Source organism: Desulfomicrobium apsheronum, assembly GCF_900114115.1.
GTDB lineage: Bacteria > Desulfobacterota > Desulfovibrionia > Desulfovibrionales > Desulfomicrobiaceae > Desulfomicrobium > Desulfomicrobium apsheronum.
Genome location: NZ_FORX01000001.1, coordinates 1 through 57,448 on the forward strand (window position 1 = coordinate 1; position 57,448 = coordinate 57,448).

Annotated in this window: 49 protein-coding genes (1 of these 49 cut by a window edge); 18 read left to right on the plus strand and 31 right to left on the minus strand. The window is 60.6% G+C overall.

Annotated features, from left to right (window positions below; all coding sequences use genetic code 11):
- The 5 genes from BMZ40_RS00005 to BMZ40_RS00025 all read right to left on the minus strand — a co-directional run.
- Window positions 1-480 (minus strand): hypothetical protein (locus BMZ40_RS00005; RefSeq protein ID WP_143075490.1); only part of this gene is annotated, 480 nt, incomplete at its 3' end.
- A gap of 152 nt (window positions 481-632) precedes the next feature.
- Window positions 633-2,765 carry a lipase family protein gene (locus BMZ40_RS00010; protein ID WP_092372111.1) on the minus strand — a complete coding sequence of 711 codons (2,133 nt, stop codon included), beginning with the start codon at window positions 2,763-2,765 and terminating at the stop codon, window positions 633-635.
- Between the two features lie 20 nt (window positions 2,766-2,785).
- The gene (locus BMZ40_RS00015) at window positions 2,786-3,724 is read right to left on the minus strand and encodes a hypothetical protein (RefSeq protein WP_092372112.1); all 939 of its coding nucleotides are present in this window, start codon (window positions 3,722-3,724) and stop codon (window positions 2,786-2,788) included.
- A gap of 49 nt (window positions 3,725-3,773) precedes the next feature.
- Window positions 3,774-4,730 (minus strand): DUF4123 domain-containing protein, encoded by a 957-nt coding sequence (locus BMZ40_RS00020; protein WP_092372113.1) that lies wholly within the window; start codon window positions 4,728-4,730, stop codon window positions 3,774-3,776.
- The gene (locus tag BMZ40_RS00025; RefSeq protein WP_092372114.1) at window positions 4,727-6,808 is read right to left on the minus strand and encodes a type VI secretion system Vgr family protein; all 2,082 of its coding nucleotides are present in this window, start codon (window positions 6,806-6,808) and stop codon (window positions 4,727-4,729) included. Before BMZ40_RS00025 ends, BMZ40_RS00020 begins: the two co-directional genes overlap by 4 nt.
- A 477-nt stretch (window positions 6,809-7,285) precedes the next feature.
- Between BMZ40_RS00025 and BMZ40_RS00030 the strand changes: the two genes are divergently transcribed.
- Window positions 7,286-7,615: a hypothetical protein gene (locus tag BMZ40_RS00030; RefSeq protein WP_092372115.1), complete on the plus strand. Its 330-nt coding sequence runs from the start codon at window positions 7,286-7,288 to the stop codon at window positions 7,613-7,615.
- A 111-nt stretch (window positions 7,616-7,726) separates the two neighbouring features.
- Here the strand turns inward: BMZ40_RS00030 and BMZ40_RS00035 are convergent, their stop codons facing one another.
- Entirely contained in the window at window positions 7,727-9,097 is a 1,371-nt protein-coding gene (locus tag BMZ40_RS00035) for a class I SAM-dependent rRNA methyltransferase (RefSeq protein ID WP_245750985.1), read from the minus strand.
- On the opposite strand from BMZ40_RS00035, the gene BMZ40_RS00040 reads away from it, so the two are divergent.
- On the plus strand, window positions 9,074-10,045 hold the full coding sequence (locus tag BMZ40_RS00040; RefSeq protein ID WP_143075491.1) for an energy transducer TonB: 972 nt from the start codon (window positions 9,074-9,076) through the stop codon (window positions 10,043-10,045). The genes BMZ40_RS00035 and BMZ40_RS00040 overlap by 24 nt on opposite strands.
- 134 nt (window positions 10,046-10,179) lie before the next feature.
- On the plus strand, window positions 10,180-10,728 hold the full coding sequence (locus BMZ40_RS00045) for a hypothetical protein (RefSeq protein ID WP_092372117.1): 549 nt from the start codon (window positions 10,180-10,182) through the stop codon (window positions 10,726-10,728).
- Between the two features lie 80 nt (window positions 10,729-10,808).
- Here BMZ40_RS00045 and BMZ40_RS00050 read toward each other — a convergent pair whose 3' ends face one another.
- The 6 genes from BMZ40_RS00050 to BMZ40_RS00075 all read right to left on the minus strand — a co-directional run bounded on the left by BMZ40_RS00050 (window position 10,809) and on the right by BMZ40_RS00075 (window position 17,601).
- Window positions 10,809-12,131: a malic enzyme-like NAD(P)-binding protein gene (locus BMZ40_RS00050; RefSeq protein WP_092372118.1), complete on the minus strand. Its 1,323-nt coding sequence runs from the start codon at window positions 12,129-12,131 to the stop codon at window positions 10,809-10,811.
- Between the two features lie 803 nt (window positions 12,132-12,934).
- Window positions 12,935-13,492, minus strand: a complete 558-nt coding sequence (locus tag BMZ40_RS00055; protein ID WP_092372119.1) for a Fe-S-containing hydro-lyase — start codon at window positions 13,490-13,492, stop codon at window positions 12,935-12,937.
- The gene (locus BMZ40_RS00060; RefSeq protein ID WP_092372120.1) at window positions 13,492-14,331 is read right to left on the minus strand and encodes a fumarate hydratase; all 840 of its coding nucleotides are present in this window, start codon (window positions 14,329-14,331) and stop codon (window positions 13,492-13,494) included. Before BMZ40_RS00060 ends, BMZ40_RS00055 begins: the two co-directional genes overlap by 1 nt.
- Before the next feature lie 3 nt (window positions 14,332-14,334).
- Window positions 14,335-15,072, minus strand: coding sequence for a fumarate reductase iron-sulfur subunit (locus BMZ40_RS00065; protein ID WP_092372121.1), 738 nt, complete (start codon window positions 15,070-15,072; stop codon window positions 14,335-14,337).
- Window positions 15,073-15,081: 9 nt separating this feature from the next.
- Entirely contained in the window at window positions 15,082-16,935 is a 1,854-nt protein-coding gene (locus BMZ40_RS00070) for a fumarate reductase flavoprotein subunit (RefSeq protein WP_092372122.1), read from the minus strand.
- Window positions 16,936-16,950: 15 nt separating this feature from the next.
- Window positions 16,951-17,601: a succinate dehydrogenase/fumarate reductase transmembrane subunit gene (locus BMZ40_RS00075; RefSeq protein WP_092372123.1), complete on the minus strand. Its 651-nt coding sequence runs from the start codon at window positions 17,599-17,601 to the stop codon at window positions 16,951-16,953.
- 233 nt (window positions 17,602-17,834) lie between these two features.
- On the opposite strand from BMZ40_RS00075, the gene BMZ40_RS00080 reads away from it, so the two are divergent.
- The 3 genes from BMZ40_RS00080 to BMZ40_RS00090 are packed head-to-tail and all read left to right on the plus strand — an operon-like array spanning window position 17,835 to window position 22,043.
- Window positions 17,835-20,309 carry a heavy metal translocating P-type ATPase gene (locus BMZ40_RS00080; RefSeq protein ID WP_092372124.1) on the plus strand — a complete coding sequence of 825 codons (2,475 nt, stop codon included), beginning with the start codon at window positions 17,835-17,837 and terminating at the stop codon, window positions 20,307-20,309.
- A 53-nt stretch (window positions 20,310-20,362) separates the two neighbouring features.
- Window positions 20,363-21,556 carry an HDOD domain-containing protein gene (locus tag BMZ40_RS00085; RefSeq protein WP_092372125.1) on the plus strand — a complete coding sequence of 398 codons (1,194 nt, stop codon included), beginning with the start codon at window positions 20,363-20,365 and terminating at the stop codon, window positions 21,554-21,556.
- A gap of 28 nt (window positions 21,557-21,584) precedes the next feature.
- Window positions 21,585-22,043 carry a GyrI-like domain-containing protein gene (locus BMZ40_RS00090; RefSeq protein ID WP_092372126.1) on the plus strand — a complete coding sequence of 153 codons (459 nt, stop codon included), beginning with the start codon at window positions 21,585-21,587 and terminating at the stop codon, window positions 22,041-22,043.
- Window positions 22,044-22,221: 178 nt separating this feature from the next.
- Here the strand turns inward: BMZ40_RS00090 and ald are convergent, their stop codons facing one another.
- Entirely contained in the window at window positions 22,222-23,334 is a 1,113-nt protein-coding gene (gene ald / locus BMZ40_RS00095; protein WP_092372127.1) for an alanine dehydrogenase, read from the minus strand.
- A 517-nt stretch (window positions 23,335-23,851) separates the two neighbouring features.
- Between ald and BMZ40_RS00100 the strand changes: the two genes are divergently transcribed.
- The 3 genes from BMZ40_RS00100 to BMZ40_RS00110 all read left to right on the plus strand — a co-directional run bounded on the left by BMZ40_RS00100 (window position 23,852) and on the right by BMZ40_RS00110 (window position 25,793).
- Complete coding sequence (locus BMZ40_RS00100; protein ID WP_177192933.1) at window positions 23,852-24,493, plus strand: ABC transporter ATP-binding protein; 642 nt, start codon at window positions 23,852-23,854, stop codon at window positions 24,491-24,493.
- Window positions 24,490-25,284, plus strand: a complete 795-nt coding sequence (locus tag BMZ40_RS00105) for an ABC transporter permease (RefSeq protein WP_092372129.1) — start codon at window positions 24,490-24,492, stop codon at window positions 25,282-25,284. Before BMZ40_RS00100 ends, BMZ40_RS00105 begins: the two co-directional genes overlap by 4 nt.
- A 152-nt stretch (window positions 25,285-25,436) precedes the next feature.
- Window positions 25,437-25,793 (plus strand): DMT family protein, encoded by a 357-nt coding sequence (locus BMZ40_RS00110; protein WP_092190220.1) that lies wholly within the window; start codon window positions 25,437-25,439, stop codon window positions 25,791-25,793.
- A gap of 76 nt (window positions 25,794-25,869) precedes the next feature.
- Here BMZ40_RS00110 and BMZ40_RS00115 read toward each other — a convergent pair whose 3' ends face one another.
- Window positions 25,870-26,466: a nitroreductase family protein gene (locus BMZ40_RS00115; RefSeq protein ID WP_092372130.1), complete on the minus strand. Its 597-nt coding sequence runs from the start codon at window positions 26,464-26,466 to the stop codon at window positions 25,870-25,872.
- A gap of 80 nt (window positions 26,467-26,546) precedes the next feature.
- Window positions 26,547-27,209: a uracil-DNA glycosylase gene (locus BMZ40_RS00120; RefSeq protein WP_245750986.1), complete on the minus strand. Its 663-nt coding sequence runs from the start codon at window positions 27,207-27,209 to the stop codon at window positions 26,547-26,549.
- A gap of 70 nt (window positions 27,210-27,279) precedes the next feature.
- Between BMZ40_RS00120 and BMZ40_RS00125 the strand changes: the two genes are divergently transcribed.
- From BMZ40_RS00125 to ptrA, 3 genes are all read left to right on the plus strand, one after another.
- Window positions 27,280-27,900 carry a LysE family translocator gene (locus tag BMZ40_RS00125; RefSeq protein WP_092372132.1) on the plus strand — a complete coding sequence of 207 codons (621 nt, stop codon included), beginning with the start codon at window positions 27,280-27,282 and terminating at the stop codon, window positions 27,898-27,900.
- A 73-nt stretch (window positions 27,901-27,973) separates the two neighbouring features.
- Complete coding sequence (locus BMZ40_RS00130) at window positions 27,974-28,891, plus strand: patatin-like phospholipase family protein (protein WP_092372133.1); 918 nt, start codon at window positions 27,974-27,976, stop codon at window positions 28,889-28,891.
- Between the two features lie 39 nt (window positions 28,892-28,930).
- Window positions 28,931-31,771, plus strand: a complete 2,841-nt coding sequence (ptrA, locus tag BMZ40_RS00135; RefSeq protein WP_092372134.1) for a pitrilysin — start codon at window positions 28,931-28,933, stop codon at window positions 31,769-31,771.
- 87 nt (window positions 31,772-31,858) lie between these two features.
- On the opposite strand, the gene BMZ40_RS00140 is transcribed toward ptrA, so the two are convergent.
- Window positions 31,859-34,357 (minus strand): 2-oxoacid:acceptor oxidoreductase family protein, encoded by a 2,499-nt coding sequence (locus BMZ40_RS00140; RefSeq protein WP_092372135.1) that lies wholly within the window; start codon window positions 34,355-34,357, stop codon window positions 31,859-31,861.
- Between the two features lie 308 nt (window positions 34,358-34,665).
- Here BMZ40_RS00140 and BMZ40_RS00145 point away from each other — a divergent pair, with 308 nt between their 5' ends.
- Window positions 34,666-35,247, plus strand: a complete 582-nt coding sequence (locus BMZ40_RS00145; RefSeq protein ID WP_092372136.1) for a hypothetical protein — start codon at window positions 34,666-34,668, stop codon at window positions 35,245-35,247.
- Window positions 35,248-35,329: 82 nt separating this feature from the next.
- Here BMZ40_RS00145 and BMZ40_RS00150 read toward each other — a convergent pair whose 3' ends face one another.
- Both BMZ40_RS00150 and purE read right to left on the minus strand, forming a co-directional pair.
- Entirely contained in the window at window positions 35,330-36,406 is a 1,077-nt protein-coding gene (locus tag BMZ40_RS00150) for a 5-(carboxyamino)imidazole ribonucleotide synthase (RefSeq protein ID WP_092372137.1), read from the minus strand.
- Window positions 36,403-36,897, minus strand: a complete 495-nt coding sequence (gene purE / locus BMZ40_RS00155) for a 5-(carboxyamino)imidazole ribonucleotide mutase (protein ID WP_092372138.1) — start codon at window positions 36,895-36,897, stop codon at window positions 36,403-36,405. The genes BMZ40_RS00150 and purE overlap by 4 nt, the downstream gene beginning before the upstream one ends.
- 209 nt (window positions 36,898-37,106) lie before the next feature.
- On the opposite strand from purE, the gene BMZ40_RS00160 reads away from it, so the two are divergent.
- Window positions 37,107-37,997 (plus strand): LysR family transcriptional regulator, encoded by an 891-nt coding sequence (locus BMZ40_RS00160; RefSeq protein WP_092372139.1) that lies wholly within the window; start codon window positions 37,107-37,109, stop codon window positions 37,995-37,997.
- A 165-nt stretch (window positions 37,998-38,162) separates the two neighbouring features.
- Here BMZ40_RS00160 and BMZ40_RS00165 read toward each other — a convergent pair whose 3' ends face one another.
- The 13 genes from BMZ40_RS00165 to BMZ40_RS00225 all read right to left on the minus strand — a co-directional run bounded on the left by BMZ40_RS00165 (window position 38,163) and on the right by BMZ40_RS00225 (window position 54,400).
- Window positions 38,163-38,924: a tetratricopeptide repeat protein gene (locus BMZ40_RS00165; RefSeq protein WP_092372140.1), complete on the minus strand. Its 762-nt coding sequence runs from the start codon at window positions 38,922-38,924 to the stop codon at window positions 38,163-38,165.
- A 40-nt stretch (window positions 38,925-38,964) separates the two neighbouring features.
- Window positions 38,965-39,846, minus strand: a complete 882-nt coding sequence (hisG, locus tag BMZ40_RS00170; protein WP_092189794.1) for an ATP phosphoribosyltransferase — start codon at window positions 39,844-39,846, stop codon at window positions 38,965-38,967.
- The gene (gene hisI, locus BMZ40_RS00175) at window positions 39,846-40,223 is read right to left on the minus strand and encodes a phosphoribosyl-AMP cyclohydrolase (protein ID WP_092189797.1); all 378 of its coding nucleotides are present in this window, start codon (window positions 40,221-40,223) and stop codon (window positions 39,846-39,848) included. The genes hisG and hisI overlap by 1 nt, the downstream gene beginning before the upstream one ends.
- Window positions 40,210-41,292 (minus strand): dual-specificity RNA methyltransferase RlmN, encoded by a 1,083-nt coding sequence (gene rlmN, locus BMZ40_RS00180; protein ID WP_092372141.1) that lies wholly within the window; start codon window positions 41,290-41,292, stop codon window positions 40,210-40,212. The genes hisI and rlmN overlap by 14 nt, the downstream gene beginning before the upstream one ends.
- Before the next feature lie 95 nt (window positions 41,293-41,387).
- Window positions 41,388-42,710 (minus strand): tRNA nucleotidyltransferase/poly(A) polymerase family protein, encoded by a 1,323-nt coding sequence (locus BMZ40_RS00185; protein ID WP_092372142.1) that lies wholly within the window; start codon window positions 42,708-42,710, stop codon window positions 41,388-41,390.
- Between the two features lie 60 nt (window positions 42,711-42,770).
- A complete protein-coding gene (locus BMZ40_RS00190) occupies window positions 42,771-44,144 on the minus strand; it encodes a sigma-54-dependent transcriptional regulator (RefSeq protein ID WP_092372143.1) in 1,374 nt (457 codons plus the stop codon).
- Between the two features lie 50 nt (window positions 44,145-44,194).
- On the minus strand, window positions 44,195-45,508 hold the full coding sequence (locus BMZ40_RS00195; protein WP_092372144.1) for a dihydroorotase: 1,314 nt from the start codon (window positions 45,506-45,508) through the stop codon (window positions 44,195-44,197).
- 22 nt (window positions 45,509-45,530) lie between these two features.
- Entirely contained in the window at window positions 45,531-46,463 is a 933-nt protein-coding gene (locus BMZ40_RS00200; protein WP_092372145.1) for an aspartate carbamoyltransferase catalytic subunit, read from the minus strand.
- A 238-nt stretch (window positions 46,464-46,701) separates the two neighbouring features.
- Complete coding sequence (gene gyrA, locus BMZ40_RS00205; protein WP_092372146.1) at window positions 46,702-49,251, minus strand: DNA gyrase subunit A; 2,550 nt, start codon at window positions 49,249-49,251, stop codon at window positions 46,702-46,704.
- A 38-nt stretch (window positions 49,252-49,289) separates the two neighbouring features.
- Complete coding sequence (gene gyrB / locus BMZ40_RS00210) at window positions 49,290-51,698, minus strand: DNA topoisomerase (ATP-hydrolyzing) subunit B (RefSeq protein ID WP_092372147.1); 2,409 nt, start codon at window positions 51,696-51,698, stop codon at window positions 49,290-49,292.
- A complete protein-coding gene (locus BMZ40_RS00215; protein WP_092189811.1) occupies window positions 51,695-51,883 on the minus strand; it encodes a hypothetical protein in 189 nt (62 codons plus the stop codon). Before BMZ40_RS00215 ends, gyrB begins: the two co-directional genes overlap by 4 nt.
- Window positions 51,884-51,945: 62 nt before the next feature.
- Entirely contained in the window at window positions 51,946-53,100 is a 1,155-nt protein-coding gene (gene dnaN, locus BMZ40_RS00220) for a DNA polymerase III subunit beta (protein WP_092372148.1), read from the minus strand.
- A gap of 19 nt (window positions 53,101-53,119) precedes the next feature.
- Complete coding sequence (locus BMZ40_RS00225; RefSeq protein WP_092372149.1) at window positions 53,120-54,400, minus strand: helix-turn-helix domain-containing protein; 1,281 nt, start codon at window positions 54,398-54,400, stop codon at window positions 53,120-53,122.
- A gap of 112 nt (window positions 54,401-54,512) precedes the next feature.
- On the opposite strand from BMZ40_RS00225, the gene BMZ40_RS00230 reads away from it, so the two are divergent.
- From BMZ40_RS00230 to purB, 4 genes are all read left to right on the plus strand, one after another.
- Window positions 54,513-55,685 carry a homocysteine biosynthesis protein gene (locus BMZ40_RS00230; RefSeq protein WP_092372150.1) on the plus strand — a complete coding sequence of 391 codons (1,173 nt, stop codon included), beginning with the start codon at window positions 54,513-54,515 and terminating at the stop codon, window positions 55,683-55,685.
- Window positions 55,686-55,688: 3 nt separating this feature from the next.
- On the plus strand, window positions 55,689-56,798 hold the full coding sequence (locus BMZ40_RS00235) for a DUF362 domain-containing protein (protein ID WP_092372151.1): 1,110 nt from the start codon (window positions 55,689-55,691) through the stop codon (window positions 56,796-56,798).
- 240 nt (window positions 56,799-57,038) lie between these two features.
- Entirely contained in the window at window positions 57,039-57,290 is a 252-nt protein-coding gene (locus tag BMZ40_RS00240) for an FmdB family zinc ribbon protein (RefSeq protein ID WP_092189821.1), read from the plus strand.
- 83 nt (window positions 57,291-57,373) lie between these two features.
- Window positions 57,374-57,448 carry the 5' portion of an adenylosuccinate lyase gene (gene purB / locus BMZ40_RS00245; RefSeq protein ID WP_092372152.1) on the plus strand. The gene runs 1,236 nt beyond the window's last position, so only the first 75 of its 1,311 coding nucleotides appear in the window; the start codon lies at window positions 57,374-57,376; its stop codon lies beyond the right edge, outside the window.

A 57,448-nucleotide genomic window follows, 5' to 3' on the forward strand; every position in this document is an offset into this window, starting at 1 on the left:
ATCACAAACAAGAAACGATTCGTTCTGGCCATCTTCGAGTTTTTTCTGTTTGGCTGGATTTTCGGAATCGGACTTTTTTTCCTCAAAAAGATAGGCATACGCTAAATCATAAAATTGTGTTCTTTCTTCATTGGCATCCATGCCTATGGTCAGCCGACCGAGTTCCCAAGTACAGAAGGGGTGCCATACCTTGGTAGGAATGTAAGAAACCCATTCTCCTGGTTTTTCTTCTACGTTATCAAATGCATCTCCGTATTCCGTACCCTCAAACCGTCCCGAGCCAAAACTCAGATGTCTGCACATGAGGGAATTGCTGTACCAGGACGCACCTGTATACATCTTACCCTTCATCTCGTCGGGCACATTGTAGTGCAGAGTGAATATCCCGTCGTCGCGCAGCACGATCAGTTGGGTGTCGAAAAGAAATGCCAGCCACAGCAAAGTGAAGATCAGAAGAATTATTCGGATTGGTTTTTTCATCATGCCGCTCCTGTCATAAGGTTTATCAGCAGCACCCTGGTTTGCGTGATCATCTTGATTCTCCTTTCAGCAGGGTCAGTACGCGGAGTTGGTCGATGGCCGAAATGGAATCCTGGGAAGCGTTTCTCTAGATTCGGACAATTCAGCGTCTTTTATGCGAACGCCAAATTTTCCCGTGCTACGCACTGCCGCATGAAGTCCTCGGCCACACCCTGAGCCCCCAGCGCCTCCGCCTCGCAAGCGGCCTGAAGGGATCCGGGGGGCAGCCCTTCCTTCATCTCCAGTACACTTGAAACCTCCAGCGGGGTCTCAAAACGCCGAGCATGGCAAGATTTGGCTGCTTTCGCCCTTCTTTCAGCGTCCTGTTCCTGCCGGGCCATTTCGCCCAGTTGGACAGTGTCGCGGCAGAACCGTATGATTTCATCCTCCAGCGTCTTCCGGCTGACAAGCTCCGAAACATGCCGGTCAAGCAGCTCGGCCAGGGTTACGGACCGCATGTAGGCTAACAGTTCCTGGTTGAAATCGTCATTCCGGTCCAATCTGTCGGCAGGGATGTGACGTGACAGCAATGGACGTCCCGAACGGGCGTATTCGTAACGCTGTCGCAGCTCCTGCTGCAGAAAGGGGATATGTTCGCTGGCCATGAAATGAAAACGGATGCCGGATACATCTTTCAAGCCGCTCATCGGACTAAGAGTTTTTCGCATCTCTTGCTGGAAGAGTTCGGAGAAGCTGTTATCCGTAGTCCAGTATCCCGTGCTCTCCGCCGGTCCCCACGGGGCGTTGTCGCCTTTGTAGCGGCGTTTGCGCTCGATGGCGCTCTCCACCTGATGCAGTCCGTAATCGCCGATCCATGGGGATGTTTTCGATTCGAACTTCGCGAGGCTCATCTGTTGCAGATGTCCGAAATGACGGTAACCAAGGACCGCCGGAGGGACGGCGGGGATGATGTCGTTGCGGTACACATGACGCAGGTGCGGCACCAAGTGGTTCCAGTGTCTGGCGAACTCGATGTCGCCGACGCGGGGGCTGGCGTAGGTGTAGAGGGTGACGGGGTTTTTCGGAAAGTTTTCGTAGATTGCACAGGCCAGAAGCGTGGCCATGGCGCCGCCGAGGCTGTGACCAGTAACAAAAATACGTTTGGATTCACCATCAGGATCCTTAATATGATTATTGCAATAACTCTCAACAACCGGCCACAGATACTCCAAGGCCTGCAAAAACCCATGATGCGCCGAACCAACGCTCGCGAGCGCTTTCGGACAGGGATGCTTGGAGAATTTACTGTTCAGATCCATGTCATGACTGCTCTCGGTTCCGCGCACTGCAATCATGATGGTGTCCCTGTTGGTGGCCATGAAGGCCTGGCTGTCCGTGGGATTTTCAACGACATTATCTCGACCGATGAATTGCATGTCATGGTAGTGCCAGGAATAGGGCATCTCGTGCAGCACCATGTCCATCCAGTCCGCGTTTACCCTGTACGGCCTGACGCGCTGGGTGCGGAGGTTGTCCAGAGTGTACAAAATCGTATGGTCATAGGGAGCCCTCTCGCCGTCCGGCAGCCCGGATTTGCTCCTGGTGTCGGGGTCCGCGTAGGCCAGGGCGGAGAACGCCCCCAGATTGTTCGCGGTGATGCTGTCCCAGTCATCGGCGGCGCCGACCCGGGACGTGACCAGGGCGGGAATCCAGCAAAAAAGCGGCGCGAGCTCCAGCAGATAGCTCGTCTGTAGGTTGCCGCATTTCGGGCATCGTTGCTCCTTTTCCGTCAAAAGGAAGCGCATGGCGCAACGCTGCTTGGGCCGGGTCTCCTCCATTTTGTCCTCGATTCGCTCCACCCTGCGGGGCAGGTTGAGTGTGCCGTGGCTGACGCGATGGTAGTTCCAGCCGGAACGCAGCTCCTCGGACAGCGCCTGCTCATTCGGGCGCAGGCCATTGGCGGCCGAGGCCTTGAGTGCCTTGTGCGCGATGATGTCCGCCGCCAAGGTCAGCTGGTCCCATTCCTCGTCGCCGGGGTAACCGTGAGGTTTCTCCTGCGGAAGGGGCTTGAACTCCAGATATGCCCACCCCCGATCCATCCGGCACAAGTCGAGGGAAGAAGCACCCTTGGCATAGATATGCTCACCAAGGGGTAAGCCGTCGGCATCATAAGCTACGATCCGCAAATCCCCGACCTCTTCACCTGTCTCGGGATGAACAAGCTCGGTGATGGGCGTGTTTTCGAAATCTACGATCTTAAGCCGCAGGCAGCGCCTTTTAAAACATCGTATCGGGACAATCTGCATGATGCATCCTCCTTACCCGCTTACTGTTTAAGAAAATCCGGCAATTCCCACACGTCTTCTGAAGCAAGATAAGTTAGCTGATCTGGGGTTAGTTTAATTGTTTTTTGTTTTTTTTGTTTTAATTTTGCGTCTCCTTCAGTTAATACATATGAGTTGCCATTTTTTTCTATTGACCAGTATAAATATCTTGTAATAGACGAATCTATTAATAATACTTTGTCATTATTGTATTTAATTTTTTTATCAAATGAATTAATTGATCTCTTATTAATGTCATAATAATTTCTCTTTAAGTATAAAAAACTATTTTTAGATATTAATATACTTATTTTTCCATAATCTTTCAAATAAAATCCAACAGATGGAGTTGCGGACATATGAGTAGCTCCTCGAGACCTTGGATTGTTACATTTATAAGATCTCCTTTTCTCGATATATTTTCTATCTGGATATATTTTTTTGTAATCAAACTCAGAAACATCACAGACAAGAAACGATTCGTTCTGGCCGTCTTCAATTTTTTTCTGCTTGGCTGGGTTTTCCGAATCGGACTTTTTTTCATCAAAAAGATAGGCATACGCCAACTCATAATGGCTTGTTTTTTCCTCATTGGCATGCACACCTATGCTCAACGGACCGCGCTCCCAAGTACAGAAGGGGTGCCATACCTTGGTAGGAATGTGAGAAACCCATTCCCCTGGTTTTTCTTCCACGTTTCGAAACGATGTCCCGAAAGTCGTGCCCTCGAACCTTCCCGAGCCGAAGCTCAACTGCCTGCACATGAGGGAATTGCTGTACCAGGACGCACCTGTAAACATCTTGCCCTTCATTTCATCGGGCACGTTGTAGCGCAGGGTGAACATCCCGTCGTCGCGCAGCACGATCAGTTGGGTGTCGAAAAGAAATGCCAGCCACAGCAAAGTGAAGATCAGAAGAATTATTCGGATTGGTTTTTTCATCATGCCGCTCCTGCCATAAGGTTTATCAACAACACCCTGGTTTGCGTGATCATCTTGGTTCTCCTTTCAGCAGGGTCAATATGCGAAGTTGGTCGATGGCCGAGACGGGGTCATCGGAAGCGTTTCTCATGGCTTCTTGAACAGCACGATCCCTTTGAGCGCCGAAAGGCATGGTCAGACACAAACGAAGAAAGATGTAGATATGAGTCTCGCTCGAAAGTCCGTATTCCATGGCCGCATCCACATATTCTCCGACCGCCGTTTCCAGCGAACCGTAATGCTCCGCTACCAATGACGCCGTAACGGGCGCTTGTTCCTTGAGATCCTGGGAAAGATTGTAGATGAGAGCCGCTCGGTTTTCCTGCGCCATGCCCTCCAGATGCTCCTCCCTGACCTCCCACCAGGGGCTGGCCGACGCCGGCCGGTATAGATCTACCAACTCGCGCTCCGTGCGCCCGAACAAGACAGGGTTTGGGACATCCAGCCAGGCCCTCTCCCCGTCATGATTTCGAATTGGAATGAACAGGCGCGAGGCAGGCCCAAGAAACCAGCCCAACTCCTGCTTGCTGAAGGCCGGGAGCATCTTTTCCAACCCTTTGGGGTCCTGAAACCTGAATAAAGACTTCTTACCTGATGGCAGAAGAACTTCGCACAAACTCCGCCAATGGTCGCAATGCGTCTGTTCGCTTGCAGCCGTGACCGCAAAGAATCCCCAGGCCGAATGCTCGGCAATGAGATAGGACTCGAGTTTGGAATCCGCCTTGATCCGGCTCAGGTAAGGCATCGAAGCCCAGAGTTCGGCGTACGGAGTGTCCTTGAGCAGAGGGTGAAAGGCGTCGGTGCCCTTCAAGGAATAATAGTCATCGAGCATCTGCGCAGTCGCATCGACGGCAACAATGGCGTCAATGAGCAGGCCGTCTTGCCGGGCAGTGGCAAACATGGCGGCAAGATCGTGCGCCGAGAGCTTGTTGAAAATGCAGAGATCGTTTTCGTCCGGCATGCTCATTTCTCCTCCGTGAGTGGTGCGCAAGTGGCGCAGAAAGGCATGCCGATCCGCCTGGACCCGAACGATGAGTCCTTCAGGGCCAGAAGTTCATCGCCATCAGGACGCCAAGCATCCTCAATTTCAGGGAGATGCGCATCCCCGGGCAGGAGCGGCCTCGCCCCCGAACCCGACCCTGGGCTCCCTCCTGAGTTGATTTTGACCTTTGTGCCGTTGATAGTCACACCTGACGGATCGAGCTTGATGAAGCTGCCGCCGGCCATGATGGTCAACTCCGTGCCGGCCTCAAGGACCGTCTTGATGTCGGATTTGAGGTGCGTCTCGGCCCCGGTCCGGACCAGCCATTTCTCGGTGATCTTGCGATGCCTGCTGCCTTTGACCGTCAGGTGGTCGTCCGACAGCAGTTCGACCTTGCGGTCCTTGTGCGCGGTCTGGTGATCCTCGCCTTTGACGATGGAGTAAGAGTAATTGTCGATGGTGCGGTGCTGGTCGTGCAGGATGTGCTCTTTCCAGTCATTCTTGACGTAGACGTTCACGTCCTTCTCGGCGTGGGCGTAGATCTCCTCCTGGCCCTTTTTGTCCTCGATACGCAGTTCGTTGAATCCGCGCGGTTCGCCCTCCGGCCCCGGCGTGGACATGGACTTGAAGACTGTGCGCGTCTTGTTCGCGGGCAGGGGGTACGGAACCGGGTTGCGGGAGTTGTAGACCCGGCCTGTAATGACGGGCCGGTCCGGGTCTCCCTCCAGGAAGGTGACCAGCACTTCCTGGCCGATGCGGGGGATGGCCATGGTGCCGAACTGTCCTCCGGCCCAGCCCTGGGAGGCGCGAATCCAGCAGGTGGTGTTCTCGTCGTAACGCCCTTCCCTGTCCCAGTGGAACTGCACCTTCACGCGGCCGTACTGGTCCGGGAAGATCTCCTCGCCGTCCGGACCGGTTACAATGGCCGTCTGCACTCCGTAGATTGGGGTTCTGGGATGGTTCGAGGCCGGGATGAACCGGGCCGTGTTGGGAATGGCTCGTACGTGCGCCCCGTACATCATGCCCCGATCCGGCGCCTCGTGCTCCAGGACCTGGGGCTGCTCGCCCCGATGCTCCACGCGGACCACCCACCATTTCGCATTGTAGTCCTCGCGGCGATGGCCGAAGAGTTCGAACACGTATCCCGGCGTCATCCGTGAGACATCCGTCGAGACATCTACCCAGGCGTTCATGCTGAAGTTGCGCAGGAGTTCGAGATCCACATAGCGCTTTCCGTCCTTCTGCAGCTGATACAGATGCGGGTAGCGGTACTGCTCAAGGTTCATGCCCACAGGGACCGGAGCCTTGACGGGATCGGTCTCGGACAGCTTGACCTGCAGGTCCAGGCGCGTCTTCTCGAAGTTCCATTCCCTGAAGGTGTACGAGTCGCTGCGGATGTCTTGCCCCATCTCGATGGTGCGCACAGTGGCCGTGTCGGTCTCGGTTCCGGCGCCGGGGTGGAAACGTATCAGGCTTTCCCCTTCGATCCGGGGGCCGTCGGGCATGTCCGAAAAGCAGAGCACGTGTCGGTCCTTGAAGTGGTCGAAATAGAAGTAGAGGCCTTCCTCCTCGCACAGGCGGGAGATGAAATGCAGGTGCGTTTCGCCGTACTGCACGCAGTACTCGCGGGGCGCGTAGTCGAAGAAGCATTTGAAGGCGTAGGAGTCCCCCGTGAAGTTCTGTTCCTTGAGAATTTTTTCGATGATCTGGGTCACGTTCATGTTCTGGAAGATGCGGTGGTCCGTGACCTGATTCAGGAAATGGAGCCTGGGAACGAGCAGGCAGCGGTAGTGGGTGCGCTGGTTGGCGGTGTGCAGCTGCATGAAGCGGTGGATGACGCCGTGCACATGCCGCACGCCGCCGCTCTTGTCCCGGATGGACAGGCAGGCGGTCCGGCCCAGCAGCGCGGTGAAATCGAGGTTGTCGAGGTCGTGGACGAGCTCGATCTCGAACTCGTAGGGACGATGCATTTCCTCGACGCCGGAGAAGGCGTAGACCCTGAAGCCTAGAGCGGCGGGTGTCTCGAAGGTGAACCAGGAGCTGTCTGCTGTCGGATGCCGCATTGAACCTCCATGCGCCGTGTCACGGCGAAAGTTTTTTGTTCAGTATGCCAGTATTGCGACATCAGAAAAATTCGGAAAAACATGTACTTTCTAGGCATGAATCTGGTGAAAAAGGCTCGGGAAGGTCCGTAATCCGTACAGGATAGGGTCCAAGGATGCGGTAGGCTTTGGTTCCCCAACCGGAAACATGCCACAAAACGAACAATTTCAAGAAACCCAAAGCATCGGCACATAAGGATCACGCTCCCCGAAGTTCTAAATCCCGGAAAAGCCCTCCCCGAAAAAGCAGCTCCTTGAGCCAAATTGCCGAACTAATGATAAAAAACTTGTACTTGGATCGTTCGCAAAAAAACGGACAAAGGCGGACAATTTCCGACAAACTCACTCAAGAGAATAAAGTCCTCTGACGAAGGGTGAATTCGATGCACTTCCGGGTATACAGGCGACAAGACACATCGCCACCACGGGGAGCCCATCATGCATCCATCCCTCCGACCCGTTCTGCACTTGATCCCCCTCCTGCTGCTGTCCGCCTGTGACCAGGAGGCTTTGAAGCAGCCCGAACCTCGCACAATAAATGCTCAGATCATGAGTCTGGCCCTGACCGAGGCCCGCGAATGCAGAAGCCTCCCCGGGCAGGTCGAGTCGCGCAACAGCGTGACCCTGGCCAGCAAGACCAGCGGTACCGTAACGGAGATTCTGGCCAGGGAAGTGGCGGCAACGCTGTTTTCGCGGATGGTGGTGCCGGAGATGTACTATCTGGATCAGCGGGGAGGCGAGATCAAAAACGAGGTGGCTGCGCCTTGAAGCTCTGGGAGATGCCTGCCTTTGCGCCCTGGCCAGGGCCGCGAGGCGATCATGCCGGGATTTTGCACCGCCGGGTGCCCATGACGCTGGCGATGCAAACGGATTTACGGATCAGTCCACCAGCACCTCAAGCCCCTTCAGGTAGGCTCCTTCCGGAAAGGCCAGGGAGACGGGATGGTCGCCGGCCTGGGTCAGGCGGTAGATTATGCGGCCGGTGCGGCCTGCGTCCAGGGCGGCGTCGGACACGATTTTCTGGAACAGGGAATCTTCCATGAGGCCGGAGCAGGAGAAGGTGAAAAGCCGTCCTCCGGGATTCAGGAGCCGCAAGGCGCTCAGGTTGATGTCCTTGTAGCCCCGGCAGGCGCGGTTCAGGCTGGCCTTGGAATCGACGAATTTGGGCGGGTCGAGGACGATGAGGTCGAAGGTGCGTTTTTCCCTGTGCCAGTCGCGCAGAATCTGAAATGCGTCGCCGCAAACCGTGTCCATGCTCCCGGGCGCAAAACCGTTGGCTTCCCGGTTGCGTTCGGCCAAGTCCAGGGCCGGGGCCGAGGCATCGAGCTGGGTCACGTGCGCCGCCCCGCCACCGAGCGCGGCCAGACCGAAACCGCCGGTGTAGGAGAAGCAGTTCAGCACCTCGCGCCCCCCGGAGGCCCGGGCCACGGCCAGACGGCTGTCGCGCTGATCCAGATAGAAGCCGGTCTTGTGACCGCCCTGCACGTCGACCAGATATTTCACGCCGTTTTCATGAATCCCGACCTGCTCGGGAATCCGGCCGTGCACGACCACTGTCCTTGCGGCCAGCCCTTCCTTGGCCCGCACATCCACGTCCGAGCGCTCAAGGATGGCGTCTTCGGGGAAAAGGTTCCGCAATGCCCCGACAATGGCGTCACGCCAGAATTCCATGCCTGCGGTAAGCAGCTGGAAAACGAGAACTCCGGCGTAACGGTCCAGAATCAGTCCGGGCAACCCGTCGGATTCGGAATGAACCAGGCGCAGCGCATTGCTTGCGTTCTCAAAATCCTTTCTCCTGCCGACCGACTGAAGAATGCGGCGCAAAAAGAAATCCCCGTCGATGGCCTCCCCGGCATCAAAAGTCCAAACCCGACCCATGATCTGCGATTTGGGTGAAAAAGAGGCCCTGGCCAGCCATTGTCCGTTCTGCCCCAGAACATCGACGGTCTGCCCGGATACAGGTCTGCCCTTGACAGTGGCCACGGCACCGGAAAAGATCCAGGGATGACGCCTGAGCAGAGATTTTTCCCGCCCCGCGACGATGATGAGTTGTGGGTCCACGATGATTTCCTTGCTGCGCATGGGGATGACCCGCGCGGTGAAGTCCTGCGCGCCGCGGGCGCGCAGGCTGAGCAAGACATAGGAAAAGCCGTGGAAGGCGTCCACGGGAAAAATCACCCCCCGTATCCCAGCCGGCCGTTTCAAGCCCGACAATGCCTTGGCTCCGTGCTCTGCGCGCTGCTGGTTCATGCCCTGGCCCTGACCGCGTTTGGGATATGGCTCGGCCCCGGCGGCGCAGGTTCGAACGGCCCCATGCTCATGGCCCTGGAGCTTTCCGGCGGCGGCGCGGGCGGCGGCATCTCTTCCGGGGGACAAGCCGGGACCGACGAGTCTTACCTGCTGCCCTTGCAGGGCGATCCGGCCACGAAGCCATCCTCCGCCCGGACCCAAGGACACCCCCCCACGTCCCCGGCTTCCGAAGCGCAAAATCCGGTCCCGGAGGCATCTCCCGCCCCTGTTCTGCCCGCTGCCACAAAGGCGCCCGCGCAGGCACCTATCAGTCAGGCGCGGGTTGAGCCCAATCCCCCCAAACAGATCCCGACCAAGCAGCCCCCTGTCCGGCAGCCTGTCCCCGAACCGAAAATCCAAACTCCAGAAAGGACGCCAGGCGCGGGCCTTGTCACTGCGGATTCGCCCACGGACCCGGTCCTGAATTCGCCCAGCGACCGCACTGAGCACCCTGAAGCCAAAAAGGTTCAGGCCGGAACCCCCAAGCTTCAAGCCGGGGCCGCGAGCCCCCCGCAAAGCACGGGCCAGGAGAACCGGCCGGGCGCAGCCGGGGCCGGAACCGGCGCGGGCGCACGAGGTTCAGGAGGCAACAGTCAGGACGGGAGAGACGGCGCCGGGGACAGTCTGGTAAAATTCGGAACCCCCGGCGGACCGGGCATTGTCCGCATGGCTCGGCCCAGATATCCGCACGAAGCCAGGCGTCTGGGCAAGGAAGGGATCGTGGTCCTGAGGCTTGCCCTGGATGAAGCCGGGGCCGTGCGCGACGTGGAAGTTCTGCGGGGCGTGGGTTTCGGCATGGAGGAGGCCTCCCGGGAAGCGGTCATGCTTTCGCGTTTCCGCCCCGCGACCCTCAAGGGACGCCCCGTGGCCTGTCAGGTCATTTTGCCCATACATTTCAAGTTGCGCTAGACCCGGCCCCTTGTCTTACAGACTCCGGGCATGCAGGGCCCGGCCATTGCCAGGCTCCCGGATTCTGATCTATGATCTTTTTCGATCGGCAGCCACCAATCCGCCCTCCCGCACCCATCCTTAGGCAGGTCAACATGAGCGAAAGAATCGAGTGGTCGATAAAGGTTCCAATCTTTCGAAACCCCGTCATCCTCAGGCAGTTGGGATTGGCCATCGGCATTCCCTTCGGACTGATTTTCGTGATCATGCTGCTGAGCGGCGCAAAGCCCGCCGACCTTCTCTACCCGGCCATCCTCATAGGCGCGCTCTTTTTTTTCACCTGGCTCTTCATCATGATTGTCTGGGGCGGAAAATACGATGCCGAGTTCATTGTCGACAACAAGGGCGTCCGTTGCAGAACCGCCGCCCGCCAAGCCAAGCAGAACCGCATCATCAACGCCCTCGCCTTTGTGCTCGGCCTGCTTTCGGGCAAACCGGCCGTGGCCGGAGCCGGGGTGCTGGCGCAATCCCGGCAGGATGTGCTGGTCAAATGGGGAAGCATCAAAAAAACCAAGGAGTACCCGCGCCGCGACACAATCATGGTCTATGGCGGATTCGCCCAGAACATCGCCGTCTTCTGCACTCCGGAAAATTACGGCCAGGTACGTGAACAGATTGCGGCCAAGGTGCGCCCCGGACGCTGATCCGACAGCAAGCCTTAAAAAAAGCCGCCCCGCCAGCTCGTATGCTGACGGGGCGGCTTTTTTTGGCCGTGAGCGTTCCGCTAGAAAATCTGCGGGTAGGTCTTCACAAAGGCGTCCAAACGTTCACGGGACTTGGTGATGCGTTCGCGAAGGCTCGCGCGGTAGGCGTCCATGTCCGCGATGGGCTTTCTGGCCACGCCCGTGTCCATGGCGGCCTGGGCCACGGCGGCGGATTCGAATTCGATGAGACGCAGGTCCACGGGTTTGGGGATGATGTAGTCGATGCCGAATTCCAGCTTGTCCACACCGTAGGCCTCAACCACGTAGTCCGGCACCGGCTGCTTGGCCAGTTCGGCCAGGGCCTTGGCGGCGGCGAGCTTCATTTCCTCGTTGATGTTCGAGGCCATGACATCGAGCGCCCCACGGAAGATGAAGGGAAAACCCAGAACATTGTTGATCTGGTTCGGGAAGTCCGAACGGCCTGTGGCCATGATGGCGTCGGGGCGGGCTTCCTTGGCCTCGGTGTAGGATATCTCGGGCACGGGGTTGGCGCAGGCGAAGATGATGGGATCCTTGGCCATGCTTCTGACCATGTCCTGACTGACCACTCCCGCCTTGGAGAGACCAAGGAACAGGTCCGCGCCGACCATGGCCTCGGCCAGGGATGCGTAGGCCTTGGCGGTGGCGAATTCGAGCTTCTGGGCGTTGAGGTCCGTGCGGCCGGTGTGCAGATGTCCGCGCGAGTCGAACATGGCGATGTTTTCGAGCTTCATTCCGAGCGCCACGTAGAGCCGGGTGCAGGAAATGGCCGCCGAGCCAGCACCGGACACGACCATGCGCAGATCCTCGATCTTCTTGCCAGTGATTTCCAGGGCATTGATCAGGCCCGCAGCCGAGATGATGGCCGTGCCGTGCTGATCGTCATGGAAGACCGGGATGCCCATTTCCTTTTTGAGCTTGTCCTCGATGTAGAAACATTCCGGGGCCTTGATGTCTTCGAGGTTGATGCCGCCGAAGGTGGGTTCCATGGCCTTGACGATCTCGCAGAGCTTGTCGGGGTCGGTCACGTCGAGGTTGATGTCGTAAACGTCAACGTCGGCGAAAATCTTGAACAGAAGGCCCTTGCCTTCCATGACGGGCTTGCCGGCGTAGGCGCCGATGTTGCCCAGGCCCAGGACGGCGGTGCCGTTGGAGACGACGGCCACCAGGTTGCCGCGGCCGGTGTACTTGTAGGTCAGGTCCGGATCCTTGGCGATGGCCAGACAGGACTCGGCCACGCCCGGGCTGTAGGCCATGGTCAGATGCTTCTGGGTGGAATAGGGCTTGGCCGGCACAACCTCGATTTTGCCGGGACGCACTTCGGAATGATAATCCAGGGCTTCCTGGGGTGTGAACAGAGCCATGTTGTCCTCCAAATGTGATGCCGCTTCAGCGACGTTGATATTCAATCGCATCCCCTTGAAGGGGGCCAGGGTGCGAACGCTTACTTAACGATGGGCGGCGCCACGCATCTCTTCCGGTTGTTTCGCAGCGTATGCGGCGAACAGTCGCACAGAACATACCGGCGCGTGTCATTTCGCAACTAACATGAATAAAGATGATAAACTTCACGCCTGGGTTTACAGGGAGGGGTGTTTATGCGGACGGAGAAAGGGCGGATGGGTGACGGAAGAAGGGCGGCCACGCAGGGCCGCCCCTACGGTATATCACCCTGAAATCCATCACCGTTCACCGCGCCAACGGTGAATCGCCCCGAAATCCATCCAAACCGGCGAAACCGACCCTACGACGCATCGCCCCGGAATCCGTCCAAACCGGCGGGATCGCACCAACAACGCATCGCCCCGGAATCCATCCAAACCGGCGGAACCGACCCTACGACGCATTGCCCCGGAATCCATCCAAACCGGCGAAACCGACCCTACGACGCATCGCCACGAAATCCATCCACACCGACGGGATCGCACCAACGACGCATTGCCCCGGAATCCATCCAAACCGGCGGAACCGCACCAACGACGCATCGCCACGAAATCCATCCAAACCGGCGGAACCGACCCTACGACGCATTGCCCCGAAATCCATCCAAACCGGCGAAACCGACCCTACGACGCATCGCCACGAAATCCATCCAAACCGTAGGGGCGGCCCTGCGTGGCCGCCCTGCCTTACGTGGCCGCCCTGCCCCGCGTACCCCTTCTTCTGTCTATTCCAACCCCGCCGCCTTGCGATCGGGATGCACGTACAATTCACCGCCGTGGGAATCGTTGATGACCAAGAGCGGAAAATCCACCACGGTCAGTTCGCGGATGGCCTCCGGCCCGAGTTCGTCGAAGGCGATGACCTTGGCCGCCGTGATGCACTTGGACAGGAGCGCTCCGGCCCCGCCCGTGGCCCCGAAATACACGGCCGTGTGATCTTTCAGGGCCTGCTTGACCGCGTCGCTCCTCTTGCCCTTGCCCACCGAGGCCTTGCAGCCGAGGGAATGCAGACGCGGGGCGTAGGTGTCCATGCGGTAGCTGGTGGTCGGCCCGGCCGAACCGATGGGGCGGCCGGGAGGCGCGGGGCTTGGGCCCACGTAGTAGATGACCGAGCCCTTGAGGTCAAAAGGGAGGGGCTCGCCCTTGTCCAGCAGGTCGATGAGGCGCTTGTGGGCCGCGTCGCGCGCCGTATGGATGGTTCCCGTCAGCTTGACCACGTCACCGGCCTTGAGTTTGGTCAGGGCCTCGTCCGTCAGCGGAGTCTGCAAATTGTATTCGGCCATCAGATTTCCACCTCCTGGTGTCTGGAGGAATGACACTGGATGTTCACGGCCAGGGGCAGGCTCGCGATGTGGCAGGGGCTCATGGCGATCTTGACGCCCAGACACGTGGTCTTGCCGCCCAGGCCCATGGGCCCGATGCCGAGTTTGTTGAGGGCTTCGAGGAGTTCCTCTTCCATGGCGGCGAGCTTGGGGTCGGGATTCACGTCGTCGAGTCTGCGCAGCAGGGCCTTCTTGGCCAGGATGGGGGCGTAGTCGAAGGTGCCGCCCACGCCGATGCCGACCACGGTGGGCGGGCAGGGGTTGGGACCGGCCTCGGCCACGCGCTCGATGACGAACTTCTTGATGCCGGCCCAGCCCTGGGCCGGGGCGAGCATGGTCACTCGGGACATGTTCTCGCTGCCGCCGCCCTTGGCCATGAAGGCAATCTTGAGTTTGTCGCCGGGCACGATGTCGAAGTGGACGATGGCCGGAGTGTTGTCCTTGGTGTTGGCGCGGGTCAGCGGGTCACAGGCTGACTTGCGCAAAAAGCCCTCGGCGTAGCCCTTGCGCACGCCCTCGTTGATGGCCTCGCGGATGTTCATGCCCTCGACGCGCAGGTCCTCGCCCATCTCCACGAAGAAGACGGCAAGACCCGTGTCCTGACACAGGGGCAGCCCCGTTTCCTCTGCCAGTTCATAATTTTCGGTCAGTTGGCGAAAGACTTCCTTTGCCGCCGGGGATTCTTCCAGGGCCGCGCACTCGGCGAACCGCCGACGCAGATCGTCCGGCAGGTAGCGGTTGGAGTCGATGCACATCTTGGCCACGGTATCGATGACTTGGGTGGCGTTCAGCGTCCGCATGATTTATTTCCCGAGAAACTTTTTGATGGCGGTGATGCCCATCTTGCGCCGCAGGAAGCCAAGCTGGTTCTGCAGCGGCAGGTTCTTGGGGCAGATGTCCTCGCAGGCCAGCAGGCCCATGCAGCCGAAGATACCGTAATCGTTGCCGATAATTTCAAAATACTCCTTGTCCGTGCGCTGATCGCGCGGATCGACGACAAAGCGGGCCACGCGATTCAGGGCCGCCGCGCCCAGGAAGTCGTCACGCATGCGGGCCGTGCCGCAGGCCGCGATGCAGCAGCCGCATTCCACGCAGCGTTCGAGCTCGTAGATCTGCTCGGCCACGGCATTGTCCATGCGCTCCTCTTCCTTTGTATGATCGAATTCCTTGGTGGTATGGATCCAGGATTCCGTTGCCTGGTACATCTCGCGGAACCACACGCCCGTGTCGACGGACAGGTCGCCGATGAGCTTGAAGACCGGCAGCGGCAACAGGGTGATGGTTTCCGGCAGATCCTTGGTCTTGGTCTGGCAGGCCAGGCGCGGGCGGCCGTTGACGACCATGCCGCAGGAACCGCAGATGCCGGCGCGGCAGCAGAAGTCGAAGATGAGGCCGGGGTCCTGCTCCTCGCGCAGGCGGTTGAGCGCGATGAAGAGGGTCATGTTCTCGGTTTCGTCCAGCGTGAAGGTCTGCATGCGCGGCTGAGAGGCCGACTCCTCGGGATTGTAGCGGAAGATCTCGAATTTCAGTGTTCTGCCCATGGTTTCCTCCTAGCGCTTGATGGTCTTGGCCGCGATGGTTTCGGGATCAGCCTGGATGATGGTGCCGCCGCCGTAGCCACGGTCGCCCGGAGGAATCTCGAAGTGGGGGGTTGCGTCCTCGTATTTGAGCATCGGCATGTCCGCGTTCTCGGGCCAGTAGGCCAGGGTGCGGTTCAGCCAGTTCTTGTCGTCGCGCGCCGGGAAATCCTCGCGATTGTGGCTGCCCCGGCTCTCCTTGCGGGCCACGGCTCCGGCGGCGATGCCCAGGGCCAGACGCACCTGGCCGCGCAGCTTGAGGGCTGCGGCCACTTCGTGGTTGGCGCCAAGGCCGTTTGAGACCAGGCCGATCCTGCCCGAGCGTTCATAGATGCCCTGCAATGTTTCGATGCAGGTCAGCAGATCCTTTTCATTGCGGAACACGAAGCAGCCGGTCATCAGCGCTTCCTGCATCTCGGCGCGCACCTTGTAGACGTTCTCCTTGCCCAGGCGGCCGGCGATGAGATCGTCGATGCGGCGCTGCTGGCGGCGCACTTCGGCGTTCACGACTGCGGTGGAATAGGTGGTTTCGGTCCCTTGCAGGTATTCGACGATGCATTTGCCGATGATGCCTCCGGCGACCACGGTCTCGGCCAGGGAGTTGCCGCCCAGGCGGTTGAAGCCGTGCATGTCCCAGCAGGCCGACTCACCGGCGGAGTAGAGGCCCTTAAGGCCATAGGCAGCGCCGGTCTTGTCCGTGCGGATGCCGGACATGGTGTAGTGCTGGGTCGGGCGCACCGGAATGAGTTGGGTGCGGGCGTCCACGCCGAGGAAGTTTTTGCAGATCTCGTCCACTTCGCGAAGCTTGGTGGAGATGTGCTTGTCGCCCAGGTGGCGGATGTCGAGCCAGAGGTGCTCGCCATAGGCGGACTTCACGCCGTGGCCTGCGCGCATGTGCTCGGTCATGCGCCGGGCGACCACGTCGCGGGAGGCCAGTTCGGCTTTTTCGGGCTCGTAGATGTGCATGAAGCGCTCTTCGTTCACATCGAGGAGCGTCCCGCCGTCGCCGCGGCAGCCTTCGGTCACGAGGATGTCCGTGGGCACGATGCCCGTGGGGTGGAACTGGATGGCCTCGGGGTTGCCGATGGGCACCACGCCCGTTTCCTGGGCTATGGCGTTGCCCGCGCCGTCGCAGATGACCGCGTTGGTCGTGGCAGTGTAGAGCCGGCCGTAGCCGCCGGTACAGATGGCCGTGGCCTTCGCCAGATAGACTTCGAGCTTGCCGGTGCGCAGGCAGCGCACTACCGCGCCCATGCATTTTTCGCCGTCATGGATGAGGGAGATGGCTTCCTTGCGGTCAAGGACGCTGATGCCGAGCTCGGCGCACTTGTTGTCCATGGTGCACATGACCGCGTGACCCGTGCCGTCGGAGGTGTAGCAGGTGCGCCATTTGGCCGTGCCGCCGAAGGAGCGGGCCGTGATCAGGCCTTCCTTCTCGGGCTTTTCGAACTTTTCGAATTTTTCGCCGCCCTTGAAATAGGTGGACTTGCCCGGCACCACGCGGTTCCATGGCACGCCCCAGTGGGCCAGGCGGCGCATCTCGATGGGCGCGGTGTCGGCGAACATGCGGGCCACTTCCTGGTCGCAGCCCCAGTCCGAGCCCTTGACCGTGTCCATGAAGTGCACATCCGGGTTATCCCCTTCGCCCATGGCGCAGTTGCCGATGGCGGCCTGCATGCCGCCCTGGGCGGCGGAAGAGTGGGAACGCCTGGCCGGAACTATGGACAGGCAGACAACGTCGAATCCGGCCAGGGCCGATTCCACGGCCACGCGCTCGCCGGCCAGACCGGCGCCGATGACCAGCAGATCAGAAGTATGGGTATACATGAATGCTCCCGAAATTTAGACGGTCATGGTGGCGTAGCGGGCCAATGCGATAAGGGCGATTGCCAGGACACAGCCAAAGGCGATGGTCAGGATCTTCACGACTTTCGGGCGCGTGGCGTCGGTGATGAAGCCCCATTTGACCCCGATCCTGTACACGCCGATAAAGACATGCAGCTGCACCAGCGGGATGAGCACCAGATAGAAGATAAGCCAGCCGCCGCTCTGGACCCGGACCGTGGAGGTGGCGGCCAGGATGGCCGTGTCGTTGATGTTGGTCCACATGTGGATGGCGCCAAGGACCAGGATGATCATGGCCGATCCCGCCTGCACGATCCAGAGCCAGGTGTCGCGGTGGTTCAGCAGACGCGCGTTGCGCCAGATTGCTTCCTGTCCTTCGAACCGGAACGGGATCTTGCGCGCGGCGATGACGAAATGCATGAAAAACAGGATGGGCACAAAAATGTGGGCCAGGGTGTCGAGATGCAGGGCTTCCAGCGCACCGGCCACCCCGTCGAGGGCCCCGGCGCCGAAAATGATGGACGCGGTCAGCAGCGTGTGGAAGGCGATGAAAAGGACCAGCCCGGCTCCGGTAAGCATCTGGAGCCAGTCGAGATACGCATCCCGGCGTCCCGGACGCACGACATGCATGGTGGCATCAACGGACATACTTCCTCCGAAGTTGCGGAGCCAATGCACTGCTGACTCCTGGTTGAACAACCAATTTGTTTTTCAAGAAACGATGGGAGCCCGAAGACTATCGGAAAAGAATTTTTGTAGGCATGATGGCTACTCGAATACAATTGATCAGTCAATCACATGCCATAACACCGCACTTGCAAGACACGCGTCAAAAGGTACAAAAAGGTTCGGAACGATTGGAATATATCCCGGAGAGAAAGATGAACTCAAAATCACGTTCAATACGCTTGCCCGTCGGCGGAATGCACTGCGCGGCGTGTTCGACCCGCATCGAAAAAGTGGTTGGCGCCATGCCGGGGGTGGAAAGCATTTCCGTCAATCTGGCCAGCGAAGAGATGGATCTGCTCCATGATCCGCAAGACGCGCCCCTTGAGAAAGTGCTGGAGCAGGTGCGGGAACTCGGTTTTTCCGTCGAGGCCCCGCAAGAGCAGAACGTGCTGGACCTCAAAATCGGCGGCATGCACTGCGCGGCCTGCTCATCGCGCATCGAGCGCGTCACCGGCCGCCTGGAAGGAGTAAAGGAAGCCAGCGTCAATCTGGGCGCCGAAAGCGGCCGTTTCGTCTTCGACCCGGCTCTGGTTTCGCAACGCACACTCCGCCAGACCATCCACGACGCAGGTTTCACCACGAGCATCCCGCAAAAACAAAGCGCTGGAGACGAAGAGGCGCGGATCGCCGCGCGGCTTGAGGAGAAAAAACGGGTAGTGCTCTGGTCCATGGCCTTTGCCCTGCCGCTTCTGGTCCTTTCCATGGGGCACATGTGGGGCATGCCCCTGCCGAGCTTCCTCGACCCCATGCACGCACCGGGGACATTCGCCCTGGCCCAGCTGCTGCTGACCCTGCCCGTGGTCTGGAGCGGACGGAGCTTCTATCTGATCGGCTTCCCGGCCCTGGCCAGGCGCGCCCCGAACATGGACTCGCTGGTGGCCGTGGGCACGGGCGCGGCCCTGGTCTACTCGCTGTGGAACACCATCGAGATCTGGCTCGGCGTGGACGCCCAGGCCCGCGCCATGGATCTGTACTACGAATCGGCGGCGGTGCTCATCGCCATGATCTCGCTGGGCAAGTTTTTCGAGGCCCGCTCCGTGTCGAAAACCACCGGCGCGGTCCGGGCGCTCATGGCCCTGGCGCCGGACACGGCCACCCTTGTGGACGGCGAGGAGGAGCGCAAGATCCCGGTGGAAGAGATCGAGCCCGGCGATCTGCTGCGCATCCGCCCCGGCGAGCGCCTGCCCGTGGACGGCGAGGTGGCGGAAGGACAGAGCCATGTGGACGAATCCATGCTCACGGGCGAACCCCTGCCTGCACGGCGCGGTCCCGGGGACCGAGTTTACGGCGGCACGCTCAACACCACGGGCGCGTTCGTCATGCGCGCTTCCCTGGTGGGCGAGGACACCATGCTCGCCCGCATCGTGCGTCTGGTCCGGGACGCCCAGGGGTCAAAAGCCCCCATCGCCAACCTGGCCGACACCATCAGCTACTATTTCGTGCCCGTGGTCATGGCCCTGGCCCTGGCTTCAGGCCTGGCCTGGTACCTGCTGAGCGACGAGCCCTTCGTCTTCGCCCTGCGCATCGCCATCTCCGTGCTGGTCATCGCCTGCCCGTGCGCCATGGGCCTGGCCACGCCGACGTCGATCATGGTCGGCACCGGCCGGGGCGCGCAGCTCGGGGTGCTGATCAAATCCGGCCGGGCCCTGCAACGTGCCGGGGAGCTTGGCACCCTTGTCTTCGACAAGACCGGGACCCTGACCATCGGCAAACCGGTGCTGACCGAGGTCTGGGTCGACCCGTCCGCCGGGCTCGACAGGGACGCCCTGTTGCGTCTGGCCGCATCGATCGAGGCCCAGTCCGAGCATCCCCTGGCCCAGGCCGTGGTCGCGGCCGCGCAGGGCCCTCTGCCCAAGGCCGGGGACTTTCTGTCCGTCCCAGGCCAGGGCGTGACCGCCACGGTCGAAGGCAGCACCGTCGCCATCGGCAACGAGCGACTGATGCAGGCCGGGAATCTGAATCTGGAAGCGGCCAGGGCCGCGCGCGAGCGCATGGAGGAAAACGGAGCCACCGTGGTGCACGTGGCGGTGGACAACGTTCTGGCGGGTTTGCTGGCCATAAGCGACCAGCTCAGGCCTGAATCGGAGAAGGCGGTGCAGCGTCTGCGCGACCTGGGCATGGAGATCGTGCTCCTGACCGGTGACTCCGAGCGGGCCGCCCGGGCCGTGGCCGCACGACTCGGCATCGACCGGGTCATCGCCGGGGTGCTGCCGGACCGCAAGGCCGAGGTCATCATCGAGCTTCAGCAGGAAGGGCGCGTTGTCGGAATGGTCGGAGACGGGATCAACGACGCCCCGGCCCTGGCCCGGGCCGACCTGGGATTGGCCATGGGCGGGGGCATGGACGTGGCCATGGAGTCCGGAGATGTCGTGCTCATGCGCGAAGACCTCTTTGGCGTGCTCACGGCCCTGTCCCTGAGCCGCGCGGTGATGCGCAACATCCGCCAGAATCTTTTCTGGGCCTTCGCTTTCAACACCATCGGGCTCCCCATCGCGGCAGGGCTTCTGCACGTCTTCGGAGGGCCAACCATGAGCCCCATGCTCGCGGGAGGAGCCATGGCCATGAGCTCGGTTTTGGTGGTCACCAACGCCTTGCGATTGCGTTTTTTTGTTCCTCACCATGCATAAACGTAGTATAGGTCGAAACCACACGGCCATGAAATCTGTAGGGAGTGGAAACCATGTTTAAACGCATCGAGCAGGTCCTGCCCGGTGAAATCCTGGCGGCCGACCTCATGGACCCGGCAGGCCGCCTGCTTTTTCCCAAGGGGGCGACGCTCTCGGAAAGCGCCATCGAGGCCCTTGGACAACGCGGGGTCGCGGACGTCGAGGTCGAGGACGAACGCGTGACCCTGAGCGCCGAACAGTTGAGGCAGGCCGCCGAGCATGCGCGCAGATTCTATGCCGGGCATGACCTTGGCGTCCCGCCCGGCCCGATCCTGCTCGGCCTGCGCACCGAAGCCGAAGCCCAACGCATCGAGAGAGGTCTCCCTCCGCTGCTGCGCGATTGCAGGGGGCCAGCCGGACCGGTGCAGCTGCCCCGGGAGCTGCCCATGTTCTGCCTGGACAGCTTCGATCCCCCGCAGCTGTCCGCCGTGGCCCAGGACCTCAATCTGGCCTTGAGCGAGCCCGACCCCTCCAGCAAGAAGATCGTCGAAATCATCACCCGCAGCCCCGGGCTCACGGCCAAGCTCCTGCGACTCGTAAACACGCCTATCTATGGATTCCAACGCAAGGTCGAAACCGTTTCCAGGGCCGTGTCCATCGTCGGCCTGCGCGAAGTGGGCATGCTCGCCTCCAGCCTGCTCATGGTCGACCAGTTCGGGGTCATCCCGAAATCAGTGATCGAGATGCGCACCTTTCTCGAACACAGTCTCGGCTGCGCCCTGACCTGCAAGGCGCTGGCGGAAAGCACCGGACTGGCACAGCCGGAACAGGCGTTTGTAGCCGGGCTTCTGCACGACATCGGGCGACTCTATTTCTTCACGTCCTTTCCAGAGCGCTCCCGGTATTGCATTGACAGCGCCCTCAAGCACAAGCGCCCGCTGATGACCGAGGAAGCTCTTTTCTTCGGCATCGACCATGCGGACATGGGCGAGCGCCTTCTGGACGGATGGCGGATGCCCCCCGGCCTGAGCCGAACCGTGGGCAGTCACCACAATCCCGCGCGTGCCACGGACCTGCCCCTCGCCGGCATCGTGCATCTGGCCGACCTTTTGACCCACGCCATGGGACTTGGCTGCAGCGGCGAATGCGGTCCACCGGAGGCCCGCCCGGAAGTGATGGATCTCATACCGATCCAGCCTGAGCAGATGGTCGACATCGCGATCCGCATCGAGACGCAGCTCGGCCTTATCATGGGAGCGTTTCAATGAATTCAACCTCGACCCTGAAGGAGAGAACATGCAGATCAAGCGCAAAAACATCCCCGCCGCCACGGTCCTTGAAGCCGCAGCCACGCTGACAATCCCGGAAATCGCGGCCTTTGCCGGCAAGATCATCCCCATGCTCCTGGCGGAGATCGAAAACAGAGGCATGGCCCTGACCGGTCCGTGCATCTTCACGTACGATGGCTGCGACGGCTCCCCGGAAAAGGAGTTTTCCCTGAAGGTATCCTTTCCCGTGGACGCCTGCCGTGGCCAGGGAGCGTTCACCTGCGCGGAAATTCCCGCCCACGAATGCCTGTGCACGGATTACAGAGGCCCCATAGGCGGAGTCGGCCTCGCCTGGACCGCCTTCACCCCGCAGGCCCTGCAGCAGGGAGTTGCCTTGCAGCCCCTGGGCCGGGAAGTCTACGTGCACTGGGAAGGCATGGGCAGCGAGGACAACCTGACGGAACTTCAGATACCCTTGCAGAATTGAGCTCAAGCAATGGGGGCTCCCGTTCTCTTCACATCTCGGGGAGAGCAATTTCGAGCTTGCCTTGAAATCAGGGCGGCGGTTTTAAAAAATATTCAGGCCCGAAGCGTAACGGTAAATGCGCTTCGGGCCTGAATATTTTCGCGGCGGTGAAACCGGGAGGAGGTGCCCGGCAGGCCGCTTAGAGGCAGGAGTCGGCAGGCGTGAAGGGCAGGCCAAAGGCTTCGGCGACGCCCTTGAAGGTGATCTTGTCGCCGACCATGTTCAGGCCGTTCTTCAGGCCCGCGTTTTCCTTGCAGGCGGCCTTCCAGCCCTTGTCCGCGATCTGCAGGGCATAGGGCAGGGTCGCGTTGGTCAGGGCCATGGTCGAGGTGATCGGAACCGCCCCGGGCATATTGGCCACGCAGTAGTGGATGATGCCGTCCACTTCGTAGATCGGGTCGGAATGGGTGGTCGCCTTGGAGGTCTCGAAGCAGCCGCCCTGGTCGATGGCCACGTCCACGAGCACGCAGCCGGGCTTCATGCCTTTGAACATCTCCCGGGTGATGAGCTTGGGAGCCTTGGCACCGACCACCAGCACCGCGCCGATGATGGCGTCGGCCTGGGCGGCCAGCTCGCGGATCATGGCCGGAGAACTCATCAGCGGCGTGCAGTTCTTGGGCATGATTTCGGACAGGTAGCGCAGGCGGTCGAGATTCATGTCCAGGATATAGACCTTCGCTCCAAGACCCGCCGCCATCATGGCCGCGTTGGTCCCGACGATGCCGCCGCCGAGGACCAGCACCGTGGCCGGGGCCACGCCGGTCACGCCGCCGAGCAGGATGCCGCGTCCGCCGTGCACGCGCTCATTGTACTTGGCCGCCTCCTGGGCCGCCATGCGTCCGGCCACTTCGCTCATGGGAGTCAAGAGCGGCAGGCCGCCGTGAGGGCCGGTCACGGTCTCATAGGCGATGGCCACGGAGCCGGTCTTCATGAATTCACGGGTCAGCTTCTCTTCGGCCGCAAAGTGAAAATAGGTGAAGACGATCTGGCCGGGCTTGACCATCGCATACTCAGACGGCTGCGGCTCCTTGACGTGCATGACCATGTCGGACTGGGCATAGACCTCGGCCGGAGCCGCGACGATCCGTGCTCCCGCCGCCGCGTAGTCGGCATCGGAAAACCCGCTGCCGATACCGGCCGAAGCCTCCACCAGCACCTCGTGACCGTGCTGCTTCATGACTTCAACCCCGGCCGGAGTCATGCAGACCCGGTTTTCCTGCGCCTTGATTTCCTTGAGAACTCCGACAATCATGTGCCTGCTCCTTATGCCTGTGCCAAGTTGAGTAAGATGGAAAAATCTCTTACTGGCAAAAAGCTTACCACAAACACGGTCCGGGGCAAACATGCACGAAGGTTCCGCGCAAATCCCGAGCCGGCAAGGCTTGCGACACGCACGGCCTCATCGGGGCTCACGAGAAACCCTTCGCGAATCCGTGAGGATGCGACATGTCTGGAACGAAATATTGCCATTATTAGAAATACGTGTTTGAATTCGGGCAGTAAGGCAAATTTCATTTATGGTCATATATATTTCCAATTTATAAGCAAAATTTCCATCTTGAACGACAGGCACCCGTGGTCCACGCCTTTGCAAATCGCCCCGAACGGCAGCCGTGCGCACAGCCTGCCAAGCAAGGGCTCCCGGACCGCCCGCACATGCACGGGCCATCGGGTCCGGGCAAAATCCGCCCCGCTTCAGCCCGGGCTTGACCCGCTCCGGGATGGTTGCCATGTGGCCGGGGGAAACAGTCCTGAAAAATGGAGAACACATGCTGGAATTTCGCGAGGTGACCCTGCGCCGCGCCGGGAGAGTGATTTTGGACCGGGTGAACCTCACCGTGTTCCCGGATGAACATCTGGCCCTGACCGGACCGTCGGGTGCCGGCAAATCCACGCTGCTCAAGGTCGCCCTCCTGTTCGAACCCGTGGATGCGGGCGCCGTCCTGTGGAACGGACGGGAGGTCACGGTCGCCGACCTCGGCGCCCATCGCTCCCGCTTTCTGTACATCGGCCAGAAGCCCCTGCCCTTCGAAGGCACGGCCGAGGAGTATCTGAACCTGCCGTTCACCTTTGCCGCCAATCACGCCCTGCATGCGGACCAGGTGGAACAGGACCGGCTCATGGAGGCCCTGGGACTTGACCCGGCCTTGAAGAAGAGCCCGTACACCAGGCTGTCCGGAGGAGAACAGCAGCGCCTGACCATCATCCAGGGCTTGCAACTGAAGCGCGATTTCTGCCTCTTGGACGAGATCACCTCCAGCCTGGACCAGGACTCCATGCGCGCCGTGGTCGGATTTTTTGCCCGGGACAAGGCCCGCACGGTGCTGGCCGTGACCCATAACCGCGAATGGCTGGATTTCGGCTTCACCGAGGTCGGCCTTGAATCCGGAAAGCTCTGGAGGCGCGAATGAACGAGACAATGGTCATTTCCATCCCGGCCCTGCTCATGTTTTCCGTGATTCTGGTATTCCCGGTGCTCATCTTCCGTCACTTGCGCCTGCGCCTGACCCGGGATCTGCTCATCTCCATGATGCGCATGGCCGTGCAACTGGCGCTGGTGGCCGTCTATCTGGAGTACATCTTCAGGCTCGACATGCTGCTGGTCAACGTGGCCTGGGTGCTGGTCATGATCGTCGTGGCCACGGGATCGATCCTGCGCCAGAGCTGGCTATCGTGGAGAAAATGCCTGTGGACGATCCTGCCCGCCCACCTGCTGACCGCGCTGCTGATCCTGACCGGGTTCCTGCTGGTCTTCGATCTCGCCACCATCTCCTCGGCCCGCTATCTGGTCCCGCTCATGGGCATGGTGCTGGGCAACATCCTGCGCAGCAACGTCGTGGTTCTGGACCGCTTTTTCTCCGAATTACGTACAGGGGTCGAGGTGCACATCCAGTACCTGACCCTGGGCGCAAGCCGCGCGGAAGCGGTGCGCCCCTTCCTTCGCAACGCTCTGCGCGCCGCTATCGGGCCGCAGATCGGGACGGTGGCGACCATGGGCATCGTTTCCCTGCCGGGCATGATGACCGGCCAGATCCTGGGCGGATCATCCCCGTCCGTGGCCATCGTCTACCAGATCATGATCATGATCGCGATTTTCACCGCCGCCACGGTCTCGTCGTTTCTGGCCGTGCACTTCGCCCGCAAGATGGCTTTCGACCCTTGCGGACGGCTCAATGAAGACATTTTTCTAAGGCGTCCCTGAAAAAGGCGTAACAAAGCTCAAGTCCAAGCTTATCGCTTTGAAATAAAAGAACTTATTTTTGGTGGAAAGCGTTGGGTTTTTCCGTGGCCCTGCTACATCAAGCCGCAATCCAAATTTCGCGGTCAAGGCCCCTTCGGGGCAAGGCGGGTCTCATGCGCTTTTATCTCACCACCATCATTTTGCTGTCGCTCAGCAACATCTTCATGACCTTTGCCTGGTACGGGCACCTGCGCAACCTGTCGCAGACCCCCTGGATCATCGCGGCGTTTGCCAGCTGGGGCATCGCGCTCATGGAGTACCTGCTCCAGGTCCCGGCCAACCGCATCGGACACCAGGTCATGAACATCGGCCAGCTCAAAATCCTTCAGGAGTGCATCGCCCTGTCCGTCTTCATCCCCTTTTCCATCCTGTACATGAAGGAGAAGCCGGGCATGGACTACGTCTGGGCCGGGCTGTGCATTCTCGGCGCGGCCTTCTTCATGTTCCGCAAGAAACTGATGGGCGCCTGAGCTTCATGCACTCAAACAACGACGAAGGGCCGCGCTCCCATGGGAACGCGGCCCTTCGCCGTTGTGGAACCGTTTCCTACCAGACGCCCTGTTTCCAGATCTCGTCCAGGGGTTTGCGGGGGGATGGACTTTCCCAGTCGACATAGGGCTTGCCCAGATTTTCCCTCACATCCAGAACGCCGATGGTGAACCCGGCCACGACTTCAAACTCATTCCTGTCGATGCCGAAAGCGTCGTAAATGGCCTCTTTTCTGATCCCGGACATGCCATGGGTGTAGAGGCCAAGCTTTCTGGCCTGCAAGGTCAGGGACATCCAGGCCGAACCGCAATCGTACACGGCCGTGGGATTGGGCTTGCCGGACTGGGTGAAATTCCTGCGGGCGACCATGAAGCCTATGAGGGAGGCGTTCACGGCCCACTTCCGATTGCCTTCAACCAACAGGCCAAGGAAGGTCTCAAAAGTTTCGTCTGTTGACGTCAGGATGTTCCAGGGCTGCTCGTTGTAGGCCGACGGCGCCCAGCGGGCCGCATCGAAGATGACCTTCAGGTCTTCGGCGGGAATGGCGGTCCTTACGAAGGAACGCGGGGACCAGCGGGTCGGGAAGTCTTCGGCCACCCCTGTCAGGGGATCGCGCGTGCCGAAATCGGGAGCATAGGGGGACGGATATTTCATGGTCTCCTCCGGGTTTGTGTGCGGCGTTCACGTTTCCCGCGACATATCCCCTGCCGGGCGGGGCGTGTCAACGTAGACGGTCATCCCCGGCGATTTTTCATGATCCGCCCGAACTGCTCTCTGAACTGTCCGGCCCCGCCGTTGGCCGGATGCCTAAGGGCCGGGGCGGTGATGCCCATGGCCGCGAGCAACGCGGCGGACTTTTGCCCCACGGCCAGAATTTGGGCCCGAGAGGCGTAGGCCATGAGCGCCCGCAGCACGGGCTGTCCGAGCATGACCTCGTTGTCGCAGGGGGTGCGGTTGCTGAGCAGGCCCTTGTCGGGCTTGTAGGGATGCCACGGGAAGGCGTTCCACAGGATCACGTCGCGCGGGTCCACGCCCAGCGCCGCCATGGCCCCCCAGACGATGGTGGCCGTGGGCTCGGTGAAGCCGTCCGGCTTCACGTCCTCGCGGCTGGTGCGCCGCGGCTTGGCCGCAAGGACCATCTCGGGACCAAGACCCTTGTGGCGCAGATGCCCAAGAAGCAGACGCTCGGAGGTCATGGCGATGCCCGAGAAATGCCCGCCCTGATAGCCCAGGGCCTCGGCCAGAAGAATGACCGTGGCCTTTTGCCGTTCGCCGAGGTAGGAGGCGAGCTGCTCCCGCCGCACGGCCGGAGCGCCGGGCGCGGCATCGTGCGCGGGATCCCGGTGATGCCAGGGATTGAACACCGCCCCGGACGGAGAGTTTTTCAAAAGTTTCATGAATTCATGCATGGGCTCTGCGCTACACACTGCCCGACTCCGGTGCAAGACCCTGCAAACGAGGACCAGAATGATCGACGTCATCCATTACCCGCTTTTCATCATCACCGCCGTGACCCTGAATCTCTATCCCGGCCCGGACACCCTCTACATACTGAGCCGCAGCACAACGCAAGGCCGCGCCGCAGGTGTCGCCTCGGCCCTTGGAATCTCCAGCGGATGCGTGATCCACGCGCTGCTCGGCGCCCTGGGACTGGCCGCCGTGGTCATGGCCTCGGCCACGGCCTATCAGATGATCAAATGGGCCGGAGCGGCCTATCTCGTCTATCTCGGCCTGACCATGATTTGGACACGCTCCGAAAGCGCGTCCCACGCCAAACCCAAAAGGCAATCCCCGGGCCGCATCTATGTCCAGGGCGTGATCACCTGCGTGCTCAATCCCAAGGTGGCGCTCTTCTTCCTGGCCCTCATCCCGCAGTTCATCGCGCCGGGGGCCGCCCATCCCGGCCTGTCCTTTCTGGCGCTGGGCTTGACCTTCGTCGCCACCAGCACGCTCTGGAGCCTCATTTTGGCCGTGGCCGCCGGAGCATTGCATCGGCGGCTGACCGGCGGTTCAGGCGCCATCCGGCTCAGACGCCTGGGCGGAGGACTGCTCGTCGGACTCGGAGCGCGACTGGCTTTTTCCGACTAGGCCTTGACGCGCCCCCCGGCGGATTTACCCTCTTAAGCTGTGGCCAGACGACCTCTTGCACGGAGACCACCTGATGAACACCAATTCCAATCCAAATCTCAAGATCGGCCTTGCCCTTGGCAGCGGCTCATCGCGTGGCTGGGCCCACATCGGCATCATCAGGGCTCTGGCTGAGCAGGGCATACGGCCTGATATCGTCTGCGGAACCTCTGTCGGAGCCCTTGTCGGCGCGGCCCATGTCGCAGGCAACCTGGACAAACTCGAAGAGTGGGTCCGCTCCCTGACACGGCTTGAGACCGCAAGCTTCTTTGAACTCAATTCCTCCTTCACGGGATTCGTGAACACCTCCAGGCTGCGCAAATTTCTGGAAAAGCACGTAGTCGGGGCGGACGTACGCATCGAGGACCTTGAGCTGCAATACTGCTCCGTGGCCACCAGCCTGGAATCGGGTCGCGAGATATGGTTCACCAAAGGGCCGATGCTGGAGGCCGTGTGGGCATCCATCTCCCTGCCGGGACTGTTCCCGGCCATCCGGCACGAAGGCCGCTGGCTCGTGGACGGCGGCCTGGTCAACCCGGTGCCGGTCTCTGTCTGCCGCGCCCTCGGGGCCGACGTGGTCATCGCCGTCAATCTCAATGGCGACATCGTGGGCAAGCATCTGGAGAAGACGCCAAAAAAGGAGAAAAGGAACGGCATGGCCGAGGCGTTCTCAAATCTGGTCAAGGAATACGCGGGATCTCTCTTTTCCTTTACCGAAGAGGAAGACGAACCCCCGGGACTTTTCGACGCCATCGCCGGCTCCGTGAACATCGCCCAGGAACGCATCACGCGCAGCCGCCTGGCCGGAGATCCTCCGGAGATCCTGTTCACCCCAAAGCTCTCGCACATCGGGTTGCTTGAGTTCTTCAGGGCCGAGGAGGCCATCGAAGAAGGCAAAAAATGCGTCGCGCGCATGCTGCCCGAGATCGAGCATCTGCTGCAAAGAATATAGCCGTCATCATTGAATCAACAATGTGTCCGAGGAGGCCCCATGCCCATATTGCGTTTTGTTCTTTTCTTCCTGTTCATCACCACCCAGGCCCTTGCGGCCCAGGTGCGCGTTTCCGACACGGATTACCGCGCCTACCGGACTCTGACCCTGGACTCGGGCCTGGAGGTGCTGCTGGTGCAGGACGAGCGCGCCTCCAAGGCCGCCGCCGCCCTGGCCCTGCCCGTGGGCAGTCTCGACAACCCGGACTCCCAACCCGGACTGGCCCATTATCTGGAGCACATGCTCTTTCTGGGCTCCAAATCCTATCCCGGCCCCGAGGAGTACCAGTCCTTCATCACCAGAAACGGCGGCCAGACCAACGCGGCCACGGGCTACACCTCCACCACGTACATGATGGAAGTCGATCCGCCCGCCTTTGCCGAGGCCCTGCGGCGCATGGCCGACACCCTGGCCCACCCGAGACTTGACCCGGTCTATGCGGACAAGGAGCGAAACGCCGTCAACGCCGAGATGGAGTCCAAGAAGCACAGCGACGGCCGCCGCCTGGCCATGCTGACGCTCTCGACCCTGAACCCCGAGCATCCCGGCACCCGCTTCACGGGCGGAAATCTGGAGACCCTGTCCGACAAGCCGGGCAGCCTCCTGCACGAGGAACTGGTACGCTTCCACGCTACCTGGTACTCGGCGAACCTGATGAAAGGCGTGCTCTACGGGCCCCGCAGCCTCGACGAACTGGAAGCCCTGGCCAGACGGGAGCTCGCCGTCATCCCCGATCGTCAGGCCAAGGTGGCCGTTCCCACCGTGCCCCCGGCCACGGATGCCGAAAAGGGCGTCATCATCGGGGTTCGTCCCGTGCGCGAGACCCGCAGCCTGAGCATCGATTTCGCCCTGCCCCAGACTCTGGACGACTACCGCACCAAGCCCCTGCAGGTCGTGTCCGCCGTGCTCGGCACGGAGACCTCGCACTCCTTGATCGAGGTCCTGCGCGACAAGGGACTGGCGCTGTCCTTAAGCGCCGGAGGCGACACCACCAGCCTTCGCAACGGCGTAACCCTCTCCCTCTTCGTGCAGCTTACCGAAGAAGGCGACAGACGCCGCGACGAGGTCCTGGCCACAATCTTTGCCTACTTCGACCTGCTGCGCACCCAGGGCCTGGATCAGGCCTATTTCGATCAGCTGCAGCGCATCTGGGACATGGAATTCCGCTTCGCCCCCCTGACCAGCGGCTTCGACTATGTCGCCTCCGCCGCCAGACGGATGCTCCTGCATCCCATCGAGGATGTGAATTTCGGTTTCTATCGCCTGGATTCCTACGACCGCGAGGCCGTGAACACGGTGACCCAGGCGCTGCGGCCCGAAAACGCGCGGATCTTCCAGGTCGGCCCGGACCAGCCCGTGGACAGGGAGGCTTTTTTCTACCAGACGCCGTACAGCACAAGGCCGGTCCAAGCAGACGACATTGCCCGCTGGGCCGAGCTTTCAGCGGGGATGGACCTGCGCCTTCCGGATCTGAATCCCTTTCTGCCGGACGACTTCTCCCTGGTCGCACCCAAGGGCGACGCAAGGCCCCGCGAACTCGCGGACAGACCCGGCCTCTCCCTCTGGTACGCCAACTCCGCATTCCGCCAGGAGCCCAGGGCCATTCTCATGACCCGGTTGCAGTCCACGCGATTCGCTTCCACCATCGAACAAACGGCCCTGCAGGGCGTGCTGCTCGAACTGTGGGACCAGAAACAGGCGGGCCTGCGCTATCAGGCCATAGAGGCGGGGCTCGGACTGTCGATATCCGGAGACGAAGGCATCGTGATCCGCATCGACGGCTTCAGTCAGCACCAGACAGACCTCTTGCCCCGGGTGCTGGGCTTTCTTAAGCAGGAAGTTACGCCGGAAGACTTTGAACAGGCCAAGGCGGAACAACTGCGCGATCTTGCCAACATGGAAAAACAGGGGCTGTTCGGCCAGGCCATGGGTGCGATGCGCAATCTGCTCAAGACTCCGTCGTGGGATCACCGGGCTATCGAAGAGGCGACAAAGGGGCTGACCCTGAAGGATTTCAGCCAATACCTGAGCGCAGTGCGCCGGGATATGCGTTTCACGGTCTTTGGCTTCGGCAATGTCACGGAAGATGACCTGCAACGGCTGACGGCGGACCTTGAACAGTTTGTCGGTCCCGAAGCCGGAGCGCCTCCAACGGCAACGCGCATCGCGCCCAGGCAGGGCGTGGCGGCGGATTATCGCAAGCACAGCGTGCTGGAGGACAGCGCGCTGGTCGAACTCTTCCTCGACCCCGCGCCCGGCCCCCGTTCCAAGGCGCGCATGCTGCTCCTTGAGGGCCTGCTTTCCCCCCGCTTCTTCAACAGGCTGCGCACCGAGGAACAGCTCGGGTACGTGGCCACGACCTTTCCGGTCATGTTCGCGCACAATGCCGGGATCGGATTCGGCGTGCAAAGTCCGGTGCAGGGCACTGCAGGTCTGGCGGACAGATTTGAATCCTTCTATTTCCATGCGCTTGCGCAGATGCGCGCTGTGACAAAAGAGGAATTCGCAGGAGTGCGACAGGGCGTGCTGGCCTCGCTGACCAAGAGCCCGGACACCCTCGAAGAGGAGTTCGGCTGGCTTGAAACAGACCTGCGTCTTGGAAATCGGGACTTCGACAGCCTGGATCGATTGGTGGATGCCCTGAAGGCAATCTCCCTGCCCGAGGTCATACGTTCCTACGAGACCATGGTCATTGGTCCCGGCGGCACGCGGGCTCTCATCCAGATCCAGGGGTCACGCTTCGACGACTTCGGCTGGGCACGCAAAACGAACGCAAGGCCGGTCAAAGAACCGGAAGACTTCCACAAGCTCATGGGCCTGCAGCGCTACCAAGGCCTCTAGAACCCCCGTAAAAAAGGGCGCCCGTCAACCGACAGGCGCCCTTGTTCAATTCATCTTCCGGAGTTCCACCCGGAGACAGCTTCCAGCCTATTTTCCGCCCAGTTCCCGTCCTGCCAGGAAGGCCGCGTAGTTGGCCTGCCAGATGGCCGGCTTGGGGCTGACGTTCTTGAGAGCCTGCAGCCAGTATTCGTTGGGGAATGAATCGAAGGGAGCAAGAGTGCTCAGGACTCCGATCATGACCACGTTGGCGCTGCGGCCCGTGGGGTCGCCAAGGCCAAGGGCCGTTGCGAGCACATCGACGTCGATGACCTTGTACCCGCTTAAGGCCTCGCGCACGGCTTCCACCGTCGGATAGTTCTCGGCCTTGAAGAGCGGGGGCATGATGGCCGTATCGGCCAGAATGACCGTGCCGCCAGGCCTCAGCATGTCCAGGAAACCGGGGCGGAACACTTCGCTGCGCTCCATGCAGACCAGGCACTGGGTGGTGCCGGGCATGAGCACGGGGGAATGGACCGCGCCGCAGGCGAAGGTGCTGATGACCGGGCCGCCCATCTGGGCCATGCCGTGGGTCTCACCCTTGACGATGTTCTGCTGGTCGTAGCCGAGCAGGTACGCGAGCTGGGTCAGCACCCGACCAAAGAAGAGATTGCCCTGGCCGCCGACGCCGCGAATAGCCACGGACAGGAAGGCGGGCAGGCCGCCGATGGCGGGCAGGTCGATGGTCTCGGGCGGAACGGGCAGATCCGGACAGCTGGTCAGGCCGCAGGCGCTCTGGTCCTTGGCCGGGGCGATGGCGCCCTTGGGGCACATCTGGGCGCAGGCCGGGTTCTGGCTCACACAGCCGGTACAGATGTTGTTGAAGAAGGGCAGCCCCTCGGCGTCGGCTTCTATGCCGGAGCAGATCTGGCACATGCCGCAGCGGATGCACAGCTCCGGGTCCACGGCCATTTTGACGCCGTAGGACTCCTTGGGCATCTTGCGGATGCACACGCCCGTAACCACAAGGGTGGTGAAGGTGCCGGTCTCGGCGGCCGCAAGAGCGGTCTTGAGCGCTTTTTCCAGGGCTTTCTTGTCATAGCCGCTGACCTCGACCACATTGGCCCCGTGCGCCTTCAGGCTTGCATTCAGGTCGAAGACATTGGGATCCCCGGCCAGGTTGGCGGGAGACGTGGGCGAAGGCTGTCCGCCGGTCATGGCGGTCCATTCGTTGTTCAGGATGACCTTGACGCCGGGGATGTTCCTGAAAATCGTGTTGCGGGTCGCGTCCATGCCGCTGTGACACTCCGTGCCGTCGCCGAGCACTGCCAGGCATTTGCTCGCGGCCTCGGGGCGGGACAGGACATAGCCCAGCCGCTTGGCTTCGCTGGCGCCCATGGCCAGGGCGGTGTCCATGGCGTTCAGGAAATGCAGCAGGGTGTTGCAGCCGATATCGCCGAACACCGCTTCAAGCTTGCCCTTCTTGCGCATCTTGCCGACGATCTGGCCGAAAAGACGATACGGACAGCCCGCGCAGATCATGGGCGGACGCGGCAGACTGGCCACGGCGGATTTTCCGGCCGGCTCGGCCAGACCCAGGCGGGCGGAAATGAGCGCCGGAGTCCATTCGGTGACGGTCTCGTCCGCGCCCTTGCCCTGAACGGCGATTCCTTCGGCCTGGATAGCCTCCTGGATGAAGCGATAGCCGTCCTCGATGACGTAAACAGGACCGTCGATGCTTTCGCAGAAGCGGCGGATGAGATCCATGGGCAGGGGGTAGGTGAAGCCCAGGGACAGGACATCCACATTCTTGCCCGTGGCGGCCCGGACCTCCTCCACGAAGAGGTCGTTCACGCCGTGGGTGATGATGCCGATCTTGCCGTCGCCTCTGGTCAGAACATTGAGCGGACTCTCCTCGACCATCCCGCGCAGGGCCGGGATGCGGGTGGTGCGAACCTGATCATGAAACATCCGCGCACGCACGGGCAGGGTGATGAAATCGCTCATCTTCTCGGGCAGGGGAGCCTTTTCGCGCGTGGTCGTTTCCATCAGGCGTACCAGGCCCTCGCTGTGACAGAGCACTCCGCTGGCGATGACGGCCACGGGCGTGTTGAACTGCCGTCCAATATCCGCCGCGATGCGGGCCGCCTCGTGCATCTCCTGGTGGTTGCGCGGCTCGAAGACCGGAATGCAGCAGCTTTTGAGCATGTAGCGCGGGTCCACCAGATGCTGGGTGGAACTTGGCGTGTAATCGCTGGCGATGTAATAGACGAGACTGCCGCGCTGGCCGGTGTAGAAGGCGGCTGAAGTTATCACGTCGGCGGCCTGAAAAAGGCCCGGAATCTTCATGGTCACGACACAGTCGCTACCGGCCAGGGTATGGCCGAATCCCACTCCCGCCGCCACGGCCTCGTTCACGGACCAGCCCACGGTGATCATGTCCTGGACCTGGGAGAGGCCCTTGTCGATGACCTCGGTGCTGGGCGTCCCGGGATAACCGTCCGCCGCGTGGATTCCGGCCCTCACGCAACCCACGGCAAAAGCCATGTTGCCCTGAATGACCACACCCTTGCCCGCCTCTGCGACACACATCGCCTTCACTGCACTCATGAATCCTCCAAAAAAAAAAATATGTCTTAAAGAAGCACCCCGTTCAAGGGCGTGACGGCAAACATTCAGGCGGCCGGTCCGGTCATCAAAGTCCCGAACATGTTCGCGCCTTGTCGTCTGCCGGTACGCGAAGCCCCGCCCTTTCTCAAGTCCCAAGCGAAACAAAGGTCGCACGCAAAGCCCCTGCAAGGGGCTTGCAAGAGCTACGCAGCACTGCAAGTTCCGGAAAAAACAGTCCTTCACATTTTCAAAGACTCTGCGATCATAAGCTTGCATCTTGAACCATAATCTGTTTGAAGAAACTCCATATGGGAACCACGTACGCCAACATCACGCTCAAAGGGCCAAAGGCGCAGGACATTCTGCAGGAGCTCGGCAACCAGGGACGCTCCGCCTTTGTTTCTCCAACAGAGGACGACCTGACCACTGTCTATGAAATGGATAGTGACGAGGGGGATTCCACCGTCCTCACCGATCTGGCCGAAGACCTTTCAGGCTATTTCGGATGTCCGGCCCTGGCCGTCCAGACCCTGGACGAGGAGCTTCTCAACTACTGGCTCTACGCGGACGGGGAGTTGCTCGATACCTACAAGTCGCCATCCCAGTCCCTGGACCCCGAGGGCAAGGGCAACTCAAAAAGCCAGGGCGGCAAGCCCGAACTGCTGGCCCAGCTCTTCAACACCGACGCCACCCGCGAAGAAATCATCGACATCCTGCACTGCCCCGATCACGATTGCAGCTTTGCCCTGGCCGTGGATCGCCACCTGAGCCTGGTGGAACTTCTGGGCCTGCCCATGTGTTCCGTCGGCTTCGGATTCTGCGATCTGGACTCCGGGGAATATCCCGAAGATCTGGAAGAGGAAGACCTGCTGCGGGTCGACGAGGAATAACCAGCGGGACTGCATGCAGTCCCGCTCCAGTATCCACTCCTAAAAAAACGCCCGTTTCAGCCCACCTTTTCCGCGACCACCGTCACAGCAACGACCGCAGGGTCCTGCATCCCTCCTCGAAGGAGGCTCCGCTTCCGCTCCACAACGTGGCGTGTCCGACTTTGCGCCCGGGGCGTTCCGCCTTGCCGTAAAGATGGACATGCAGACCGCGCAGCGCCAACAGTCCTGCCAGATCAGGCTGTCTTCCGATAAAATTGACCATGGCCGAATGCCCGGTAACGGAAGTCTTGCCCAAAGGCAGCCCCGCGATGGCCCGCAAATGGTTCTCGAACTGGCTCGTCATGGCCCCCTCGATGGTCCAGTGACCGGAATTGTGCACCCGCGGCGCCATCTCGTTGGCCAGCAGCACGGGCCCGACCTGAAACAATTCCAGGGCCAGGACTCCCACATAATCCACGTGCCGGAGGAGTTTTCCGGCCAGTTCCTCCGCCGGCTTTTGCATCGGATCACGCGGGCAGCTCCTGGAAAACCGCAACACCCCGTCATGATGGACGTTCTCGCTGAGCGGATAAAACAGGATCTTTCCCGCCTGGTCACGAACCCCGAGAACAGAGATTTCGCGATCGAACGCGACCAGGCTCTCCAGCACCAGGGAAAAACCGCCGAGCATCTCCCACGCCCTGGTTACATCGTCACGGCTGCGCAGCACGAACTGGCCTTTTCCATCGTAGCCAAGGGTGCGGGTCTTCAGCACGGCGGGCAGGCCGATTTCCTCGATGGCCCCGTTCAGCGCCGCCAATGAATCCACCGCCCTGAAGGCCGGGGCGGGAATGCCCAGTTCCTGAAAAATTCTTTTCTCGCGCAGCCTGTCGCCGGAGCAGTTCAATGCCCGCGCGCCAGGGTGCACAGGCGTGATCCGCGAAAGAAATTCAACGCACTCAAGGGGAATGTTCTCAGACTCGTAGGTGATGACGTCCACCTGCCGGGCAAATCGGGAGAGCATGACGCGGTCGGAATATTCCCCGCGCACATGTTCGCCAAGAGAGGCGACGCACGGAGCGGGCGCGGGATCATAGAACACGAAATCAAAGCCAAGGGGCAGGCCCGCCAGGGCGAGCATGCGCGCAAGCTGGCCGCCGCCGAGCACACCGATGATCATTGCGGATCTCCCGGCACGGGATTGTCCAGGACGGTCTGCGTCTGCTTGCGCCGATACTCCGCCAAAGCCTCTCGGATCCCTGGATGCTGCGAGGCGAGGATGGCTGCGGCCAGCAGCGCGGCGTTGACGGCCCCGGCCTTTCCGATGGCCATGGTCCCCACCGGCACCCCTGCCGGCATCTGGGCGATGGAAAGCAGGGAGTCCATGCCGCTTAAGGCCTTGGAGCGCACAGGCACGCCGATGACCGGAAGCAGAGTCATGGCCGCCGCCATGCCCGGCAGATGGGCCGCGCCTCCGGCACCGGCAATGATCACGCGCAGCCCGCGCGCCTCGGCCCCGGAAGCGTACTCAAAAAGCAGGCCCGGGGTCCTGTGCGCCGAAACCACCTGCGTCTCATGAGAGACCATCAGCATTTCAAGGGTTTGGGAACAGTGCCGCATTGTCTCCCAATCCGAGGAAGATCCCATGATGACACCAACTAAAGGGGCCATATTGTGCTCCATTGGTTATTGCGAAGGCCGCGCCGAGCAAAGGCGGGCGTGGCGCATGGCTATGGCGAAATGCATCACGAACACGACGGCCCTCATGCACTTCCGGCCGTCAGATCATTTGAGACCCCCTACTTGTCTATTTTCAGCAGCAAGTATATTCGTATTTAATGGATTAATTGTTCGTTAAAAACTGACAAAAGGCGGCAGGCATGCTCAACTACAAACAACTCCACTATTTCTGGAACGTGGCCACGGCAGGCGGCATCAGGCGCGCGGCCGAACGCATGCACCTGACTCCGCAGACGCTCAGCGGACAGATCGGCGAACTGGAGCGGGACCTTGGCGTCAAGCTCTTCGTGCGCTCCGGGCGACGGCTCGAAATCACCGAGGCAGGCAAACTCGCCCTGGCCCGCGCCGATGAAATCTTCCAGATCGGCAACGAACTGACCGAAATGCTCAAGGCTTCCCCGCCGGAAGAAGCCTTGCCCTTCCGCGTAGGGCTGGCGGATTCGGTGCCCAAATCCATCGCTTTTCGCCTCCTGGCCCCGGCCTTTGAGCTGACCACCCCCATCCGGCTTTTGTGTCACCGGGACAGACTGGAAAACCTGTTTGCCGAACTGGCCATACACAAGCTCGAACTTGTCATTGCCGACCAGCAGTTGCCTTCCGGGCTCGGGGTGAAGGCTTTCAACCACCCTCTTGGCAACTGTTCGATGACGTTTTTCGGAGTGCAGGACCTTGCCCGGCGCTACCGGCCCAATTTTCCGCGCTCCCTGGAAGGGGCGCCCATGCTCATGCCGACGGGAAGCGCACGCGGCGCGCTGGGCGGATGGTTTGCCGAGCACGGGATTCATCCGCGCGTGGTGGGAGAGTTCGACGACACGGCCTTGCTGAAAACCTTTGGCCAGGCCGGCCTTGGGCTCTTTCCGGCGCCAAGCGTGATGAAAGAGGAGGTCCGTCGCGTTTACGACGTGGAGGTGGTGGGAGAAGCGAAAGACGTCGATGTGCGCTATTTCGCCATTTCGGCAGAAAGACGCCTCAAGCATCCTGCAGTCATGGCCGTGAGCGCGCATGCGCGGCAAAATCTCTTTGGTGGTTGAAAAAAGCGGTCGAACTGCGGCCGGGTACGGCCCGAAGGTTCATGAGCCGGGATTGAGCACGGCGAAAAGGCAGTTCGGACGCGATCAAGCGCGAAAGGCCGTGAAATCCAGAATCAGGGGATCGACGCCGGGGACGCCGGGGATGCCGGGGGCATCCCCGGGGCATCACTGCAGAAAGTCCAGATAATCCTTGGCGGCCTTGGCTTCGCCGGACTTGGGATACTGTTTGACGATGCGCGCGAAAAGAGTTTCGGCATCAGAAGTTTTACCCATGCGCATCTGATGTTCGGCCAACGCTAGCATGATAGCGACACTGTCCATGTCCGCTTCCAAACCACTCTTGAGCACCGCTTCTGCATCATCAAGACGGTTCTGGGCCACAAAAACTTCCGAAAGGAGCTTATAGGCCAGCATAAAACGCCAGTTTCGCAAAGCCTTACGTGCGAACTCCTCGGCCTCCTTAACACGCCCCTGACGCAACAACAGCGCGCCCAGATTGTAAGCCGGAAACTCCGGCGTAATGTAGGGTAGGATGCCAAGCGCTTCGCGGTAGGCGGCCTCAGCCTCCTTTTCCCGGCCCAATGCTTCCTCGATCGTTCCTAAATTATTCCAGGCCTCGCCGTATTCCTGATCGATCTCCACAGCGCGGGCAAAACTTTCGCGGGCTTTCTCGAATTCCTGCAGACCACGAAATACCATACCGGAATCAAAATGAAACTTGGGCAGGTGCTTGGCCGCAGGTTCTACTTTAAGAAGTTCCTGCAAAGCCAACTGGTGCTGACCGCTGTTGATGTAAGATTCGACCAAATTGAGGTGTAAATCCACTTCCTTGGAGCCCATATTCGACGATGCGCCCCTGGAAGCCCCTCGGGCTCCGCACCCAGCCAGGACGAAGCATAAAATGAGAACCATCGTGCATGTCTTCATGGCCGTGCTCCTTGACAGCCCCCTTTTGGGGGCTCTCGCATTAGATGACCTTGTTGAGGGAGTACTCGATGATGGCCTGAGCACCCACCGACTGCAGTTTCGGCACCAGATCCCGAACCTGGCAGGTCTCGACGACGGTCTCGATGGACAGCCAGTCGGAGTTGTGCAGGTGCGCGATGGTCGGGGAGTTCATGCTCGGCAGCAGCGCCATGACCTTGTCCACGACATCGGCCGGGGCGTTCATTTTCAGGGCTACCAGCTTGTCGGCCCTGAGCGCTCCCTGCAGGAGAGTGTTCATGTTTTCGATCTTGGCCCGCTTCCACGGATCCTTCCAGGATTCCTTGTTGGCGATGAGCTGGGTGTTGGTCTGCAAAAGCTCGGCGATGATGCGCAGGCCGTGGGCCTTGATGGTCGTGCCGGTTTCGGTGATCTCGACGATGGCGTCCACCAGCCCCTCGACAACCTTGGCCTCGGTGGCACCCCAGGAATATTCGACTTCCACGGGGATTCCCGCTTCCTCGAAATAGCGCTTGGTGAAGCTCAGAAATTCCGTGGCGATCTTCTTCCCGGCCAGATCTTCAGGCCGCTTGTACGGAGAGTCGCCAGCCACGGCCAGCACCCATTTGGCCGGACGATTGCTGGCCTTGGAATAGATGAGGTCATCCACGATGACGACGTCCGACTGATTCTCAAGAATCCAGTCCTTGCCGGTCAGTCCGGCGTCGAGGAGACCGTTTTCCACGTAGCGGGCCATTTCCTGGGCCCGGCACAATGAGCAGGTCAGTTCAGGGTCGTTTATTTCCGGGAAGTAGTTCCGGTGGTGCGAGGTCACCTTCCAGCCGGCCTTGGCGAAAAGCTTGACTGTGGCCTCTTCCAGGGAACCCTTCGGTATTCCGATGCGCATCTGTTTTCCATCAACCATTATTTGTAAACCTCCTTGGGATCGAACACCATGGGGGAGCAGTCCGTCCACCGCCCCTGTGCGTCTCGTTCACGATAAAAACAACTTCTGCGGCCCGTGTGACAGGCCGCCCCGCCGATCTGCTCGACCTGGACCAGCACCGTGTCCCTGTCGCAGTCCATTCGTATGGAGCGCACTTTCTGCACATGCCCGGAAGTGCCGCCCTTGTGCCACAGCGTTTTCCGGCTGCGGCTGTAGTAATGTACCTCGCCGGTACGCAGGGTCTCGTTCCAGGCTTCTTCGTTCATGTAGGCGAGCATGAGCACTTCGCCGCTCGCCGCCTCCTGGGCGATGACCGGAAGAAGGCCACCGCATTTATCAAAATCAGGCTGTTCCATTTTTTGATCCTTCGTTGCTCGTCGTCGAATTCATGCGGCCCTGAGCCTCGGTCTTGAGCTGACCGCAGGCAGCCGCGATATCCTGCCCCTTGCTCTTGCGCAAGGTCACGGTAAAGCCCTTCTTGCGCAGGAGTTCCTCAAAGGCCTGCACATCCTCCGGTTCCGGGGCAGCATACTCGATGCCCGGGCCGGGATTGTAGGCGATGAGGTTGATCTTGCATTTCAAGTGCGAAAGCAGCCGCACCAGCTGCCGGGCATGCTGGAGGCTGTCGTTCACCCCTTTGATCAAAATGTATTCGATGGTCACCCGCTCCCGGGCCTTGAGCTCAAGACCCTGCAGGGTCTCGATCAGCTCTTCGATGCTCCAGCGCGCCGCGCCGGGCATGAGCCGCTCCCGGATTTCCTGGGTCGGGGCGTGCAGGGAGATGGCCGGCAGAGCGAGGCCTTCGATCCCGAAGACGTCCATCCTGCCCTTGATGGCGCAGGTCGAGAGCGTGATGCGCCGACGCGAAAATTCAAGGCCCTCGGCGTTGGAGAGAATTTCCAGGCTGCGCCGCACCTCGTCCCAGTTGGTGAGGGGCTCGCCCATGCCCATGTAAACAAGGTTTTTCACCTCATCGCCAAGGCCGTGGGTGCGCAGGTAGTCCCTGGCCACGAGCACCTGGGCCGCGATCTCCCCGCCCGTCATGTTGCGGGAAAAACCCATGAGCCCGGTGCTGCAGAAGGTGCAACCCATGGGACAGCCGATCTGGCACGACAGGCACTGGGTGTAGCGTTCCTTGTCCGGGATGAGCACGGTCTCGACCAATGCCCCGTCAGCCAGACGCAGCAGCAGTTTGACCGTCCCGTCGCTGCTGGTCTGCACCTCGTGCACTTCCGGCCAGACCAGCGCCCACTCGCGCACGAGCTGCTCCCTGAAATCCCTGGCCAGGTTGGTCATGGCCGAAAACTCGCGCACGCCCTTGCGCCACAGCCATTGCCACAGCTGACGCGCCCGAAAGCCCTGGTGGCCCATGGCTTTTACGGCTTCTTCGAGTTCGGGGCAGGTCAATTCAAGAATATTGCGCATGATGCTCCACTGTCTGGAATCGCAAAGGCACAAAGGGCGTTACAAAGCCGCCCCTCGTGCCTTCGGCAGGAAACTAACTCCGCGAACCGGGTCGCCTAGAGCTGCTCCTTGGCTTTGTAGGCGGCCACGAAACGCTCGGCCTCTTCGATCGTGTTCACGTCGCCGGAGATCTGGGCCTGGAGCAGGTTGTCGCGGATCAGACCAACGGCCGGGCCGGGCTTGATGCGTGCGATATCCATGATCTGCTTGCCGTTCAGCAGGGGTTCGAGCAGCTCCTCGCGGATGTCCGCCCGCTCCAGCATCTTCATGTTGTGATTGAATTCCGTGTAGTTGGCATTTCTGGCCTTGATGTCGGCCCGAGCCATCTCGATGAGGCGCGGATAGTCGTCCACGGCCTTGAAACGGCGGATGCCCTTGTCCGTGAGCATGAAGTGAAAACGCATGTGATTGCGGACCAGATTCACGATCATGTCCACTTCCTCGGTATTGAAGCGCAGGCGCTTCAGGATCTTCCGCGCGACCTTGGCGCCGATGCGGTGGTGCTGGTAGAAGGTGGTGCGATCCTCGTAGACTTCCCCTGCGTACAGCTTGCCGCAATTGAGGAAGAGGCAGCCCAGGGTGCCGTACCAGTCGTAGGGCAACTCCTCGGGATAACGATGCATGACCTTCAGGGTGTGCTCCCAGATGGACGACGGTCCGGTCTCCTCGTCGAAAACCTGAAAGATCCGGCTCAAGGCCGCAAGCTCGGGCACCAGGCCATGCAGGATCATGGAATCGAAAAGCAGTTCGGCGAAACGCCACATGTTCTCGGCCTCGACCTTGCGCCATTCGTCCATGATATCCGTGACCGAGACATAGTCGAGCACCCGGCGCGAAGCGCGGATGATGGACATCCAGGAGTTTTCCTCGATGGGCAGGTGGTAGTTGGCCGAGAAGCGCAGGGCGCGGATGGCCCGCAGGTAGTCGTGCTTGAGGGTCTCGTCGGGAATGCCCTGAAACTTGATCTGACCGCCGGAGATGTTTTCGAAGCCATCGTAAACGTCGCGGGAGCGGGGAATGAACGGACAGGCCAGGCTCACGGGAAAACCGTCGTCCTTGTCCAGCTTTTTGAGCATAGTGGACGTGATCTGGGCAACGCAGGCCTCGGGATGGGAGGCGTCGGCCATGTCGGCGGGATGAAAGAGGAAAGTCGCGCTGCCCTGGTTCATCCTGGCCACGATATCCCCGCTGCCTGCGGAAACTTCGGGAAAAAGATTTTTGAGGCCGGCAAGATCGATATCCGTGCAGATCTCCACCTCGGCATCCTTGGAGGTCCCAAGAATCTTGCGCTGCAGCGCGGCGTTGATGACGTAGGCGTCGTAACCGTTGCGCATGATGGTTTTACAGATGGAGGCGGCTTCTTTTATCGGCTGAGGCATCAAGGTCTCCTTGAATGGTCGTGTTCGTGAAAAGGTCTGCATCGGATAATCGGATGCAATCTAAATATCTTCATCTTTTTCCCCTGACTTGGTCAAGCGGTAGCGGAACTGCCGGAAGTTGAGTCCAACCATCTCAGCGGCCCGCCCCTTGTGTCCGCCGCAGCGCCGCAGCGCCTCGGAAATGACCTTGTGCTCATGCACGGCGAGATATTCGTCGAGGGTCATCTGCCCGGACAGGACCTTCTGGATTCCGCCATCCTGATCCGTGGAGGTGATTTTCTCGTAGATGACCAGGGACTCCGCCGTGACGGTGTCCCCGGGTTCAAGGGCCACGGCGCGCTCCACGATGTTTTCAAGCTCACGCACGTTGCCGGGATATCCGTAGGCCAGGAGTTTTTTGCGCGCTTCGGCCGTAAAGCCCCGCAACTGACGCTTCTGGGCGCGGCAGGCCTTCTCCAGAAAATGCTCGGCCAGGGCCAGGACGTCGTCCCCCCGCTCGCGCAGAGGCGGAAGATGCACCTTGACCCCGCTCAGCCGATAGTAAAGATCCTCGCGAAAATCGCCGTCGGCCACGCTCTGCTCGACGTTGCGGTTGGTCGCCGCGATGATGCGCACATCCGAGCGCATCTCTTCGGTCCCCCCAAGAGGAATGAAGCAGCGCTCCTGCACGTAGCGCAGCAGCTTGACCTGGGTGGAGTGGGCCAGTTCGCCCACCTCGTCCAGAAAAAGGGTGCCGCCCTCGGCCATTTCCAGGAGGCCCTTCTTGGCCCGGTCGGCGCTGGTGAAGGCGCCCTTGCGAAAGCCGAACAGCTCGCTCTCGACCAGATTCTCCGGCAATCCCCCGCAGTTGATGGCCAGAAACGGTTGCTTGGCGCGCTGGCTCTGACTGTGGATGCAGCGGGCGAAAAGCTCCTTGCCCGTGCCCGACTCGCCGGTCACGAGCACGCTGATGTTTGTCGGGGCGATGCGCCGCACCAGATCGAAGACGGCCTGCATCTGGCGACTCTGGCCGATGATCTCGCCGTACTGCTTGCTGATCTGCCCCTTGAGCCAGTCGTTTTCCTCCTTGAGGCGGGCCGTCTCAAGAGTGCGCTCCACCGTGTAGAGCAGGTCGTCGAGTTCAAAGGGTTTGGAGATGTAGTCCTTGGCGCCGTGCTTCATGGCCGTGATGGCGCTCTTGGCGTCGGCGTAGGCCGTGACCATGAGCACGGGCACATCGGCCCAGGTCTCGCGGATGCGGACCAGCAGATCGATCCCGCTTTCCCGGCCCAGACGCAGGTCCAGAAGGATGAGGCCGATGGAATGCTGCTGCAGCACAGCCAGGGCCGAGGCCGAATCGGGCGCGGTCCAGACCGAATGCCCCTTCTTGATCAGGGCGATTTCCAGAACTTCGCGCAGGCTCAGGTCGTCATCTACGATAAGTATGTTGGCCATTTTCTTCCCGTGCTCCCTGATTGCAAAATCGGTTCAGGCCCGGCCCCTCGTCACGGACGCTTCAGGGTGATCGTCTCCAGCCTGGAAAAAACGGCCCGGCCGCCCAGAAAATGAGCCATGACACGGCCCGGAATCTCCTTGTCGAGACAGGGCGTGTTCTTGCCCTTGGACAGGAGTGCCCCGGCCGTGGCCACCCAGGCCAGATCTGGATCAAAAAGCACAAAGTCCGCAGGATCGCCGGGGCGCATGCGATTGGCGGGCAGGCCGAAGATGGAGGCCGTGTTCCAGCACCACAGGCGGCTGATGTCGGCAAATTCGAGTTCTCCGCTGCGCACCAGTTCATAGGTCAGGGACAGGGCCGTATCGAGGCCGGAGATGCCGCTGGGCGCATCGGCGAAGGTCACTTCCTTTTCATGAGCCGCGTGGGGAGCGTGGTCCGTGACCAGTATGTCGATGACTCCCGTGCGCACGGCCTGGCGCAGGGCCAGCACATCGTCGCGGGTGCGCAAGGGCGGATTGACGCGCACGCTGGTGTCATATCCCTCGACCCGCGATTCGTCCCAGAGCAGATAGTGCGGACAGGTCTCGGCCGTGACCTCGACGCCGCGCTCCTTGGCAGCCGCGATGAGTTCCACGGACTGCCGGCAACTGATGTGGGCCAGATGGATGGGCAGGTCCAGATAGGAGGCCAGCAGGATGTCGCGGGCGACCTGCATGGCTTCGGACACGGTCGGGATGCCCTTCAGGCCGAGACGGCTCGACACCTCGCCCTCGTTCATGACTCCGCCCTTGCCCAGCCACGGATCCTCGCAGTGGTCGATGACCTTCAAGCCGAAATCCGCCGCGTATTCCATGGCCCGCCGGAAAAGCTCCGTGTTCTCGACGGGCAGGCCGTCGTTGGACAGAGCCACGCACCCGGCCCGGGCCAATTCCCCGGCAGCGGCCAGTTCCTTGCCCAGAAGTCCCACGGTCAGCGCGCCAACGGGGCGCACCCAAGGGCCGTGCGCAAAGCTCTCGGCGGCTTTCTGCAACATGAAGCGGGTCACGGAGGCGTTGTCGTTGACGGGGCTGGTATTGGCCATGGCCATGACCTGGCCAAAGCCTCCTCCGGCCGCAGCGGACAGGCCCGAGGCGATGTCTTCCTTGTATTCCTGACCGGGCTCGCGCAGATGCACGTGAGCGTCGATGAGACTCGGCAGGAGGGTCAGCCCGGCGGCATCGAAGATCTCGGTCCCGGACGTGCCTGCAGGCGTGGCAACGGTTCCGGCCTCGGCAAGTTCGAGAACGCGGCCCTCGCCGATGAGCAGGTCGCAGTTGCGATCTTCCCAGGAAACATTGCGAATAAGACAGTCTACATGTGCCATGGTACCACCATCCTGAAATTTATCATGCCGAAATCCGGGTCCTGGTCAGATAGAGATGCAAAAGGGTCATGCGCACGGCCACGCCTGCGGCGACCTGATCCAGGACCAGGCTCGACCCGCAATCGGCCAGCTCGGAAGCGATCTCAAGGCCCCGGTTCATGGGCCCGGGGTGCATGATCTTCACATCCGCATTGGCCTTTTCCAGATGCCTGGGGCTGAGTCCGTAGGTGCAGGCGTACTCGCGCAGATCCGGCAGCAGCCCCGCCTGCTGACGCTCCAGTTGCAGGCGCAGACAGATGACCGCGTCCACCCCCTCGCAGGCCTTGGCCACGTCGGAAAAGACCTCCACCGGCCAGGTCCGGACCATGGCTGGCAGCAGTGTGCGCGGAGCGCAGACGCGGACCCGGGCCCCGAGCATGGTCAGAAGTTCCACATCCGAACGGGCCACCCGGCTGTGGGCGATGTCGCCGAGGATGCACACGGTCTTGCCCGCAAAGGAGCCCCAGACCTGATGCAGGGTGAAGCCGTCCAGGAGGGCCTGCGTCGGGTGGGCATGCCAGCCGTCCCCGGCGTTGATGATGGAGCAGGACAGCCGCTCCGCCAGGAACCGTGCCGCCCCGCTGTCCCAGTGCCGGATGACGATGGCGTCGGGATTCATGGCCTGCAGGGTCAGCGCCGTGTCTTTCAGGCTCTCGCCCTTCTGCAGGGAGCTGCCCGACTTGGCCAGGCTGAAGGTGTCGGCGGACAGGCGCTTGCCGGCCATGTCGAACGAGGTCTTGGTGCGCGTGGAGGCCTCGGCAAAGAAGAGGACCACGCTCTTGCCCTTCAGAATGGGCACCTTCTTGATGGGCCGCTGATTCACTTCCGCGAACCGGGCCGCCGTCTCGAAAATATGGGCGATCTCATCGGGATCGAGCTGGGAAATCTCCAAAAGGTCCTTATGCCGCCAATTCATAGCTCCGCCTTGCCGCCCCTGCGGGGGTTGTGATTGCATCGCACACCAAAAAAAAGGGACCCGGCTTTTCGCCCGTCCCTGTTGCTTGCGTTACGCACGTTCTTTCGTACACGTTTCATGCCATGGGCCCTTACACGACCCGCCTCTTGACGTCCAGTGCGACGGCAAACACGGGCGCTCAAAAAAAGGCGCGCCCCCAGCGGAGCGCGCCCATATCTTCATTCAAAAACCAAGCGGTCTATTCCTGCAAGTCCTCGGATTCGTCCACGGCCTCGTCGTCATCGGGCAGATCCGTATCATCGTCCAGGACTTCGGGATCTTCCGGAGCCGCCTTTTCGGCAGGCACCGTGGCGCGAGGCAAGCCGCTCACTTCCGGGGCATCGGTCGGCACATGATCGAAGCAGACCACGGTCTGCTCGTCTTCAAGGCGCACCAGACGCACGCCCTGGGTGGCCCGGCCGACCAGACTGATGTCGGCGATGCCGATGCGGATGATCTTGCTGCCGGAGGTCAGGAGGATGAGCTCATCCGTGGGATAGACCATCATGGCACCGACGACCTTGCCGGTCTTGGGGGTGATGCGCATGTTGATGATGCCCTTGCCGCCGCGCGACTGGGCCCGGAAGTGCTCGACCTGCGTGCGTTTGCCGTAGCCGTTCTCCGCGATGGTCAAAAGCTCCTGCTGGGTGTCCTTGTTGACCACCACGCCGGCCACGACCTGATCGCCCTTGCGCAGGGCCAGACCCTTCACGCCCGTGGCGGTACGGCCCATGGCACGCACATCGGAGCAGGCGAAACGGATGGAATAGCCATCCATCGTGACCAGCACCATCTCGTCGTCGGTCTCCACCTCGCGCACGCCGATGAGCTCATCGTCGTCCCGCATGCCAAGGGCAATGAGGCCCACGGCGCGGATGTTGCGGTAGAGGTGAATGGAGCTGCGTTTGACCACGCCGAGCTTGGTGTAGAAGAAGTAGAATTTCTCCTGATCCAGATCACGACAGGTCATGGCCGCAGCGATGTATTCGTTGCTGTCCAGCGGGAGCAGATTGGCCACGTGCTTGCCCCGGGCCGTGCGGCCGCCCTCGGGAATCTGGTGCACCTTGACCTGGTACATCTTGCCCTTGTTGCTGAACAGATTCATGTACTGGTGGTTCGAGGTCGTGAGGATGAAGGTGATGAAATCCTCCTCCGCGACCTGCACCCCGGTGATGCCCGTTCCGCCTCGGCGCTGCTGGCGATAGTTGTCCAGGCTGGTGCGCTTCAGATACCCGTTGCGGGACAGGGTGATAACCACCGGCTCGTCGGGAATGATGTCCTCGATGTCGATGGAGTCGGGATCATGGGCCAAAAGCTCGGACTTGCGGGGCGTGACGAAGGTCTCGCGCAGGTCTTCGAGTTCCTGACGGATGACGGACTTCAGGACTTCGGGATTCTCGATGATGCTGGTCAGATACTCGATCTGCTTCAGGAGCTCGGCGTATTCCTCCAGGAGCTTTTCGCGCTCCAGGTTGGTCAGTCGCTGCAGGCGCATGTCGAGAATGGCCTGGGCCTGGATATCGGACAGGCCGAAACGCTCGCGCAGGCGCTCCTTGGCCTCCTGTGGGGTCTTGGAGGCGCGGATGAGCGCGACCACCTCATCGATGAAATCAAGGGCGATGCGCAGACCCTCAAGGATGTGCGCCCGATGCTGAGCCTTCCTGAGATCGAACCGGGAGCGGCGGATGACCACCTCGCGGCGATAGTCGAGAAAATACTCGAGCACCTGCTTCAGGTTCAAAAGCTGGGGACGATTATTGACCACGGCCATCATGTTGATGCCGAAGCTGGTCTCAAGGGATGTGAACTTGAAAAGCTGATTGATGATCACATCGGAGAAAACGCCCTTCTTCAAATCCATGACGATGCGAATGCCCTTCATGTCCGATTCATCGCGCAGGTCCGAGATGCCCTCGATCTTGCGCTCGTTGACCAGCATGGCGATCTTTTCCACCAGGGTGGATTTGTTCAGGGCGTAGGGAATCTCTTTTACGACGATGGATTCGAGGTCCCCTTTTCGCTTTTCGATCTCGATGCGCGAGCGGATGCGCACCGAGCCGCGACCCGTGCGGTAGGCCTCGCGGATGCCGGCCTTGCCGTAGATGAGCGCGCCCGTGGGAAAATCCGGGGCCTTGATGTACTGCATCAGCTCGTCGACGGACATCTTGGGATCGTCGAGCAGGCGCAGGGTTCCATCCACCACCTCGCCCAGATTGTGGGGTGGAATGTTAGTGGCCATGCCCACGGCGATGCCCGATGAGCCGTTGACCAGCAGGTTCGGGACCTTGGTCGGCAGCACCGAGGGCTCTTGCAAGGAGTTGTCGTAGTTGGGACGAAACTCCACCGTGTCCTTTTCGATGTCGGCCAGAAACGAACTGGCCAGACGGGACATGCGGACTTCCGTGTAACGCATGGCCGCTGCGGAGTCGCCGTCGATGGAACCGAAGTTGCCCTGGCCGTCGACCAGGGGGTCGCGCATGTTGAATTCCTGGGCCATGCGCACCAAGGCGTCGTACACGGCCGAGTCGCCATGGGGGTGAAACTTACCGATGACGTCACCGACCACGCGAGCGGACTTCTTGTAGGCCCGGTTGTACGTGTTGCCGAGCTCGTGCATGGCGAAAAGGATACGCCGGTGCACGGGTTTGAGGCCATCGCGCACGTCCGGGATGGCCCGGCCGATGATGACGCTCAGCGAATATTCCAGATATGATTTCTGAAGTTCTTTTTCGATACTGATGTTGGACACATCCACCTCAATTTCTTGTAAAAGCTGTTGAACCCGAGCTAAATGTCAAGGTCCGAAACCAGAAGGGCATTACGCTCGATGAATTCACGCCGGGGTTCGACCTTGTCGCCCATGAGCTTGGTGAACAGCTCGTCGGCTTCGACCGCATCGTCAATGGTCACCTGCAGGAAGGTGCGCGCCTCGGGATCCATGGTCGTGCTCCAGAGCTGCTCCGGATTCATTTCGCCCAGACCCTTGTAACGCTGCACGTTGATCCCCTTCTGGGCCAGATCCAGGACTTGGCGCAGCAGATCGAAGGGACCCGTCGCCTCCAGCTCCGTATCCTTGTGCCGGATGGTCCAGACCTGTCCGGAACCGACTTCCCTGATCCTGCCCAAAAGCTCCACGGCCCGACGATAGCGCTTGGAATAGAAGAATTCCACGCCAAGGCGGATGACATGGTTGTTGGCATCGATGAAGCGCAGGTAATGACGCGCCTCGCTGTCCAGAGCCTCGCCGTTCTGGGGCTCGTCCTGTTCGCTGATGAGCTCAAGGGAAAAGCCGCCCTCGGCCATGTGGGCCGTCAAGGCCTCGTCCGGCCCGTTTGCGCGCAGCTCATCGGGCTCGATCACACAGGGCGCATTGACCACCTGCATGAACAATCCGTCCGGGATGCCCATGTTGGCGACATCGACGGCCAGTTCGCGCAGGGCCAGAATGGTGTTCAGGAGGCCTTTGAGCTCCTCGCCCGTGACGGGTTCCCGGTCCGGGACAACCAGGGCGACCTCCTCGGTCACGCGCTGGATCAGGAACTGGCTCATCTCTTCCTCATCCTTGATATAGCGCTCGAAAGAACCCTTGTGCACCCGGTAGAGCGGCGGCTGGGCGATGTAGAGATAGCCCTGCTTGATGAGCTCCTCGTAGTGGCGGAAGAAGAAGGTCAGGATCAGGGTGCGGATATGCGCCCCGTCCACGTCGGCGTCGGTCATGATCACGATCTTGTGGTAGCGAAGCCGCGCAAGATCCACGTCGTCCTCGCCGATGCCGGCGCCCATGGCCGTGATGAGGGCTTTTATCTCCTTGTTCTGGAGCATCTTGTCGAAGCGGGTCTTCTCCACGTTCAGAATCTTGCCGCGCAGGGGCAGGATGGCCTGGAACTTGGGATTGCGGCCCTGCTTGGCGGAGCCGCCGGCCGAATCACCCTCGACAATGAAGACTTCGCACTCGGCGGGATCCTTGCTCTGGCAGTCGGCCAGTTTGCCGGGTAGGGCGTTGTCGGACAGGGCGCCCTTGCGTCGCACCAGATCCTTGGCCCGCCTTGCCGCGTCGCGGGCCCGCGCGGCGTCGATGACTTTCTCGATGATCAGCCGCACGTCCTTGGGATTTTCTCCGAAGAACTGATTCAGCGCCTCGTAGACCATGGTCGCCACATATCCGGCCACCTCGGAGTTGCCGAGCTTGGTCTTGGTCTGGCCCTCGAACTGCGGGTTGGGGATCTTGACGCTGATGATGGCGGTCAGGCCCTCGCGCACGTCATCGCCAGACACCTTCTGCTTGAGCTTCTTGGGCACATCGCTGTTCTGGATGTAGGTGTTGATGGCACGGGTCAGGGCCGTCTTGAAGCCCTGCAGGTGCGTGCCGCCTTCCTTGGTGCGGATGTTGTTGGCGAAGGTAAAAACGTTTTCCTTGTAACCGGCGGTGTATTGCAGGGCGAAATCGATGCTCACCCCTTCCATCTCGCCGGTCCCGCCGACGACCTTGTGAATCCCGTTGTCCTGGTTCTTGTTCTTGACGAAGGAGATGATGCCGCCTTCGTACTTGAACACGTCCCGGTTCTGGGTCTTCTCGTCGAAAAATTCGATCTTGATGCCGGGATTGAGATAGGCCAGTTCCTCGAAGCGCTTGGCCAGCACGTCGTACTGGAAGTCGAGTTCCTCGAAGATCTCCTCGTCGGGTCTGAAACGGACCAGGGTCCCGCTCTTGTCGGTCTCGCCGATCACCGCCAGCGGGGCCTGGGGCACGCCTCGGCAGTAACGCTGGTAGTGGCGAAAGCCGCCGCGACTGACCGTGACCTCAAGGTACTCGGACAGGGCGTTGACCACGGACACGCCCACGCCATGCAAGCCGCCCGAAACCTTGTAGGTGTCGTTGTCGAACTTGCCGCCGGCATGCAGGACGGTCATGACCACTTCGAGAGCGGGCTTTTTTTCCTTGGGATGCATGTCCACGGGAATGCCGCGGCCGTTGTCCACAATGCTGACCGAGTTGTCCATGTGCACGACGACCTTGATATGGTCGCAATAGCCGGCCATGGCCTCGTCGATGGAGTTGTCAATGACTTCGTAGACCAGGTGATGCAGGCCGTTGGTGTTGGTCGAGCCGATGTACATGGCCGGACGCATGCGCACAGCGGACAAACCTTCAAGTACGGTAATGTTGTCTGCGGTGTAGGTAGATGTTTTTGTCATATATTTACAATATCCCGTTTCTCTAAGCGCTTACAATTACTTGCGCTCTCTTCTGATTGATTTACATCCCATTTTTCAAATTCAATTCCGGCATCAAAGGGGAGACCAAAAGGGATGCCGCAAAAATTCAGTTTAAACTTAAAGCCTTTATTCCAGCCACCTTTCTTTTCACGCGCGGTGTTCATTTAAACTCTCCTTTAACGTCATCACCCAGTTCGAAAAGTACTGTGAATGCCATCAGGAAAGCCTAGATTTCTTCCTTGCTGTAATAGGTGTCTTCGGTGATCTCCACGGGCATGGTGATGATCATGTAGTTGGGGTCGTCCTTGCCGGTTATGCGGCAGGGTTCGGAGGGGCCCACGAAAGAAAAGGTCAGGGAGTCGGACACGAAGTGCCCCAGGATTTCAAGGATGACCTTGGTCGGCAGGGCGATCTTGGACAGTTCGCCCTGGTACTGGCAGCTGATCAGCTCCGTGCCCTCGCCGATGTCCTGACCCTGGCAGTAGAGGGACAGCTCTTCTGGGCCGAAATCGAAGAACGTGGCCTTGTTGGCTTCGGTGTTGAAGACGAAGATGCGATCCAGGGCGTCGGTCAGCTCGTGTCGGTCCACCACCAGGTTGGAGGCGAAGCGATCCTTGTATTGGTTGATGAAGTTGCGATAGTCGGCAAAAACGTAGGCCTTGAGCGGAAGGCTGAATGATTCCTTGCGGTTCTCGGTGCGCAGGAAGAGGCGCTTGTCCGAGAGGCTGATCTCGATCTCGTCGTTGGTCAGCCACTTGCGGATTTCGAGCAGGTACTTCTTGGAAACCAGAAACCCGTCCTGCCCGAGAACTGCGCGGATATCGGGGTTGGAGAAACGGAGCAGGCCGAACTGATGGCCGTTCAGGCCGCAGATCTCCACATCGTCGTTCTCAACGGGCGCGAACTTGATGCAGTTCATGCTGGTCAGGTCTTCGTCGTCGGCAATGCAGAAGGCAATGCGATCGATGATCTCCTTGAAGAGATCTCCGGACCAGAGCACGGCGTTCTCCGCCGGGAACGGATTGAAGTCCTGGAACCAGGAGGATTCGTTGGCGGGAAGCTTGTACTTGCGGCGGCCCTGTTCGATGTGCAGGTGCTTGGCGCTCGGGTCGAGCTTGAGGGTGATCTCGCCCGGGGGGAGGCGGCGCATCAGTTCGCAGAATTTCTTGCCCTGCACGCCGACCAGTCCGCCATCGCTGATCACGGCCGGATAGACGCCCACGAACTCGATGCTCGAATCCGTGGCCAGGATGGAAATGGTGTCGCCTTCGGCCTTGAGCCAGACCGTGCGCAGATAGGCCGCGCCGGTTTTTGACGGAATGATGTTCGCGGCCTTGAGCAGTCCGTCAATGACCTCTTCCTTACGCACTTTCAAAAACATCGCCGACTCCTTCTCCTGACTAGGCAAGGGTTGTTTCGTTCATGGCCAGGCATTTATCGCTCAACTCATGTAACATGTTTTTTATGCTTTTATCATCTCTTTGCAATTGTTCGACTTTTCGGCAGCTGTACAAAACCGTCGAGTGGTCCCTTCCGCCAAAGGCACGGCCAAGCTCCGGAAACGACAGCCCCAGATGCTTGCGGCACAGGTACATGGCCACCTGCCGGGCAAAAACGAGGTCGTGCCTGCGGCCGGAGGACAGGATGTCTTCGGGCTTCAGGTTGAGCCTGGCGCAAACCTCGTCCAGAATCTGTTCGACACTGAGGCCCGTTACCGCGCGATCGTCCAGATAATTGAGAATATTGTCAAACTCTTCATCGGAAATGTGGTCATGGACCAATTCCCGGTAGGCCCAAAGCTTCAGGAGACATCCTTCCAGATTGCGCAAATCGGAAAACCGCTGGGCGAGGAGCAGAATTCTGTCCCTCGAAAGATCCAGACGGCGCTCCCGGCAACGAGACTGGGCGTATTGGGTGCGAATGTCCAGATCCGGAGCCTTGAGCATGACGCTAAGGCCCCACTCAAGGCGCGACTTGAGCTTGGGCGCCAGAAACGCGAACCCGCCGACCTTGCCCGAACAGGCAAAAACCATCTGCTTGCGCTGCAGATGAAAGTGGTCGAAGAGCGCCAAAAGCTCGCCCTGCAGGTACCTGTAGCGGGCAATCTCCTGCAGGTCGTCCACCGCCAGAAGCTGCATGGACGTCAGAAATTTCCGCGCGTCGGACCGGGACGAGTACAGCTCGTGCAGATCCTCGATGCCACCCACATAGGTCCCGTCCCCGCCATGCTCGCTCCTGGCGTTGGCGATGGCCCGCAGCAGAAAGGATTTGCCCGACCCGCTTTCTCCGCAAAGCACGAACGGGTTGTACGGAGCTTCCCGGCTCTGAGCAACTTCCTGGGCCGAAGCCAACGGAAAGTAGTTCTTGTTGTTGACCAGGAAGTTGTCGAAAATGAACTCGGACCCAAAGGGCAAGGCCTGCCCCGCCGGCCGGGACTCGCGCACGATGCGGGAGCGGCTTCCGTCCCGGCATTCATAGGAGATGGTCAGATCGGAACCGGCCAGGGCCTGTTCGAAACGGGCCCGCGTGTGATTTTCAAACCAGTCGGCAAAAAATCTGTGCGGAAAGCGCACCGTGAGCACCGAACCATCCACGCTCAACCCCAGGGATGAACGCCATTTGTCCAGCTCTTCCGGGGCAAAGGCCAGCTCCAGCGCCGCATCGACCCGCGCGCTGCTCACTTGCTCCCCGCATGGGCCACGGCCCTCGGCTGGTTTACTCCGGCGTACAAATCAGACATAGTCATCCCTTGCGGACCGCCTGCGGCCCGATAATATATTTTGGAGGACATGCATGAGCGCACCATTTGAAGTCCACAGAACCATCGCCGAAATCAATGAAAAAATCCGACAAGGCAAAGCGGTCGTCCTCAACGCAAGCGAAATGACCAGTTTAGTTCGCAAGGAAGGCAAGGTCAAGGCCGCCAGGCAAGTCGATGTCGTCACCACCGGCACTTTCTCGCCCATGTGCTCCTCCGGCCTGATCTTCAATATCGGCCAGCAGCCTCCGACCATCAAAACCTCCAAGGTCTGGCTCAACGGCGTGCCCTGCTACGCCGGTCTTGCAGCGGTGGACTCCTATCTTGGTGCCACCGAACCGACGGAAGAGGACCCCTTGAACAAGGTCTATCCCGGCCAGTTCAAATACGGCGGCGGCCATGTCATCGAGGATCTGGTCAAGGGCAAGCGCGTGCACCTGAAGGCCGAAGCCTACGGCACGGACTGCTACCCGCGCAAGGCCATCGAGAAGAACGTCTCCCTGGCAGAGCTGCGCAACGCCATCCTCTTCAATCCGCGCAACTGCTACCAGAATTACAACTGCGCCATAAACCGCACGGACAAGCTGAAATACACATACATGGGCCCGCTCAAATCAAGCATCGGCAACGCCAACTATGCCACGGCCGGCGAGCTGAGCCCATTACTGAACGATCCGTATTTTAGAACCATCGGCCTGGGTACCCGTATCTTCCTTGGCGGAGGCGTGGGCTACGTCATCGGCGAAGGCACCCAGCACGTTCCAGACCCGCAACGCAACGAGCGCGGCGTGCCCATGAGCGCCTCGGGGACCCTCATGGTCAAGGGCGACCTCAAAGGCATGAACGCCCGCTATCTGCGCGGGGTGAGCATCGTCGGCTACGGCAGCTCCCTGGCTGTGGGCCTGGGCATCCCCATTCCCATCCTGAACGAAGAGATGGCCTGGTTCACCGGCGTGGCCGACGAGGACATCCTCGTGCCCATCGTCGATTACGGAGAGGACTATCCAAACGGATATCCGTCCAAGTACGGACACGCCAGCTTTGCCGACCTGAAGAAGGGAGTCATCCGCGTGGAAGGCAAGGATGTGCCCACCACGCCCCTGACCAGCCACACTCTCTCCCTGGAAGTCGCCGAGGAGCTCAAGCGCTGGATCCAGGAAGGTCGATTCCTCTTGACTGAAGCCCAGGAACCCATTCCCGCAAGGTGAGTCATGGCCGAACCCGTTTATTTCTGGAACCTGCGCGCCTCGCGCAAGGCTCCGTATGAAGCAAAGGTCAAGCGCCTGCTGAAGCTGGCCGGCCTGGGTGCGGAACTTCGCTCCGGCGATCTGGCCGCGATCAAGCTTCATTTCGGGGAGGGCGGAGGCACTGGCCATGTGCGCCCCTTGCAACTCGCGCCCATTCTGGCCTTTGTCCGCAAATGCGGGGCCAGGCCGTTTCTGACCGACACCAACACGCTCTACGTGGGCCAGCGCGGCGAATCCGTTTCCCACGGGCTGCAGGCCGCCGCCCACGGTTACGACCCCAATGTTCTGGGTGCGCCGGTCATCATCGCCGACGGACTCAAAAGCGGCAATGAACGGGCCGTTCCCTGTCCCGGCAGGCATTTCGAGTTTGCCTATCTGGGCGGGGACATAGTCGACGCGGACATGATGGTCACGATCAGTCACTTCAAGGGCCACGATCTGGCCGGATTCGGCGGCGCCATCAAGAACGTGGGCATGGGCTGCGCCACGCGCAAGGGCAAGATGCAGCAGCACTGCGGCCTTGGCCCGACCATCCATCCCGAGCATTGCACCGGCTGCGGAAACTGCGTGGAGGTGTGCAGCCACGGCGCCCTGACCCTTGACCCAAGCGGCAAGGTCACCATCGACCGCGACAAGTGCGCGGGCTGCGCGGCCTGCTTCCTGGTCTGCCGCGCCGGAGGCCTGGAAGTGGACTGGCGGGTGGATGTGAACACATTTCTTGAGCGCATGGCCGAGTATGCGGCGGCCGCGCTTTTGACCAGGCCAAGGCGGACCTTCCACATGAGCTTCATCCAGCAGGTCAGCCCCGGATGCGATTGCACGGGCTTCTCCGATGCGCCCATCTGTCCCGATCTGGGACTGCTGGCCTCCTGGGATCCGGTGGCCCTCGACCAGGCCTGCCTGGACCTGGTCAACCAGGCCCAGCCCTTGTTTCCGAGCGCCCTTCCGGAAGGCATCGTACCCGGACAGGACAAATTCGAGGCCATCCACGGACACGTGCGGGGCGTCCATCTTCTGGAGTACGCGGCAAGCCTCGGGATCGGCTCCCGGGAATATGCGCTTCAGCCCGTATGAGACAGACTTTTTGACACACATTGAGACTGGACAAAGGGCGTAACGCTATTATATGTGCCCTTTCTTTGAATCAGCTTAAAATTTTATCCCATTGGAGGAATACATAATGGCTCAGAAGAAAATCGAACGCAAAAAAGAGATTGATCGTCGTCGCAAACGTCGTGCCGAGCGCATCAAGGAACGCATCAAGGAAGCCAAGGCCGCTGCCAAGAAATAGGCCCTATTTTTAGGGAGGTAACCATGCCCATTTACGAATACTGCTGTGAAGACTGTCGTCAGATCTTCGAAGAGTGGCAGAAGGATTTCAAGGACAGGGAAAAAGTCTGTCCGGTCTGCGGGGGCACGTCCCAGAGGCTTATCTCCAACACCTCCTTCGTGTTGAAAGGAGGCGGCTGGTACGCTTCCGGCTACAGCAAGGAATCCGGCGGCAACGGTAAGAAAAAGGACACCTCGTCCACTCCGGCCCCGGACACAACCTCTTCGGCGTCCTGACCAAGGCAGCTCCGGCTGCCTTTTTCATTTTCAGTCGCGGATGATCTCCAAGCGACTCCAAACATCAACCCACCCCCACCACCATGATTGATCGTTATACCCGCAAGGAAATGGGCGACATTTGGACCCTTGAACAAAAGTTCCGGGTCTGGCTCGAA

Excerpts from the sequence above, each read along its gene's own strand:
- BMZ40_RS00045 (WP_092372117.1), top strand. The coding sequence starts at position 10,180 with ATGAGCGAAAGAATCGAGTGGTCGATAAAGGTTCCAATCTTTCGAAAC.
- purE (WP_092372138.1), bottom strand. The coding sequence starts at position 36,897 with ATGGCCCCTTTAGTTGGTGTCATCATGGGATCTTCCTCGGATTGGGAG.
- hisI (WP_092189797.1), bottom strand. The coding sequence starts at position 40,223 with ATGGAACAGCCTGATTTTGATAAATGCGGTGGCCTTCTTCCGGTCATC.
- BMZ40_RS00050 (WP_092372118.1), bottom strand. The coding sequence starts at position 12,131 with ATGGCTCTGTTCACACCCCAGGAAGCCCTGGATTATCATTCCGAAGTG.
- ald (WP_092372127.1), bottom strand. The coding sequence starts at position 23,334 with ATGATTGTCGGAGTTCTCAAGGAAATCAAGGCGCAGGAAAACCGGGTC.
- BMZ40_RS00025 (WP_092372114.1), bottom strand. The coding sequence starts at position 6,808 with ATGCGGCATCCGACAGCAGACAGCTCCTGGTTCACCTTCGAGACACCC.
- BMZ40_RS00060 (WP_092372120.1), bottom strand. The coding sequence starts at position 14,331 with ATGCGGACGCTGAACGCCACCCAAGTCATCGATACCGTGGCCAAGATG.
- BMZ40_RS00150 (WP_092372137.1), bottom strand. The coding sequence starts at position 36,406 with ATGATCATCGGTGTGCTCGGCGGCGGCCAGCTTGCGCGCATGCTCGCC.
- BMZ40_RS00035 (WP_245750985.1), bottom strand. The coding sequence starts at position 9,097 with ATGAACCAGCAGCGCGCAGAGCACGGAGCCAAGGCATTGTCGGGCTTG.
- BMZ40_RS00020 (WP_092372113.1), bottom strand. The coding sequence starts at position 4,730 with ATGAGCATGCCGGACGAAAACGATCTCTGCATTTTCAACAAGCTCTCG.
- BMZ40_RS00070 (WP_092372122.1), bottom strand. The coding sequence starts at position 16,935 with ATGTATACCCATACTTCTGATCTGCTGGTCATCGGCGCCGGTCTGGCC.
- BMZ40_RS00120 (WP_245750986.1), bottom strand. The coding sequence starts at position 27,209 with ATGAAACTTTTGAAAAACTCTCCGTCCGGGGCGGTGTTCAATCCCTGG.
- BMZ40_RS00125 (WP_092372132.1), top strand. The coding sequence starts at position 27,280 with ATGATCGACGTCATCCATTACCCGCTTTTCATCATCACCGCCGTGACC.
- BMZ40_RS00215 (WP_092189811.1), bottom strand. The coding sequence starts at position 51,883 with ATGAACACCGCGCGTGAAAAGAAAGGTGGCTGGAATAAAGGCTTTAAG.
- BMZ40_RS00055 (WP_092372119.1), bottom strand. The coding sequence starts at position 13,492 with ATGGCCGAATACAATTTGCAGACTCCGCTGACGGACGAGGCCCTGACC.
- rlmN (WP_092372141.1), bottom strand. The coding sequence starts at position 41,292 with ATGCGCAATATTCTTGAATTGACCTGCCCCGAACTCGAAGAAGCCGTA.
- BMZ40_RS00105 (WP_092372129.1), top strand. The coding sequence starts at position 24,490 with ATGAACGAGACAATGGTCATTTCCATCCCGGCCCTGCTCATGTTTTCC.
- dnaN (WP_092372148.1), bottom strand. The coding sequence starts at position 53,100 with ATGTTTTTGAAAGTGCGTAAGGAAGAGGTCATTGACGGACTGCTCAAG.
- BMZ40_RS00145 (WP_092372136.1), top strand. The coding sequence starts at position 34,666 with ATGGGAACCACGTACGCCAACATCACGCTCAAAGGGCCAAAGGCGCAG.
- ptrA (WP_092372134.1), top strand. The coding sequence starts at position 28,931 with ATGCCCATATTGCGTTTTGTTCTTTTCTTCCTGTTCATCACCACCCAG.
- BMZ40_RS00010 (WP_092372111.1), bottom strand. The coding sequence starts at position 2,765 with ATGCAGATTGTCCCGATACGATGTTTTAAAAGGCGCTGCCTGCGGCTT.
- BMZ40_RS00080 (WP_092372124.1), top strand. The coding sequence starts at position 17,835 with ATGAACTCAAAATCACGTTCAATACGCTTGCCCGTCGGCGGAATGCAC.
- BMZ40_RS00190 (WP_092372143.1), bottom strand. The coding sequence starts at position 44,144 with ATGGCCAACATACTTATCGTAGATGACGACCTGAGCCTGCGCGAAGTT.
- BMZ40_RS00115 (WP_092372130.1), bottom strand. The coding sequence starts at position 26,466 with ATGAAATATCCGTCCCCCTATGCTCCCGATTTCGGCACGCGCGATCCC.
- BMZ40_RS00130 (WP_092372133.1), top strand. The coding sequence starts at position 27,974 with ATGAACACCAATTCCAATCCAAATCTCAAGATCGGCCTTGCCCTTGGC.
- BMZ40_RS00110 (WP_092190220.1), top strand. The coding sequence starts at position 25,437 with ATGCGCTTTTATCTCACCACCATCATTTTGCTGTCGCTCAGCAACATC.
- hisG (WP_092189794.1), bottom strand. The coding sequence starts at position 39,846 with ATGGTTGATGGAAAACAGATGCGCATCGGAATACCGAAGGGTTCCCTG.
- BMZ40_RS00140 (WP_092372135.1), bottom strand. The coding sequence starts at position 34,357 with ATGAGTGCAGTGAAGGCGATGTGTGTCGCAGAGGCGGGCAAGGGTGTG.
- BMZ40_RS00195 (WP_092372144.1), bottom strand. The coding sequence starts at position 45,508 with ATGGCACATGTAGACTGTCTTATTCGCAATGTTTCCTGGGAAGATCGC.
- BMZ40_RS00165 (WP_092372140.1), bottom strand. The coding sequence starts at position 38,924 with ATGAAGACATGCACGATGGTTCTCATTTTATGCTTCGTCCTGGCTGGG.
- BMZ40_RS00240 (WP_092189821.1), top strand. The coding sequence starts at position 57,039 with ATGCCCATTTACGAATACTGCTGTGAAGACTGTCGTCAGATCTTCGAA.
- BMZ40_RS00230 (WP_092372150.1), top strand. The coding sequence starts at position 54,513 with ATGAGCGCACCATTTGAAGTCCACAGAACCATCGCCGAAATCAATGAA.
- BMZ40_RS00030 (WP_092372115.1), top strand. The coding sequence starts at position 7,286 with ATGCATCCATCCCTCCGACCCGTTCTGCACTTGATCCCCCTCCTGCTG.
- BMZ40_RS00185 (WP_092372142.1), bottom strand. The coding sequence starts at position 42,710 with ATGCCTCAGCCGATAAAAGAAGCCGCCTCCATCTGTAAAACCATCATG.
- BMZ40_RS00200 (WP_092372145.1), bottom strand. The coding sequence starts at position 46,463 with ATGAATTGGCGGCATAAGGACCTTTTGGAGATTTCCCAGCTCGATCCC.
- BMZ40_RS00235 (WP_092372151.1), top strand. The coding sequence starts at position 55,689 with ATGGCCGAACCCGTTTATTTCTGGAACCTGCGCGCCTCGCGCAAGGCT.
- BMZ40_RS00090 (WP_092372126.1), top strand. The coding sequence starts at position 21,585 with ATGCAGATCAAGCGCAAAAACATCCCCGCCGCCACGGTCCTTGAAGCC.
- BMZ40_RS00075 (WP_092372123.1), bottom strand. The coding sequence starts at position 17,601 with ATGTCCGTTGATGCCACCATGCATGTCGTGCGTCCGGGACGCCGGGAT.
- gyrB (WP_092372147.1), bottom strand. The coding sequence starts at position 51,698 with ATGACAAAAACATCTACCTACACCGCAGACAACATTACCGTACTTGAA.
- BMZ40_RS00160 (WP_092372139.1), top strand. The coding sequence starts at position 37,107 with ATGCTCAACTACAAACAACTCCACTATTTCTGGAACGTGGCCACGGCA.
- BMZ40_RS00085 (WP_092372125.1), top strand. The coding sequence starts at position 20,363 with ATGTTTAAACGCATCGAGCAGGTCCTGCCCGGTGAAATCCTGGCGGCC.
- BMZ40_RS00015 (WP_092372112.1), bottom strand. The coding sequence starts at position 3,724 with ATGAAAAAACCAATCCGAATAATTCTTCTGATCTTCACTTTGCTGTGG.
- BMZ40_RS00065 (WP_092372121.1), bottom strand. The coding sequence starts at position 15,072 with ATGGGCAGAACACTGAAATTCGAGATCTTCCGCTACAATCCCGAGGAG.
- BMZ40_RS00100 (WP_177192933.1), top strand. The coding sequence starts at position 23,852 with ATGCTGGAATTTCGCGAGGTGACCCTGCGCCGCGCCGGGAGAGTGATT.